The sequence below is a fragment of the Allokutzneria sp. NRRL B-24872 genome (assembly GCF_002155965.1).
Taxonomy (GTDB): domain Bacteria; phylum Actinomycetota; class Actinomycetes; order Mycobacteriales; family Pseudonocardiaceae; genus Allokutzneria.
Genome location: NZ_MUMH01000058.1, coordinates 1 through 47,493, shown reverse-complemented (window position 1 = coordinate 47,493; position 47,493 = coordinate 1). Strand labels below are relative to the sequence as shown.

Annotated in this window: 11 protein-coding genes and 2 pseudogenes; 8 read left to right on the top strand and 5 right to left on the bottom strand. The window is 69.8% G+C overall.

Annotation, left to right across the window (positions count from 1 at the left end):
- The 5 genes from CCN37_RS15780 to rfbA all read right to left on the bottom strand — a co-directional run.
- Positions 1–1,239, bottom strand: a 1,239-nt coding sequence (locus tag CCN37_RS15780; protein WP_246843075.1) for an NDP-hexose 2,3-dehydratase family protein, incomplete at its 3' end; no start/stop codon positions are given.
- A gap of 133 nt (positions 1,240–1,372) precedes the next feature.
- Positions 1,373–2,314, bottom strand: coding sequence for an NAD(P)-dependent oxidoreductase (locus CCN37_RS15775; RefSeq protein ID WP_086821532.1), 942 nt, complete (start codon positions 2,312–2,314; stop codon positions 1,373–1,375).
- Positions 2,315–2,393: 79 nt separating this feature from the next.
- A complete protein-coding gene (locus CCN37_RS15770; RefSeq protein WP_086821531.1) occupies positions 2,394–2,975 on the bottom strand; it encodes a dTDP-4-dehydrorhamnose 3,5-epimerase family protein in 582 nt (193 codons plus the stop codon).
- A 54-nt stretch (positions 2,976–3,029) separates the two neighbouring features.
- Entirely contained in the window at positions 3,030–4,022 is a 993-nt protein-coding gene (rfbB, locus tag CCN37_RS15765) for a dTDP-glucose 4,6-dehydratase (protein WP_086821530.1), read from the bottom strand.
- A gap of 12 nt (positions 4,023–4,034) precedes the next feature.
- Positions 4,035–4,910, bottom strand: coding sequence for a glucose-1-phosphate thymidylyltransferase RfbA (rfbA, locus tag CCN37_RS15760; RefSeq protein ID WP_086821529.1), 876 nt, complete (start codon positions 4,908–4,910; stop codon positions 4,035–4,037).
- Positions 4,911–5,441: 531 nt separating this feature from the next.
- Between rfbA and CCN37_RS15755 the strand changes: the two genes are divergently transcribed.
- From CCN37_RS15755 to CCN37_RS15715, 8 genes and pseudogenes are all read left to right on the top strand, one after another.
- Positions 5,442–18,383 carry a type I polyketide synthase gene (locus CCN37_RS15755; RefSeq protein ID WP_210408049.1) on the top strand — a complete coding sequence of 4,314 codons (12,942 nt, stop codon included), beginning with the start codon at positions 5,442–5,444 and terminating at the stop codon, positions 18,381–18,383.
- Positions 18,384–18,482: 99 nt separating this feature from the next.
- Positions 18,483–23,144: pseudogene (locus tag CCN37_RS15750) on the top strand (type I polyketide synthase); the annotation flags it as partial.
- 937 nt (positions 23,145–24,081) lie between these two features.
- Entirely contained in the window at positions 24,082–25,014 is a 933-nt protein-coding gene (locus CCN37_RS15740) for a DUF3558 domain-containing protein (RefSeq protein WP_168200687.1), read from the top strand.
- 3 nt (positions 25,015–25,017) lie between these two features.
- The gene (locus tag CCN37_RS15735) at positions 25,018–25,320 is read left to right on the top strand and encodes a hypothetical protein (RefSeq protein ID WP_086821525.1); all 303 of its coding nucleotides are present in this window, start codon (positions 25,018–25,020) and stop codon (positions 25,318–25,320) included.
- A gap of 577 nt (positions 25,321–25,897) precedes the next feature.
- Entirely contained in the window at positions 25,898–30,739 is a 4,842-nt protein-coding gene (locus tag CCN37_RS15730; RefSeq protein WP_210408048.1) for a type I polyketide synthase, read from the top strand.
- Between the two features lie 13 nt (positions 30,740–30,752).
- Positions 30,753–40,703: pseudogene (locus CCN37_RS15725) on the top strand (type I polyketide synthase); the annotation flags it as partial.
- Positions 40,704–44,180: 3,477 nt separating this feature from the next.
- A complete protein-coding gene (locus CCN37_RS42365; RefSeq protein ID WP_371504275.1) occupies positions 44,181–46,766 on the top strand; it encodes a type I polyketide synthase in 2,586 nt (861 codons plus the stop codon).
- A gap of 11 nt (positions 46,767–46,777) precedes the next feature.
- On the top strand, positions 46,778–47,493 hold a 716-nt coding region (locus CCN37_RS15715), incomplete at its 3' end, for a thioesterase II family protein (RefSeq protein WP_086821521.1).

The following is a 47,493-nucleotide window of genomic DNA, read 5'->3' as shown; positions in this document are numbered from 1 at the left end:
GGGGTGGGGGGCGAAGAGGGAGTGCATGCAGGCCACGAGGCTGCGGGCCTGGACGTTGACGTAGTGGCTGTGGCGGAGCAGGCCGACCAGCTGGTGCAGGGGGAGCCAGCGGTGGTCGGGATGCGCGTCGAGGTCGACGTCCTCNNNNAGGGCGTGCAGGACGCCGCCGAAGCGCTTGACCAGGAACGCGGAGAGGCCGTCGCCGCTGGGCTCGAGCATCGGTTGGGACCACTGGAGGACCTCGCGGCCGCCGGCGCGCACGTCGACGCCGATCACGCTGAAGAAGCGGCCGGTCTCGTGGGAGATACCGGCGTCGGTGTGCTTCCACTGGTCGATCCCCTTGAGGGGGACGCGGTTCGCGGTGATGTCGTGGCGGGTGCGGGCACCGGTGATCCAGCTCAGGATCTCGTCGGTGGTGTGCACCGCGCCCTCGCTCTCGGTGCAGGAGCGCATGATCGAGGTGGTGAAGGCGTCGCGCTCGGTGTCGGGCAGCAGCGTCGCGAGGTCGGTGCCGGAGAACGGCAGGCACGACAGCACGGTGCGCGCGTCCATGTTCACCAGGTCGTCCTCGCGGAGCAGCTGGTGCAGCTGGCCGAGCGTCAGCCAGCAGAAGTCTTCGAGCAGCTCGACGTCCTCGGTGACCTCGACGACCATGTTGCGGTTGCGCTTCTGGAAGAACCACGAGCCCTGCTCGGACTGGAGCACGTCGGCGATCACCTTGTGCTGCTTGGTTTCCATGAAGTACTCGAGGTAGGGGACCGGCTTTCCCTTGTGCACGCGGGTGTAGTTGCTGCGCGTGGCCTGCACGGTCGGCGAGAGCTGCACGCCGTTGCAGTTGCCGGGCTCCACCTTGCCCTGCATCAGGCAGTGCAGGACGCCGTCGAACTCCTTGACGACGATGCCCAGGATGCCGATCTCCGGCTGGTTGATGATCGGCTGCACCCAGTGCTCGACCCAGTGCCCGGGGCGCTCGATCTCCAGGCCCTCCACGACGAAGAACTTGCCGCTGGAGTGTCCGATGTTGCCCGTGACCGGATCGGCCGACCAGTTCGCGAGGCGGTCCAGCGGGACCCGGTCCACCTCGGTGTAGTTGCGGGTGCCGCAGTCGGTGAACCAGGTGCGGAAGTCAACGAGTGAGGTGCGGCCGTCGACGGTCAGCGCGGATTCGGCGATCCGCAGCGCGATGGTGGCGTCCGCGGTGCGCAGCGCTACGGCGGAGTGGGTCGAAGTCTCGGTCACGGGATAGTCCTTCGTCCGCTGGAGTAACGCCGTTCTCCGGAAGGCAATTTCGTGGCCCCACCCTATGGCGAATTCGAAATCAGCGGCCCCGTCCACCGGAGAATAGGGGTGGGGTTAGGGGGAGCAATAACAATCAGGCGGAGACCGGCAGCGCGCCGAGCATCGCCCGCACGGACTCCGCCACGGGCACCGCGGCCTGCCAGCCCAGCAGCTCGCGCGCCTTGCCGGTGCTGGACAGCGTCCAGTCGCCGCCCTTGCTGGTGACCTGCGCGCCCAGCTCGCGCACGGCACCCGCGTCCAGACCTGCGGCCTCGACCAGGCCGTACACCAGTTCACGCAGGTCAACCGCGCTGCCGCGACCGATGTTGATCACCTCGCCGGTCACTCCGGCGTGCGCGGCGCGCAGCACGGCCTCGGCGGCGTCGCGGGCGTCGACGTAGTCCCGCCGAGCCTCAGCGATGCTCAACTCAAGCTCCTGACCAGGCGAAACCGTCCGCAGTTTGGCGGAGAGAGCGCCGAGGAAGCTCGCTGGGGAGGGGTGCGGGCCGAAGACGTTCACCACCCGCAGCACCACCCCGTCCACGTCCCCGGCGGCGGTCGCCCGCAGCACCTCCTCGGAGCCGGCGAGCTTCGTCCGCGCGTACATCGTGGTCGGCGCGGGCGCAGTGTCCTCGTCGATCACCGTGCCGGGGGCGACCGGGCCGTACTCGTGGATCGTGCCCACGTGCACCAGGCGCGGCCGTTGCGGCACCTCGGCCACCGCCTCCACCAGGCGTTTCACCAGGCCGACGTGGGAGTAGGTCATCTCCTGCTCCGTGCTGCCCCACCCGCCGGTGGCGTTGACCACCGCCCGCACCCGCTCCGCCGTGAGCATGTGCGCCAGGCGTGGCACGTCCGCGCCGCCCACGTCCAGCGACCGGTAGCGGTAGCCGGCGATCTGCGGGGCGAACCGCCTGGCCACGGCGATCACCTCGTAGTCGGCGGCGGCGAAGGCCGCGCAGACCTGCCTGCCGACGCAGCCCGTCGCGCCGAGCACCGCCACACGGGGGCGGGCGAATCGGTCGGTGATGGTCATGGACCGACGCAATCACGGCCCAGACCACCCGACAACCCCTAACGTGCAGGTCAAGGGCTTCTAGTACCCCGGAACGGACTCAGAGGTCGAGGCAGTCGGAGTACTTGGGCAGCAGCCCTTGGGCCTCTGCCTCCTTGAAGCTCGGCGCGGCGGTGTCGCGGTCGGAGAGGATGTGGTCGAGGTCCTTCGGCCACGGCAGCGCGAGGTCGGGGTCCAGCGGACTGATCGACAGCTCGTTCGCCGGGTCGTAGAAGCTGGTGACCACGTACGACATCACCGTGTTGTCCTCCAGCGCCACGAAGGCGTGCCCGACGCCGACCGGGAAGTACATGGCGCGGAAGGACACGTCGTCCATCTCCACCACGTCCCACTTGCCGAAGGTCGGCGAGCCCAGCCGCAGGTCGACCACGACGTCCAGCGCCCTGCCGCGCGCGCAGTAGACGTACTTCGCCTGGCCGGGGGGCGTCCTGGTGAAGTGGATGCCGCGCACGACACCCTTGGCGGAGCGGTTGTGGTTGGTCTGCGCCACGGTGTGCTTGCGCCCGACGGCCGCCTCGAAAGCGGGCTCCTGGAACGGGGAAACGAACACCCCACGGCTGTCGGGGTAGACCGTCGGGGTGAATTCGAAAGCGCCTTCGACGGCCAGCTCACGTGTCTGCATACCCGTACACTACCTATTCTCCGGGCTCCGGAGAATATAACCCAAAACGCTTTTTCAGCCCGTCGGCAGGGCGGCTCCGTCACGCAGCGGGACCCACCAGTCGCGGTTCTCCCGGTACCAGGCGGCCGTCTCGGCGATGCCCGTCGCGAAGTCCTTCAGCGGCGCGTAGCCCAGTTCGCTCGCGGCCTTGCTGATGTCAACGGAGTAGCGCAGGTCGTGGCCCTTGCGGTCGGGCACGGTGCGCACCATCGACCAGTCCGCGCCCATCAGCCGCAGCAGCTCCTCGGTCAGCTCGCGGTTGCTCAGCTCCGTGCCGCCGCCGAGGTTGTAGACCTCACCGGCGCGACCGCGCTCGGCCACCAGCGCGATGCCCCGGCAGTGGTCGTCGACGTGCAGCCAGTCGCGGACGTTGCGGCCGTCGCCGTAGAGCGGGACCTTCAAGCCCTCCAACAGGTTCGTGACGAACAGCGGCACGACCTTCTCCGGGAACTGGTACGGGCCGTAGTTGTTGGAGCAGCGCGTGACGCACGTGTGCATGCCGTGCGTGCGGTGGTAGGAGCGCACCAGCAGGTCCGAGGACGCCTTCGACGCGGAGTACGGCGAGTTCGGCAGCAGCGGGTGGTCCTCCGGCCACGAACCGCTGTCGATCGAGCCGTAGACCTCGTCGGTGGAGACGTGCACGAACTTGCCGACCGCCGCGTCCATGGCGCCCTGCAACAGGGTCTGCGTGCCGAGCACGTTGGTGCGGATGAACTCCGCGGAGCCGGTGATGGATCTGTCCACATGGGACTCGGCGGCGAAGTGCACCACCAGGTCGACGCCCGCCATCAACGAGCGCACCAGCTCCGCGTCGCAGATGTCGCCGCGCACGAAGCGCAGTTCCGGCAGGTCGGCGACCGGGGCCAGGTTGGCCAGGTTGCCCGCGTAGGTCAGCTTGTCCAGCACGAGCACTTCGGCGCCGGAGAACGCGGGGTAGCGCCCGGCGAGCAGTTCGCGGACGAAGTGCGAGCCGATGAAGCCGGCACCGCCGGTGACCAGGATGCGCACGCTGGAACCTTTCTAGGCTCGGAATTCCTTGGCCACGTCCATGATGTAGCGGCCGTAGCCGGTCTTGGAGAGCTTCGCGCCGAGCGCGTGGCAGGCGTCGGCGTCGATGAATCCCATGCGCAGCGCGATCTCTTCGAGGCACGCGATGCGCACGCCCTGCCGGTTCTCCAGCGTCGCGAGGTACTGCCCTGCCTGCAGCAGCGAGTCGTGGGTGCCGGTGTCCAGCCACGCGAAACCCCGGCCGAGGTCGATCAGCCTGGCGTCGCCGCGCTCCAGGTACGCGCGGTTCACGTCGGTGATCTCCAGCTCGCCGCGCGCGGAGGGCCGGATGTTCTTGGCGATGTCGACCACGTCGTTGTCGTAGAAGTACAGGCCGGTGATCGCCCGGTTGGACTTCGGGTTCTCCGGCTTCTCCTCGATGGAGATCAACCTGCCGTCGGAGTCGGTCTCGCCGACGCCGTAGCGGTGCGGGTCGTGCACCGGGTAGCCGAAGAGCACGCAGCCCTTCACGTCCTGCGCGGTCGCTTCGAGGATCTCGGAGAACCGCTGCCCGTGGAAGATGTTGTCGCCGAGGATGAGCGCGGCGGTGTCGTTGCCGACGTGGTCGGCGCCGATCACGAACGCCTCGGCGAGCCCGCGCGGCTCGGCCTGCTCGGCGTAGCTGATGTTCAGCCCGAGCTGGGAGCCGTCGCCGAGCAGCCGCTCGAACAGCGGCAGGTCCTGCGGCGTGGAGATCAGCAGGATGTCCCGGATGCCGGACAGCATCAGCACCGACAGCGGGTAGTAGATCATCGGCTTGTCGTAGACCGGCAGCAGCTGCTTGGACACCGACAGCGTCACCGGGTGCAGCCGGGTCCCAGACCCGCCCGCCAGCACGATCCCCTTCATGCCTGAGCCCCTCCCGGGACCGGTGGCGGCCCCGCCAGCAAGCTATGTCGCCCCGCGCACCGCGAGCCAGCGCCTTCCAGGAATTGAGGGGCGGTAGTGGTGGGTTCAGGGGTGGGTGCTTGACCTGTTTTTTCAGCGCCCGACGGCGCGCGGCGGCGCATTTTTCCGGGTTCGTGAGGTCGCGAAACGCCTGTGTGGGCACTACATCGCCGAGCTAAACCGGGACAATTCACGGGGCACTTCGGACTGCTCCGAACGGCCCCTTGCGAGCCCGGTGGCGTCGACCGTCCGGTGGATCACCTCAAGAACCTTTTCCCTTGTCGGGGGCCGTGTCACTGGCCTCTCAGGCCGAACGTTAGGGGTTGTTGCTAGGGGTGGGGCGGCAGTTAGTTTCGGAACCAACCGCGCGTGGGCACAAGAACAACAGGGAAATCAATTTCTTCGATACGGGTCTCGCTTTAGGGCGTAGGGCGGGACAACACCGAGGTTGTTCTCCTTCTCGATCAACCGAGTATGCGGGGACTAGGGGCGATGGTGGCTGAAGGCGAGAAGGACCAGAGAACGGGCATCGCTGTCATCGGTATTGCCTGCCGGTTGCCTGAGGCGGGTGGTCCCGGCGCGTTCTGGGGGCTGCTGCGCTCGGGCACCGACGCGATCTCCGAGACCGAGCGGGGCCGCGCCGGTCGCCTCGCCGAGGTCGCCGGGTTCGATCCCGCCTTCTTCGGCATCGCCCCGCGCGAGGCCGCGGCCATGGACCCGCAGCAGCGGCTGGCGCTGGAGCTGAGCTGGGAGGCCCTGGAGGACGCCGGGCTGCCCGCCGACTCGCTCGCCGGTCAGCGCGCGGGTGTCTTCGTCGGCGCGATCGGTGACGACTACGCGACGCTGCTGCACCGCGCGGGAGCCGACGTCGGGCAGCACACGCTGACCGGCCTCAACCGCGGCATGATCGCCAACCGCGTGTCCTACCTGCTCGGCCTGCGCGGGCCCAGCATGGTCGTCGACAGCGGACAGTCCTCCTCGCTGGTCGCCGTGCACATGGCGTGCGAGAGCATCCGCAACGGGGACGCCGACATCGCCCTCGCCGGCGGTGTGACGCTGAACCTGGCTCCGGAGAGCACGCTCGGCGCGGCCGCGTTCGGCGCGCTGTCCCCGGACGGCCGCTGCTACACCTTCGACGCCCGCGCCAACGGCTATGTCCGTGGTGAGGGCGGCGGTGTCGTTGTGCTGAAGCCGCTGCACAAGGCGCTCGCGGACGGCGACCCGATCTACTGCGTCATCGCGGGCGGCGCGGTCAACAACGACGGTGGCGGCGACACGCTGACCACGCCGGACCGCGCTGGCCAGGAAGACCTTCTGCGAGCCGCTTATCGGCGCGCGGGTGTCGACCCGGCCAAGGTCCAGTACGTCGAACTGCACGGCACGGGCACGAAGGTGGGCGACCCGGTGGAGGCCGGAGCGCTCGGCGCGGTGCTCGGCGCGGTCCGGCCCAGTCCGCTACTGGTCGGCTCGGCCAAGACCAACGTCGGCCACCTCGAAGGCGCCGCGGGGGTCACCGGCCTCATCAAGGCCGCGCTCGCCGTGCGCAACCGCGAACTGCCGCCGAGCCTGAACTTCGAGACGCCCAACCCGGCGATCGACCTGGACGCGCTGAACCTCCGCGTGCAGACGGAGCTGAGCGCCTGGCCCGGCGAGGAGATCGTCGCCGGCGTCTCCTCGTTCGGCATGGGCGGCACCAACTGTCACCTCGTGCTCACCGAAGCACCGCAGCGCGAAGCCGCGAAACCGGGCATCGCGCCGAGCGTGCTGCCGTGGGTGCTCTCAGCCAAGACGCCGCAGGCTTTGCGCGCGCAGGCTTCCCGCCTTCTGTCCACTGTGGACAGCGCGCTGGACGTCGCGAACTCGCTCGCCACCACGCGCGCCGCGCTGACCCACCGCGTCGGAGTCGTCGGCCGCGACCGCGAAGAGCTGATCAGCGGGCTGCGCGCCTACGCGGACGGCATGCCGCACGCGGCGGTCGTCGAAGGCCGCGCGGGCGAGGGCAAGACCGCGTTCCTGTTCACCGGCCAAGGTGCTCAGCGCGCTGGCATGGGCCGCGAGCTGCACGCCGCTTTCCCCGTGTTCGCAAAGGCTTTCGACGAGGTCGCGGCCGAGTTCGACATGCCGCTCGCCGAGATCATCGCCAACGGCGACGAGCTTGACCAGACGCAGTACACGCAGCCCGCGCTGTTCGCGATCGAGGTCGCGCTGTTTCGGCTCGCGGAGAGCTGGGGCCTGCGGCCGGACTACCTCTCCGGGCACTCCATCGGCGAGATCGCGGCGGCGCACGTCGCGGGCGTCCTCTCCTTGACGGACGCTGCCAAGCTCGTCACGGCACGCGGCCGGTTGATGCAGGCGCTGCCCACCGGTGGCGCGATGGTGTCGATCCAGGCCGGCGAAGCCGACGTGCTGCCGCTGCTCAACGACCGCGTCAGCATCGCGGCCCTCAACGGTCCACAGTCGACGGTCATCGCGGGCGACGAGGACTCGGTCCTTCAGATCGCCGCTGCGACTGGCGCGAAGACCAAGCGGCTCACGGTGTCCCACGCGTTTCACTCGCCACTGATGGACCCGATGCTCGACGACTTCCGCGCGGTCGCGGAGTCGCTGACGTACTCGGCGCCGACGATCCCGATCATCTCGGGCACCGAGGTCGAGGAGTACTCGGCGGACTACTGGGTCCAGCACGTGCGCGGCACCGTGCGCTTCTACGACAGCGTGCGCTGCCTCGAAGCCAACGGCGTCACCCGCTACCTGGAGCTCGGCCCGCACGGCGTGCTGACCGCCGCCGCCAAGGAGTCGCTGACCGTCAAGGCCGGGATCGCGCTCGTTCCGTTGCTGCGCAGGGACCGCGCCGAGGACGAGGCCGCGCTGAGTGCCCTGGTTTCCCTGCACACCAACGGTGTTGAGGTCGACTGGGCGAGCTTCTTCGCGGGCACCGGAGCCCGTCGCGTCGCACTGCCGACCTACGCCTTCCAGCGGCAGCGCTGCTGGCTCGACGCGGCCGTCACCACTGCGGTCGCGGACAAGAAAGACGAGCCGCAGACCGAAGACCGGCCGATCCTGTGGCAGAAGCTCGCTGAGGTCCTGGGCGAGGACGAGCAGCGGCGGATCTCCCTCGACATGGTGCGCGCGCTCGTGGCGTCGGTGCTCGGTTACACCGACCTCGCGGCCGTCGACCCGGAGCTGCCGTTCAAGGACCTCGGCTTCGACTCGCTGACCGCCGTCGAGCTGCGCGACCGGCTCTCCACCGCGACCGGGCTCGACCTGCCCAGCTCCCTGCTGTTCAACTACCCCACGCCGAAGCGCCTCGCCGAGCACACCCTGGACGAGTTCCTGGGCCGCACAGAGGAGCCTCAGGAGGCGCCCGGCAGTACCGACCACAGCGAGCCGATCGCGATCGTGGCGATGGGCTGCCGCTTCCCGGGCGACGTCAACTCGCCGGAGCAGCTGTGGGACGTGCTGGCCAACGGCCGCGACCTGGTCGGGGAGTTCCCGGCCGAGCGCGGGTGGGACATCGACTCGATCTACGACCCGGACCCCGACAAGACGGGTAAGAGCTACGTCCGCGAAGGCGGCTTCCTCCGGCAGGCCCACGAGTTCGACCCGACGTTCTTCGGCATCTCCGCCCGCGAGGCCATGGCGATGGACCCGCAGCAGCGGGTGATCATGGAAACCGCGTGGGAGTCCTTGGAGCGCGCGGGGATCGCGCCGAAGGAGCTGCGCGGCAGCCGGGCGGGCGTGTTCGTCGGCGCGATGCCGCAGGACTACGGCCCCCGCATGTACGAGGCGGGCGAAGGCGTCGAGGGCTACTTGCTCACCGGAACGACCACGAGCGTCGCGTCCGGCCGCATCGCCTACACGCTCGGCCTCGAAGGCCCCGCCGTCACGGTGGACACCGCGTGCTCGTCCTCGCTGGTGGCAGTGCACATGGCGGTGCAGTCGCTGCGCAACGGCGAGTGCACGCTGGCGTTGGCCGGTGGTGTCACGGTCATGCCGAACCCGGGCATCTTCATCGAGCTGACCCGTCAGCGCGCGCTGTCGCCGACCGGGCGCTGCCGCGCGTTCTCGGCCGACGCGGACGGCACGGGCTGGGCCGAGGGCGCGGGCATGCTCGTGCTGGAGAAGCTCTCTGACGCTCAGCGCAACGGCCACCAGGTGCTCGCGGTCATCCGTGGCAGCGCGATGAACCAGGACGGCGCGTCCAACGGGCTCACCGCGCCGAACGGGCTCGCGCAGGAGCGGGTCATCCGCCAGGCGCTGGCCAACGCGGGCCTCACCACCGCCGACATCGACGCGGTGGAGGCGCACGGCACCGGCACCAAGCTCGGTGACCCGATCGAGGCCAACGCGCTGATGTCGACCTACGGCCGGGACCGGGAAACCCCGGTGTGGTTGGGTTCTCTCAAGTCCAACACCGGTCACACGCAGGCCGCTGCTGGTGTCGGCGGCATCATCAAGATGGTCATGGCGTTGCGGCACAACACGTTGCCGAAGACGCTGCACGTGACCGAGCCGACGTCCCATGTGGACTGGACCTCCGGCGCGGTGCGGCTGCTCACCCAGGCTCAGCCGTGGGAGAGCGAGCGTCCGCGTCGCGCGGCCATCTCTTCCTTCGGTATCAGCGGGACCAACGCGCACGCGATCATCGAGGAGGCTCCAGCGTGCGATGCTGTTTCCGCACGCTGGAGCCGACCGGGTGCGGGTGTCCCGCAAGACACGGAAGCGCCGACTGCCGCGCCGGTCACACCTGACGAGGTCGAGGGCGCGTTCCCGTTCGTGCTCTCCGGCAAGTCCGAGGCGGCGCTGAAGGCCCAGGCCGACCAGCTCTGGTCTCTTGTGGACGATGAGCAGGACCTGGACCTGGTTGCCTTCGCGCGTTCGCTCGCGACGACGCGCAGCTCCTTCGACCAGCGCGCCGCGGTGGTGGCCAAGGACCGCGTCGAGTTGCTGTGCGGCTTGGACGCGTTGGTCAACGGCGAGCCCGCGGCCAACGTCAGCCGGGGCAACGGCGCGGACGGCCGCAAGGTGGTCTTCGTGTTCCCCGGCCAGGGCTCGCAGTGGTCCGACATGGCGCTGTCGCTGTGGGAGCACTACCCGTCCTTCCGCACGCAGGTCCTCGCGTGCGACGAGGCGCTGCGCTCCTACATCGACTGGTCCATTGTGGACGTTCTGCTCAAGAAGGACGGCGCCCCGTCCCTTGAGCGCATCGACGTCATCCAGCCGGTGCTCTTCGCGATGATGACCGGTCTCGCGCAGCTGTGGCGGGCGCACGGCGTCGAGCCCTCCGCCGTGGTCGGGCACTCGCAGGGCGAGGTCGCCGCCGCGTTCATCGCGGGCGCGCTCACCCTGGACGAGGCGTGCCGGATCATCGCCCGCCGCAGCCAGGCGTGGTTCCGGCTCAGCGGCAAGGGCGGCATGCTCTCCGTGCTGCTGCCCGCCGACGAGATCCGCCCGCACCTGGAGCCGTGGGGCGACGTGCTCGGCGTCGCGGCGGTGAACAGCCACAGCTCGGCGACGATCTCCGGTGCGGTGGAAGCACTCAACGCGCTGGCCAAGGAGCTGACGCAGCTCGGCGTGAAGTGCCGCAGGGTTCCCGGTGTGGACACCGCCGGTCACTCGCCGCAGGTGGACGCGCTGCGCGAGCAGCTGTACGCCGAGCTCGACGGCATCGAGCCGCTGAAGAACAGCATTCCCTTCTACTCCACGGTGACCGGCGACGTGCTGCCGGGCCTGGAGCTGGACACCGACTACTGGTACCGCAACATCCGCGAGTCCGTGGACTTCGAGCGCGCGACCCGGTCTCTGCTCGCCGCAGGGCACACCGCCTTCATCGAGGTCAGTCCGCATCCCATGCTCGCCATGGCGATGCAGGAAACCGTTGAGGACACGGGAACCGACGCGGTCACGGTCGGCACGCTGCGCCGCGAGGAGGGTGACCGCGCGCGGTTGATGCTCTCGCTCGCCGAGGCCTACGTGCGCGGCGTGACCGTGTCGTGGAGCGACACCTTCGGCGACGGCTCGGTCATGGACCTGCCGACCTACCCCTTCCAGCGGCAGCGCTACTGGCTGGAGGTCGAGCAGGCGGCGGGCGACCTCGGCGCGGCGGGCCTCAGCGGCACCGCGCACCCGTTGCTGGGCACCGGAACCGCGCTCCCCGTCAACGGCGGGTACCTCTTCACCGGACGGCTCTCCCTGCGCGAAGAGCCGTGGCTCGCCGACCACCAGGTCGCCGGGCTCGTGGTCGCTCCGCCCTCACTGCTCGTGGAATTCGCTGTCGCAGCAGGAGATCTGCTCGGCTGCGACGAGGTCGAAGAGCTGACGCTGGACCACCCGCTCGTCGTGCAGCCGTCCTGCGCGCGCATGGTGCAGGTCGTGCTCGGCGGCCCCGACGACTCCGGTCGCCGCCGCATCAGCGTCTTCTCCCGGCCGGACACCGAGGTCGAGGTCGACGACCAGCAGTGGACCCAGCACGCGACGGGTGTCGTGGCGACGGGTGCCGAGCAGGCCGACTTCGACCTCTCCGCGTGGCCGCCGGAGGAGGCGAACCCCGTTGACGTCGGCGGGATCTACGCCGACCTGACCTCGCGCGGCCTCGGCTGCGGCCCGGCGCTCAAGGGCCTCCGCAAGGTGTGGCGCCGCGGCGAGGAGGTCTTCGCCGAGGTCGCGATCGACGCTGAGCACCACGCCGACGCTGCCGAGTTCGTGCTGCACCCGGCGCTTCTCGGCGCTGCACTGCACGCGGCCGGGGTCAACATGCCCGCCGATCCCGGAGAGCCGATGCTCGCCATTGGCTGGCAGGGCGTCGTGGTGCACGCCAACGCGGCGACCGCGCTGCGCGTGCGACTCGTGCCGACCGGCGAGAACTGCTACTCCATGACGGTGGCGAACCCGACCGGCATGCCGGTGATCACCGCGCGCACGGTTCGCTTCGCCGCACTGGACATCGACCTCCTGCGCACCGCCGGTTCGCCCGCAGACGACGCGCTGTTCCGCACCGCGTGGCAGCCCGTGCCGCTGCCGTCCGAGCCCGCTGGTGGTCGCTGGACCCGGGTCGGCGCGGACTGCTTCGGCCTGGACGCGGTGCTCGGCACCACCGGCCGTCCGTCCACTTTGGATGATCTTCAGCTGCTGATGGACGCGGGCGGCGACGTGCCGGACGTGGTCGTGGTCCAGTTCGGGCCGGACCCGCTGGACGACGGCGACCTGCCAACGGCCGTGCGCACGGTGACCTACCGCGCGCTGGAGCTGGTGCAGCACTGGCTCGCCGACGCGCGCTTCGAGAACTCCGGTCTGCTCCTCGTCACCAAGGGCGCCATGGCCACCGAGGCCGGAGCGGACGTCACCGACCTCGCCGCCGGTGCCCTGTGGGGCCTCGTGCGGTCCGCGCAGTCGGAGAACCCCGGCCGCGTCGTGATCGTCGACCTAGAAAACACTGCCAGCACGAGCACCGCGGAAGCACGGCAATCGCTGCGCCGCGTGATGGCGGTGCACGAGCCGCAGTTGGCTCTGCGCGGCGGAAAGCTCCTGGCGCCAAGGCTTGCTCGCGTGGAGGCGAAGCCGCAGAAGCTCGACCTCCACCCCGAGGGCACGGTCCTCATCACGGGCGCGACCGGTGTGCTCGCGGGTCTGCTCGCCAGCCACCTCGTCACCGAGCACGGCGTCAAGCACCTGCTCATGGCCAGCCGCAGCGGTCTGGTCGCGGAGGGCGCGGTCGAGCTGGCGTTGGAGCTGGCCGAACTCGGTGCCACGGTGCGGTTCGCGGCCTGCGACGCCGCCGACCGCGAGGCCGTGGAGGTGCTGCTCGACTCGATCTACCCGGAGCACCCGCTGACCGGTGTCGTGCACACCGCCGGCGTTCTGGACGACGGCATCCTCGGAGCACTGACGCCGCAACGATTCGACACCGTGCTCCGGCCCAAGGTCGACGCGGTGATGAACCTGCACGAGCTGACCAAGGACCTCGATCTGCCGCTGTTCGCGCTGTACTCCTCGATGGTCGCCTCCTTCGGCAACCCCGGGCAGGCGAACTACGCGGCGGCCAACGCCTTCCTTGACGCTCTGGCAACTCACCGCCGGGCCAACGGGCTCTCCGGTGTCTCGCTCGGCTGGGGTTTCTGGGCCCAGCGCAGCGGGATGAGCGACCACCTGACCGACGCCGACGTGCAGCGCATGGCCCGCTCGGGCGTCGTTCCCCTCGCCTCCGAAGAGGGTCTGTCGCTCTTCGACGCGGCGGCCGGGGCCGAGGACGCGGCGCTGCTGCCGGTCCGCCTGGACACCGCGACGCTGCGCAACCGGATCAGCGACCCGGCGATGTCGCCGCTGATGCGGGGCCTGGTCAAGGTTCCGCAGCGGCGCAGCGCCGCGACGGCGGTCAGCAAGCCCGCCGCCGGTGGTTCCGCGCTGGCCGACCGCCTCGCCGGTCTCTCGCCCGCCGACCAGGACCGCGCCGTGCTTGACCTGGTGCGCACGCAGGCCGCCGCGGTCATCGCGCACCCGGACCCCGACGCCCTGGAGCCCAAGCGCGCGTTCAAGGAGGTCGGCTTCGACTCGCTGACCGCCGTCGAGCTGCGCAACCGGCTCAGCGAGGCGTCCGGCCTCAAGCTGCCGACCACGCTGCTCTTCGACTACCCGACCCCCGCCGTGCTCGCGGAGTTCCTGCGCAGCCAGGCGTTGGGTGACCGCAAGGCCGCCGCCGCGACCGTCACGAGGGTGGTGCAGGACGACGACCCGATCGCGATCGTGTCGATGAGCTGCCGCCTGCCCGGTGGCGTGCGCACTCCGGAGCAGCTGTGGCAGATGCTCACCGACGGCCGCGACGCGATGGGCCTGCTCCCCACCGATCGTGGTTGGGACGAGGACCTGTACGACCCGAACCCGGAGAGCCACGGCAAGACCTACTCGCGTGTCGGCGGTTTCCTCTACGACGCGGGCGAGTTCGACCCGGCGTTCTTCGGGATCAGCCCGCGCGAGGCTCTGGCGATGGACCCGCAGCAGCGAGTTCTCCTTGAGACGGCGTGGGAAGCCCTTGAGCGCGGTGGCGTCGCCCCGTCCTCGGTCAGCGGCGAGCAGGTCGGCGTCTACGTCGGCACCAACGGCCAGGACTACGCCGGGCACCTGACGAAGATGCCCGCCGACCTGGAGGGCTACCTGCTCACCGGCAAGGCCGCGAGCGTGGTGTCCGGCCGGATCTCCTACATCCTCGGCACCGAGGGACCGTCGATCACGCTGGACACCGCGTGCTCGTCCTCGCTGGTCGCGATCCACCTCGCGTGCCAGGCACTCCGCCAGGGTGAGTGCGACCTCGCGCTCGCCGGCGGCGTGACCGTGATGTCGATGCCGAGCCTGTTCGTCGAGTTCTCCCGCCAGCGCGGCCTCGCCCGCGACGGCCGGGTGAAGGCGTTCTCCGACTCCGCTGACGGCACGAGCTGGTCCGAGGGCGCGGGAATGCTGTTGCTGGAGCGCCTTTCCGACGCACGTGCTCGTGGTCACAAGGTCCTCGCCGTGGTGCGGGGCTCGGCGGTCAACCAGGACGGCGCGTCCAACGGGCTCGCCGCGCCCAACGGCCCCTCTCAGCAGCGCGTCATCCGGCAGGCGCTGGCCAACGCCGGAGTCGCACCGTCCGATGTGGACCTCATCGAGGCGCACGGCACCGGAACCGTGCTGGGCGACCCGATCGAGGCACAGGCGCTGCTCGCGACCTACGGCCAAGACCGCGACCGCCCGGTGCAGCTCGGCGCGCTGAAGTCCAACATCGGCCACACGCAGGCCGCTTCAGGTGTCGCGGGTGTGATCAAGCTCGTGCTCGCGATGCAACACGGGATCATGCCGAAGACGCTCAACGCCGATGTGCCGTCCACCCACGTGGACTGGTCGGCGGGCGACGTGTCGTTGCTGACCGAAGCGGTGACCTGGCCGGAGCGCGACGGTCCGCGCCTCGCGGGCATCTCCGCCTTCGGCATCAGCGGCACCAACGCGCACGCGATCATCGAGCAGGCGCCGGAGATCGAGGTCGCTGACCCGGTCACGGAGCGCGAACTGCCTGTGCTGCCGTGGACCCTGTCGGCGCGCTCGGAGAAGGCGTTGCGCGAGCAGGCTTCCCTGCTCCGCGAGCGCGCTTCGACCGGCTCGCTGCTCGACCTGTCCTACTCGCTGGCCACCACGCGGACGGCCTTCGAGTACCGGGCGACGATCGTCGGATCGGAGCGCGAGGTGCTGCTGAACGCGCTCGCCGCGCTGTCCGACGGGGACGGCGCGATCAGCGCGGTGAACGAGGGCAAGACCGCCTTCCTGTTCACCGGCCAAGGCGCTCAGCGGGCGGGCATGGGGCGCGCGCTGTACAACGCGTTCCCGTTCTACGCCAAGGCTTTCGACGAGGTCGTCGCCGAGCTGGACAAGTACATGGCCAAACCGCTCGCGGCCGTGCTCGACACCGAGGAGCTGAGCCGCACCGAGTTCACGCAGCCCGCGCTGTTCGCGATCGAGGTCGCGTTGTTCCGCCTGGTTTCCGAATGGGGCCTGACGCCGGACTTCCTCGCCGGGCACTCCATCGGCGAGATCGCCGCGGCGCACGTTGCCGGAGTACTGTCGCTGACCGACGCCGCGAAGCTGGTCACCTCGCGCGGCAGGCTGATGCAGGCCTTGCCCTCGGGCGGCGCCATGGTTTCGCTCCAGGCGGCGGAGGCCGATGTGCTGCCGCTGCTGGACGGCCGCGACGACGTCAGCGTGGCCGCCGTCAACGGCCCGCGCTCGACGGTGATCGCCGGAGCCGAGGAGTCGGTGCTCGCGGTCGCGGAGGCTACGGGCGTGAAGTCGAAGCGCCTCAACGTTTCCCACGCGTTCCACTCGCCGCTGATGGAGCCGATGATCGCTGAGTTCCGCGATCTCGTGACGTCACTGGAGTACGCCGAGCCGAGCATCCCGATCGTCTCGGCGGTGACCGGCGAGATCGCGCAGCTGGCCAACGCGGAGTACTGGGTCACCCACGTCCGCAACGAGGTCCGGTTCCTCGACGCGGTGCGGTTCCTGGAGAAGCGCGGGGTCACGCGCTACCTGGAGCTGGGCCCGGACTCGATCCTCACCGCCGCTGCGCGTGACTGCCTGGTGAACGACAGCGACAAGGTCGTCGTGGTGGCCGCCCTGCGCCGCAACCGCCCCGAGGAGCAGACGCTGCTCACCGGTGTGACGGAGCTGTACGGACGCGGTGCCGAGCTGGACTGGGAGAAGTTCTTCGCGGGCACGGGCGCGCGGTGGACGGAGCTGCCGACCTACGCCTTCCAGCACGACCGCTTCTGGTACCAGCCGCCGAAGGACGAGATCTCCCTGGCCGCCGGGTCCACCGACGCGGAGTTCTGGGAGATCGTGGAGAACGGTGATCCCGATGCGATCCGGTCCACTTTGGACATCGACGCCGACCGCCCACTGTCGGAGCTGCTGCCCGCGTTGTCGGAGTGGCGCCGCCGCAACCAGGAGCGGTCCACTGTGGACGGCTGGCGCTACCACGCCGTCTGGCGCGCACAGCCCGAGGTGCACGAGCCCGCCCTGCCCGGAGCCTGGGTCGTCCTGACGCCCGAGCCCGGCATCGGCGGCCACGCGATCTCCGCGACGGTCAAGGCGTTGGAGACCTTCGGTGCCCGCGTGACCACGGTGGAGCTCGGCGCGGCCGAAGCCGACCGCGAGCTGGCCGCCACCAAGCTCAAGGAAGCGACAGCCGCCGAGCCGATCAGTGGCGTGCTGTCCTTGCTGGCACTGGACGAGCGCCCGCACCCTGAGCACACGGCCCTGTCGATCGGGCTCGCCGCCACGATCGGTGTGGTGCAGGCGATGCACGACATGGACGCCAAGGCCCGGCTCTGGCTGGTCACCTCCGGCGCGGTCGTCACCGGCGACTCGGACGGCGCGATCAATCCGGGGCAGACGAGCACCTGGGGCCTCGGCCGGGTTCTCGGCCTTGAGCAGCCGCAGCGGCTCGGCGCGCTGATCGACCTGCCGCAGGATCTCGACGAGCGCGCGATGTACCGCTTCGCGTGCGCCCTGTCGGCTCCGACTGACGACGACCAGTTGGCGATCCGTGCTTCTGGCACCTTCGCCCAGCGACTCGTGCACGCCGACAGCGAGCCGGGCACCGAGTTCCGGCCGCGTGGCACGGTGCTGATCACTGGCGGGACCGGCGGCCTGGCCGGGCACGTCGCGCGCTGGCTCGCGGGCAACGGCGCGGACCGGCTCGTGCTGACCAGCCGTCGCGGTCCGGACGCCCCCGGAGCCGCTGAGCTCGTCGCGGAACTGGAAGCGCTGGGCGCTTGGGTGACCGTTGCCGCGTGCGACACCGCCGACCGCGACCAACTCGCCGCGCTCATCGCCGACGTGGAGCAGGACGGGCCGATCCGCTCGGTCTTCCACACCGCCGGTGTCGTGCGCTTCGCGCCGCTGGCCGAGACTTCGCTCGACGAGGTCGCGGAAGTGGCTGTGGGCAAGGTGATCGGCGCCGCGCACCTCGACGAATTGTTCGCGGACCGCGAGTTGGACGCCTTCGTGCTCTTCTCCTCCGTCGCCGCAGTGTGGGGCAGCGGTGGTCAGGGCGGCTACGCGGCGGCCAACGCGTTCCTGGACTCCTTGGCGGAGCGACGTCGTGCACGCGGTCAGGCCGCGATGTCGATCGCGTGGGGTCCATGGGCCGACGACGGCATGATCCGCGGTGAGGGCGTTGAGGAGCACCTGGCCCGGCGTGGCCTCGTCCCGATGGCGCCGGAGCTGGCGGTCACGTCGCTGAAGGTGGCCCTGGACAACGACGACACGTGCCTTGCCGTCGCGGACATGAACTGGGAGCGCTTCGTTCCCGGCTACACCGCCGGGCGGGCGCGGCCGATGCTGGACGAACTGCCTGCGGTGAAGGCGATGCAGGTCGAGGCCGCGCAGCCGGAAGCGGCTCCGGACGCCTTCGACTTCGCCAAGCACCTGGCAGGGCTGCCCAAGTCCGAGCAGGCGCGCGAGCTGCTCGACATGGTGCGCGCGCAGGCCGCGGCGGTGTTGGGCCACGCGTCGGCGGACTCCGTCGCGGCGGACCGCGCCTTCAAGGAGCTGGGCTTCGACTCGCTGATGGCGGTCGAGCTGCGTGACCGGCTGCACAAGGCGGTCGGGCTGCGCCTCAGCGCGATGATGATCTTCGATTACCCGGATTCGCAGGCGCTCTCGGAGTACATCCGGGGCGAGCTGCTGCCGGAGCAGCCCGAAGCCACGCCTTCGGTCTTCGCGGAGCTTGAGCGCATCGAGTCCGCGTTGCCCGGTGTCGAGGCCGACCCGGCGCTGCGTGCCGAACTCGCTGCCAGGTTCGCGGACCTGGCAAGTCGCCTCGGGGCATCGTCCACAGTGGACGAAAGGTTGGGCGACGAAGCGAGCGCGGAGGACGTGTTCAGGTTCATCGATGAGCTGGGGTCATAGGGAGCCACCATGAGCGACGACGAGAAACTTCTCACGTACCTCAAAAAGGTCGCCGGTGATCTTGCCGCGGCCAGAGAGCAACTGAAGGAGAAGGAAGCCGCCGAGAGCGAGCCGATCGCGATCGTCTCGATGGGCTGCCGCTTCGCCGGAGGTGTCCGCTCGCCGGAGGACCTGTGGGACCTCGTCGTCGAAGGCCGTGACGCGGTCGGCGGCTTCCCGACCGACCGTGGCTGGGACCCGGCTGTCCTGGACGCCGGTGACAGTGATGTCAAGGGATCAAGCACGCAGCAGGGTGCTTTCATCTACGACGCGGGCGACTTCGACCCGGCGTTCTTCGGGATCAGCCCGCGCGAAGCTCTTGCGATGGACCCGCAGCAGCGGCTCGTGCTGGAGGTCGCGTGGGAGGCGATCGAGCGCGCCCGCATCGACCCGCTCTCCCTGCGTGGCACCAAGGCGGGCATGTTCGTCGGCGCCACCTCGTTCAACTACGGCGGCGACTACCTCGGTGCGCCCGAGGAACTGGGCGGCCACCTGATCACCGGCAACGTGACGAGCGTGCTCTCCGGCCGGGTCAACTACACGCTCGGCCTCGAAGGCCCGTCGATGACCTTCGACACCGCGTGCTCGTCCTCGCTGGTCGCGATGCACCTTGCCGCACAAGCACTTCGGCGCGGTGAGTGCTCGCTCGCGCTCGCGGGCGGTGCGGCGATCATGTCCACCGCTGGCGTGTTCGTGGAGTTCAGCCGCCAGCGCGGGCTCGCAGCCGACGGCCGCTGCAAGTCCTTCGCCGAAGCCGCTGACGGCACCGGTTGGGGTGAGGGCGTCGGCCTGATCCTGCTCGAGAAGCTCTCCGACGCGCGCCGCCACGGCCACCCGGTTCTGGCTGTGCTGCGCGGATCGGCGTGGAACCAGGACGGCGCGTCCAACGGCCTCACCGCCCCCAACGGCCGCGCCCAGCAGCGCGTGATCAAGCAGGCGCTGGCCAACGCGGGCCTCAAGTCCGAGGACGTCGACGTCGTCGAGGCGCACGGCACCGGCACCACGCTCGGCGACCCGATCGAGGCCAACGCGCTGATCAACACCTACGGCAAGGAGCGCCCTGCGGAGCGCCCGCTGTGGCTCGGCTCGCTGAAGTCCAACATCGCGCACACGCAGGCCGCCGCCGGCTCGGGCTCGGTCATCAAGATGGTGATGGCCTTGCAGCACGGGCTGTTGCCGAAGACCCTGCACGTGGACGCCCCGTCCTCGGAGATCAACTGGTCGGACGGCGCGGTGTCGCTGCTGACCGAGGCCGTGCCGTGGCACTCCGGTGACCGCGTTCGCCGCGCCGGTGTTTCCGCATTCGGTGTCAGCGGCACCAACGCTCACCTCATCCTCGAAGAGGCTCCTCCTCTTTCACTGTCGGAAAGGGTTGTTGAGGCCCCGGCGGTCATGCCGTGGGTGCTCGCCGGTCGTGGCGCGGACGCTTTGAAGGCTCAGGCCGCCAGGCTGTCGTCCTTTGTGGCTGGTCAGGAGTCGGTCGACCTGGCGTACTCGCTGGCCACCACGCGCTCGGCCTTCGAGAACCGCGCGGTCGTGCTCGCGGGCTCCAACGCGGAGTTCAAGGCTTCGCTCGGGCTCTCCGGCGAGAACGTCGTTGTGGGCGAGGCTGTCAAGGACCCGCGTCCGGTCTTCGTGTTCCCCGGCCAGGGGTCGCAGTGGGCGGGCATGGCGGTCGAGCTGATCGACTCCTCGCCGGTGTTCGCCAAGCGCATCAAGGAGTGCGACGAGGCGCTGTCGGAGTTCGTGGACTTCTCGGTCGTGGACGTGCTGCGCGGCAAGCCAGGCACACCCTCCACCGAGCGGGTCGACGTGATCCAGCCGCTGCTGTGGGCGGTCATGGTGTCGCTCGCCGAGCTGTGGCGCTCCTTCGGCGTCGAGCCAGCGGCGGTCATCGGCCACTCGCAGGGCGAGATCGCCGCCGCCGCCGTCTCGGGCGCGCTGTCGCTTTCCGATGCGGCAAGAGTGTGCGCGCTGCGGAGCCGGTCGATCATCGCGCTCTCCGACCGTGGCGGCATGCTGTCGCTGACGATGCCGTTGACGGATGCCTCGCAGCTGATCGCCGAGTGGGGCGCGAAGGTCTCCATCGCTGCGGTGAACGGGCCTTCGTCGGTGGTGGTGTCCGGTGAGCCGCAGGCTCTGGTCGAGGTCCAGCAGGTCGCCGAGGCGCAGGACGTCCGCGCTCGGATGATCGACGTGAACTACGCGTCGCACTCCGCCCAGGTGGAGGAGTTGCGCGCGGAGCTGCTCGAAGTGCTCGCGCCGATCAAGCCGCGCTCGTCGGAGATCTCGTTCATCTCCACGGTGACCGGCGAGCCGATCGACACGGTGAAGCTCGACGCGGAGTACTGGGTCACCAACCTCCGCCAGACCGTGCAGCTGGAGGCCGCGACCCGCGCTGCCCTTGAGCGCCGCCACCGCTTGTTCATCGAGGCCAGCCCGCATCCGGTGCTGGGCATGGCCTTGCAGTCCACCGCTGAGTCGGCTTCCGCTGAGGCCGTCGTCGTGGGTTCTTTGCGCCGCAACGAGGGTGGGCCTGCGAGGTTCCTCCGCTCGGCGGCTGAGGCTTTCGTCAACGGTGCTCCGGTGAAGTGGGAGGCGGCGTTCTCCGAGCTGCCCGCGCGCAAGATCGCGCTGCCGACCTACGCCTTCCAGCGGCAGCGTTTCTGGTACACCCCGCCCGCGCCTTCGACGGCCAACCCGGCGGAGACGCGGTTCTGGGACGCCGTCGACTCCGAGGACCTGACCTCGGTCGCGGCCACGTTGGGTCTGGGCTCCGATGCTCCGCTCAGCGAGGTCGTGAGCAGCCTGTCCGGCTGGCGTCGACGCAGCATTGAAGTGTCCGCTGTGGACGATTGGTGCTACGAGATCGGTTGGCGCTCGGTCACTTTGTCCGAAAAGGCGCTCAGCGGAGAGTGGCTTGTCGTCACCCCCGCCAGCGGCGCGGAGTCGGTGAAGGACGTGCTCAGCCTGATGACGGCGGCTGGCGCGGAGATCACTCGCATCGACGTGGACGCCACCGACATCGCCGAGCGCGCGGATCTCGCTGAGCGGATCGGCGGGTACTACGACGGCGTGCTGTCCTTACTGGCACTGGATGACTCTGCGTGCGGAGCTGGTCTCACTGGCACGCTGACGCTGACGCAGGCGTTGGGTGACGCGGGGATCGACGCTCCACTGTGGTGTGTCACGCAGAGCGCGGTCGCGTTGAACGGGGCGGAAACCCTGGCCAACCCCGACCAGGCCATGGTGTGGGGCCTCGCCGGCTCCTACGGCGCCGAGCGCCCGCAGCGCTGGGGCGGCCTGGTGGACCTGCCCGTGCAGGCCGATGAGCGTTCGCTGAGCCAGCTCGTCGCGGCGCTCAGCGGCTCCGAGGCGGGAGAGCAGTACGCGGTCCGCCCGTCCGGGGTCTTCGTGCGGCGCCTGGCCAACGCGGTTCCCCGCCGAGCCCGCCGCGACTGGAAGCCGAGCGGAACCGTTGTCATCACTGGCGGTCTCGGCGCGCTTGGCAGCCACCTTGCGCGCTGGGCGACCGCGAACGGCGCTGAGCACGTGCTGCTGCTCGGCCGCCGTGGCCTGGAAACCCCTGGTGCTGAGGCGTTGCGCGACGAACTGGGCGCAACCGTTGTGGCGTGCGACGCCGCCGACCGCGACCAGCTCGCGGCAGCGCTGGCGCAGGCTCCGACTCCGATCAAGGCGGTGTTCCACGCGGCCGGAGTGCTCGACGACTCCCCGCTGGACTCGCTCACCACCGCCCAGCTCGACGCTGTGGTGCGCAGCAAGGCCACCGCCGCGCGCAACCTGCACGAGCTGACCTCGGACCTCGACGCGTTCGTCATGTTCTCCGCCGTCGCGGGCACGATCGGTGTTGCGGGACAAGGGAACTACGCGGCGGCCAACGCCTACCTGGACGCTCTCGCCCAGCACCGGCGCTCGCAGGGGATGCCCGCGACGACGGTCGCGTGGAGCGCCTGGGAGGACTCCGGCATGGTCGACGCGGCCACGGCCGAAGTGCTTCGCGGGCGTGGCATTCCCGCGATGCCCCGTGAGCTGGCGATGACCGCGTTGCAGCGCGCGCTGGACGTCGACGAGACCTTCCTGGTCGTTGCCGACATCACGTGGGAGAAGTTCCTCGACAGCGGCGCGGTCACGGCCACTCCGCTGCTGACCTCGCTGATCCCCGCCGCGTCGGAGGAGGCCGAGGACACCGGGGAACTCCGCGCCAAACTGTCCACTGTGGACAAGGTGGCCGGACTCCGGATCTTGCAGGACGTGGTGATCGCGCAGGCCGGATCGGTGCTCGGCTACGACGGCGGTTCCCTGCCCGCGCAGCGCTCCTTCAAGGAGCTTGGCGTGGACTCGCTGACCGCCGTGCAGTTGCGCAACCGGCTCTCCGAGGCCACCGGGCTCCGCCTGCCGGTGACCCTGGCCTTCGATCACCCCAACGCCGCGTCGCTCTCCGAGCACCTCTACGAGGAGCTGGCGCCGAGCGGCTCCGGCGTGGCCGACCTGGTCCGCGAGGAGCTGGACAAGCTGGAGGCGACCCTGACCTCCGTGCCCGGCGACGACACCGCGGCCCGCGAAGCCATCACCGCGCGCCTGCGCACGCTGATGTGGAAGTGGGAGGGCGCCGACACCGCCCAGGCCGACACCGACAACCTCGACACAGCGACCGACGACGAAGTGTTCGATCTGCTGGATAAAGAACTCGGATTCGCCTGAGCCTGATCGGTTTACCCCGTTTCGTACTCATAGCGGCCCTCGACCCCGCTATGAGTACGAAACGGCCGTTCTCCAGACACGTTCCCGTGTGCGCGGCGGAAGTCCCTCGTCGAGCACGCGCCAGGTGCTAGCGGGCGGAATTCGCGCCGATCGAGTGGTTCCCACCCAACCCGCGCTCCGCCGCGCGCTACCAGAGACGAGAGTGCCCATCGCCAACGAATCGCCGCCGGCGTGCCCAACGCGCATGCGTTCGGTTGGTGGGTGGGCTCGGCGGGGACGGCCCATCAACCGAAGAGCGGTCGTAACACCGCGTGGAGCCGGATCGGTGCAGCCTCCAGGACACCTCGTGCTGACCAAACGCGGACCTGGACTTCCTGCGCCGAGATCCCCTTGGCACAGCTGCGTGGGCCCTGCTGGAGTACGAGCAGAAGCCGCGAACGCCCCACCTGCCTCGACTGACAGCTCGCCACCTGACCCCGCGCGGAGGTGACAGGTCGGGTTGCGGCAACGACATCCAGGCCGTCCGTGGTGCGGAATGCAGCTGTCCCAGCACCGCCAGGTTCGCCGGTCTTCAAGACCACCGAACCCCCTTCTCGATCATCGTCAACCGCCGCAAACCCGGTGTTCGACGACGTTTGCCGTCGACAGCACCCGCTGCGTCGTCGTCGAGGACTCCCCGACCGGAGTCACCGCCGGAGTCGCTTCCGGAGCCACCGTTCTGGTGATTCCCTGCGACGTCCCGGTGAATTCAGGCGAACGCCGGATATTCCGCGAATCGCTTGTCGGAGTGGACCTCGCCGAACTATCCGCGCTCCCGTCCCGCTGATTCTCCCGATCTGCTTTCCTGGTTGCGGGGAGCGCACAGGGGGAGGGCTGGACAATGTCCGGATCAGGCACGGCGCCGGGGGCTGAGCAGGGTGGCCGGTACGTCGAATCGATGGAGATTCCGCAGGTCAGCGTTGGTGGCGTGGGTCCGACTGGTGGCTACACCGTCGATCCCGACGGCGCCCCGCGCCTGATCCGAGCGTTGCGCGAGGCGCGAGACAAGCTGGAGAGCCTGCGTGACGTCGACGAGCAATTCAGGCACGTGCCCATGCCTGTGGACCCGTACAGCATCGCCGCGGTGGAAGCGATCAAACGGAGGCTCGGGCCGGAGCCCGGCGGCTACGTGTGGGCGAACACCGCGGCGCTCGCGCAGCTGGACACTTTGATCGCGAAGTTGGAGGCGTCACTGAAGATCTACCGGGACGCTGAGGAACGGAACCGTCGTCGGTTCGGTCGGGGGGGTGTGATGCGACGCTTGTTGTGCTGCGTGTTCGTTCTCGTGGTGTCGGGCTGCGGCCAGGTCACGGTAGGGCAGCCGACGGAGGTCGTCAGCGGCCCTGACGGCTCGGGACCGCCGCCGTTCACACAACCCGTCCTGTCTTACGACAAGTTCGTTTCCAGGCCATGCGACCTGCTCTCGCGGGAGCAGTTGGCGACGATCGGCATCATTACGGACACAGGGAAGATGAACTCGTATCCCATCGGCCCCAACTGCACCTGGAAGGCCGACAAGTCCATGGACACCGGTATCTCGATCACGCTGTTCGTGAACGGCGCTGGCCTGGGGCCGGCGTACAAGGATCGCGAGGGCTACTTCGCGGAGACCGCGATCGGTGGTTACCCGGCGATCAACACCGACAACAAGACGCCGATCGGGACCACGACGCCGGAAGGCAGCTGTTTCACCACTGTGGGGATTGCCCCGCTGGTCGCGTATCAGGTGTCCGTGTCCGCGCACAGACCGAACGAGGACTACGCGCAGCCGTGCAAGCCTGCGGACAAGGTGGCGTTGTGGGTGTTGGAGAAGCTGAAGGCGGGGAACTGAGCGGTGTTCTCCAAGACCATCGTGGGTGAGGCGCGACCGGCCGGGTACGACTCGGCGACGATCTACGGCTGGTGCCACGCCGGTCCGGGGCCGCAGGCCGCGGACGGAACGTTGAAGCAGGTGACGTTGTTGCGCTTCCGCGCCAAGAACAGCGTCGAGACGCCGGTCCCGGACACGGGACAGATCACGGGTGGGCTCATCGGCGTCCCCGATGCGAACCTGGAGCACAACGTCCGCGTGGCGAAGGGCTACGGGACCGCGGTCCAGGCGATGCCCGAGTTGTTCGGCCAGCCCATCGTGGCCTGACCCCGCACAGAGGCAGCCGGTCGGGTTGCGTGGCAACGACAACCAGGCCGTACGTGAGGCGAACAGGAATCGGGCGTTCTCAAGACACGTCTCCAGAGCGCCTGGTCTCCGACAGCGACCCGCGCCCGGTGACGTGGTCTTCGGGACCGTACAGAATGCGGTTGTCCCAGCGCGGCCGGGGTTCGTCGGTCTTCAAGACCACCGAACCCCCTTCTTGATCATCGTCAACCGCCGCAAACCCCAGCGGCTCGCTGCGTCTTGGGCGAGGTGTGCAAGGCCGTATACGAATTCTTCACGTCAGCCGATGCACGGCCGATCTGCCCCACCTGGCAGGAAGATGCCGATGTGGAGCGGACCGACACTTCCGGATAACCCCTGGTCGCGGCCGAGTGCGTACCCAATGTGGCATTTGTTTCATCAGGCGTAACCAATGCCCGCATTGGGTCCACAAGTCTGGGCGGACCCCCAGGCACCCCTGAGTCCACCCCTCACTTCGGTTCGCCCTATAGCGGAGCGCGGGGGCGAGGCGGTCGGATGGGGATGCGGTCGAGAGGCCGGACGGAAGGAGCTGCGGGCTGTGGACAACAACGAGGCGAAGCTCCGCGACTACCTCAAGCGGGCCACGACGGACCTGCGCGCGGTGAAGCGCCGGTTGCGCGAGGTCGAGGAGCAGGCGGCGGAGCCGATCGCCATCGTGGGCATGGCCTGCCGGTTCCCCGGCGGAGTGCGCGGCCCCGAGGACCTGTGGGCCGCCGTCGCCGAGGGCCGCGACCTGATGGGCCCGTTCCCGAGCGACCGCGGCTGGGACCTGGACTCCCTCTACGACCCCACCGGCGAGCGCCGCAACAGCAGCTACGTCAACGAGGGCGCGTTCCTGGAGGACGTGGCGCTCTTCGACGCCGGGTTCTTCGGCATCTCCCCGCGCGAGGCCCTGGCGATGGACCCGCAGCAGCGGCTGCTGCTGGAGACCGCCTGGGAGGGCTTCGAGCGCGCGGGCATCGACCCGGCCTCGCTGCGCGGCAGCCAGACCGGCGTCTACCTCGGCGCCACCGACCACGACTACGGCCGGGGCATGACCGAGCTGCCCGAAGAGCTCGAAGGCAACGTGATGATCGGCCGCTCCGGCGCGATCTCCTCCGGCCGCATCGCCTACTTCCTCGGCCTGCACGGGCCCGCCGTCACGATCGACACCATGTGCTCGTCGTCGTTGGTGGCGCTGCACATGGCCTGCGAGGGTCTGCGCCGCGGCGACTGCTCGATGGCGGTCACCGGCGGCACCACGGTTCTGTCAACCCCAGAGGGGTACACCGAGTTCAGCCGTCAGGGTGCGCTGGCCAAGGACGGTCGCTGCAAGGCGTTCTCCGCCGCCGCCGACGGGACCGGCTGGGCCGAGGGCGTCGGCGTGCTCGTCGTGGAGCGCCTGTCCGACGCGCGCCGCAACGGGCACAAGGTCCTCGCGGTCGTGCAGGGCTCGGCGATCAACCAGGACGGCGCCTCCAATGGCCTGACCGCCCCCAACGGCACCGCGCAGCGCAAGGTCATCCAGCAGGCGCTCGCCAACGCGCGCGTCTCGGCCGACGGGGTCGACGCCGTCGAAGCGCACGGCACCGGCACCACGCTCGGCGACCCCATCGAGGCGCACGCGTTGCTCGCCACCTACGGCCAGAAGCGCGAAACGCCGCTGTGGCTGGGGTCCCTGAAGTCCAACCTCGGGCACGCCGCCGCGGCTGCCGGGGTCGCCGGTGTGATCAAGATGGTCATGGCGCTGCAGAATGGCTTGCTGCCCAAGACCCTGCACGTCGACGAGCCCTCGCCGAAGATCGACTGGTCCGCCGGCGCCGTGTCGCTGCTGACCGAGGCCCGTGAGTGGGGCCGCAACGGTCACCCCCGCCGAGCTGGTGTCTCCGCGTTCGGCGCGAGTGGCACCAATGCACACGTGATCCTCGAAGAGACTCCTGAGGCTCCCGAGCCGGAGGAGGTCGAGGAAATCGCGCCGGAGGTGAAGGTGAGCACTGGCGCCCTGCCGTGGGTTCTGTCCGCCCGTACCGCCGACGCGCTCCGTGCCCAGGCCCGTCGGCTTAAGTCCACTGTGGACTCTCCGGTTGGCGCCGTCGGGTACTCCCTGGCGAAGAGCCGGTCCAGCTTCGAGCACCGCGCGGTGATCATCGGCTCGGGCCGCGATGAGATGCTGGCCGGGCTCGACGCGGTTGCGCTCGGCGAGGAGCGGGAGAACGTGGTGCGCGGAGTGTCCGCCGACCTCGGCAAGTCGGTCTTCGTCTTCCCCGGCCAGGGCGCGCAGTGGGCGGGCATGGCGGTGGAGCTGCTGGAGACCTCGCCGGTGTTCGCGGCGCGCATCCAGGAGTGCCACGACGCCCTCGCGCCGTTCACCGACTGGTCCTTGCTGGATGTCTTGCAGGGCAACGACACCGCCTGGCTTGAGCGCGTCGACATGGTCCAGCCCGCACTGTGGGCGGTCATGGTCTCGCTGGCGTCGCTGTGGCGGGCTTCGGGTGTCGAGCCCGCCGCCGTGATCGGTCACTCCCAGGGCGAGATCGCCGCCGCCGTGGTCGCTGGCGCACTGTCCATTGAGGACGGTGCGCGGGTGATCGCTCTGCGCAGCAAGGCGATCCGGGCCATCGCGGGTGTCGGCGGGATGATGTCGGTTCAGCTGCCCCGCGAGCAAGCCGTTCAGCATGTGACCGAGGGCCTGTCCCTCGCGGCCGTCAACGGCTCCGGCTCCGTGGTGATCTCCGGCGACAACCAGGCGCTCGACGCGCTCCAGGCGAAGCTCGAAGGCCAGGACGTCCGCGTTCGCCGGGTGCCGGTGGACTACGCCTCGCACTCCGCGCACGTGGAGAAGATCCACGCCGAACTGCTCGACGTGCTCGGCCCGATCGCGCCGAAGGCCAGCGAGATCCCCTTCTACTCCACCGTTCTCGGCGAGCAGATCGACACCACGACGGTCGACGCCGAGTACTGGTACCGCAATCTCCGCCAGACCGTGGAGCTGGAGAAGACCACGCACCTGCTCGTCGAGCACGGGCACGACGTCTTCATTGAGGTCAGCCCGCACTCCGTGCTGCTGCCCGCGCTGGGGGAGACCCTGGACGCGCTCGGCCGCGACGGTGCCACGGTCGGTTCGCTGCGCCGCGACCAGGGCGGCATGGACCGCTTCCTCGCCTCGGTCGCCGAGCTGCACACCCGGGGCGGCGGCGTCGCGTGGACCTCGGTGTTCGCCGGGCTCGGCGCGACCGTGATCGACCTGCCGACCTACGCGTTCCAGCGCCGCCGCTACTGGCTCGAAGCTCCGGAGAAGCAGGTCGAGCAGGCCGTCTCCGCGGATTCCGGGCTGGACAACGACTTCTGGCAGGCCATCGAGCAGGGCGACGTCGCTGGGCTGGCCACCGCGGTCGGCTTCGACACCGACAAGCCGCTGAGCTCGCTGCTGCCCGACCTCGCCGACTGGCGGGCGAAGCGGCGCGAGCAGTCCATTGTGGACTCCTGGCGTTACCGGGTGGACTGGGCGCCGATCGACGAGCCCGCCGCGGCGAAGCTCGACGGCACCTGGCTCGTGCTCGTCCCGGTCGACGCGGGCTACGACGCGCTGCGCGCCCGCGTCCGCGCGACCGTCGAGCAGCACGGCGGCAAGCCCGTCGTCGTGGAGCTGGCCGAGGGCGACACCGACCGCGAACTGCTCGCCAAGCGGTTGCGGGACATCAACGGCCCACTGCGCGGAGTGCTGTCTCTGCTCGGACTCGATCAGCGGTGGCACGTCGAGCACCGCGGCCTGCCGAACGGGCTCGCCGCCACGCTCGCGCTGATCCAAGCCTTGGGAGACGCGGAGATCGACGCTCCGCTGTGGCTGGTCACCAGCGGCAGTGAGCAGAGCCCCGCACAGGCTGCGGTCTGGGGTCTCGGCCGCGTCGCGGCACTGGAGTTCTCGCAGCGCTGGGGCGGCATGGTCGACGTGCCGCAGACCCTCGACGAGACCGCTGTCAACCGCCTCGCCGGAGTCCTTGCGGGGCAAAGTGATGAAGACCAGGTTGCGATCCGTACGAGCGGGTTGTTCGCCCGCAGGCTCGTGCGCGTCGCGAGCGAGAACGTGCAGCCGACGTGGAAGCCGCAGAGCTGCGTGCTGCTGACCGGTGGCACCGGCGGCGTCGGCGCGCAGATCGCCCGCTGGCTGGCCAAGAACCGCACCCGCCGCCTCGTGCTGACCAGCCGTCGCGGCATGGACGCCCCCGGTGCCCGCGAACTCGTCGCAGAGCTGGCGGAGCTGGGCACCGAGGCCATCGTGGTGGCGTGCGACGTCGGCGACGAGCAGGCGCTCATCGAACTCAAGCGCCGCATGGAAACCGATGGCTGGCCGATCACCTCGGTCATGCACATCGCCGGAGCGGGTGTCCTCAATGGACTGTCCGCGACGAACCTGGACGAGTTCGCCGACACCGCCTACGCGAAGATCGCCGGAGCCGCCGTGCTCGACGCGGTCTTCGACACCGACGAGGTCGCCGAGTTCATCCTGTTCTCCTCGATCTCCGCCGTGTGGGGCTCCGGCGACCACGGCGCCTACGCGGCGGCCAACGCTTACCTCGACGGCCTCGCGGAGTCGCGGCGCGGTCGCGGTCGCCCGGCGTTGTCGCTGGTCTGGGGCATCTGGGACCCGGAGGAGGGCGGCGGCATGGCGGCCAACCTCGTCGAGCAAGCGTTGCGCGACCGGGGTATCCCGTTCATGAACCCGCGCCTCGCGATCGACGGATTCCACCGCGTGCTCAGCGATTCCACGCGCGCGGTCGAAGTCGTCGCCGAGGTGGACTGGTCGAAGTTCGTCCCGGTGTTCACCGCTGGGCGGCCGAGTCCCTTGCTGGAGACCGTTCCCGAGGTCCGCGCTGCCTTGCAGAAGGAGCAGGCCGCCGCCGCGAAGGTCAGCGACGGTGAGGCTTCGCTCAAGGACAAGCTCGCCGCGCTCAGCCCCGCCGAGCGGTCGCTGACCATCGCATCCGTTGTGCGCACGCAGGTCGCGGCCTCGCTGAAGTACCCGGGGCCGGAGGCCGTGGAGACCTCGCGGGCGTTCCGCGAACTGGGCTTCGACTCGCTGACCGCCGTCGACCTGCGCAACCGCCTCGGCGAGGCGACGGGCCTGCGCCTCCCGGTGACCATCGTCTTCGACCACCCCAACGTGGTCGAGCTGGCGAAGCACGTCGAGAAGCAGCTGGTCCCGGCCGTCGAAGCCGCGCCGATGGAGGTCAGCGAGACGTCGGCGCTGTTCTCCAAGATCCCCATGGACAAGCTGCGCGAGGCCGGGTTGCTGGACACGTTGCTGCGCTTGGCGAACGGCACCGAGGACGAGCCGGAGAACGACATCGACGACATGGACGTCAGTGCACTGGTCGCCATGGCCCTCGAAACCGACAACTAGTTCGGAGCGGATGATGTCGGACTCGAACCAGCAGGTCGTCAACGCGCTGCGCGCCTCCCTGAAGGAGACCGAGCGGCTGCGCAAGGCCAACCAGCAGCTCACCGCCGCTTCCCGCGAGCCGATCGCGATCGTGGCGATGAGCTGCCGGTACCCGGGCGGGGTCACCTCGCCGGAGGACCTGTGGGACGTCGTCGCGGACGGCCGCGACGTGGTGGGCTCCTTCCCGGCCAACCGTGGCTGGGACCTGGACGCCATGTACGACCCGGACCCGGACGTGCAGGGCACCTGCTACACGACGCAGGGCGGCTTCCTCTACGAGGCCGACCGCTTCGACCCGGCGTTCTTCGGCATCTCCCCGCGCGAGGCCGCGACCATGGACCCGCAGCAGCGGTTGCTGCTGGAGACCTCGTGGGAGGTCTTCGAGCGCGCGGGCCTGACTCCCCAGGCGCTCAAGGGAACCCCGACCGGCGTGTTCGTCGGCGCGGCCTACCAGGGCTACGGCGAGAGCTGGCGGGACGCGCCGGACGGCCTCCAGGGGCACCTCGTCACCGGCATGTCCACGAGCATCATCTCCGGCCGGATCGCTTACACACTGGGACTTGAGGGCCCGGCGGTCACCATCGACACCGCGTGCTCGTCCTCGCTCGTCGCGATCCACATGGCGATTCAGGCGCTGCGCCAAGGAGACTGCTCGCTCGCGGTCGCCGGTGGTGCCGCGATCATCTCCGCGCCGATCTCGCTGGTCGGTTTCGCGAGGCAGCGCGGGCTCGCCGAAGACGGCCGCGGCAAGGCTTTCGGTGCGGGCGCGGACGGCATGGGCCTCGGCGAAGGTGCCGCGGTCATCCTGCTGGAGCGGCTCTCCGACGCGGAGCGCAACGGCCACAAGGTGCTCGCGGTCATCAAGGGCAGCGCGCTCAACCAGGACGGCGCCTCCAACGGCCTCGCCGCGCCGAGCGGTCCCGCGCAGCGCAAGGTGATCAACGCGGCGCTGGCCAACGCGCAGCTGAAGCACGAGCAGATCGACATGGTCGAGACGCACGGCACCGGCACCAAGCTCGGCGACCCGATCGAAGCGCACGCGCTGCTGGAGACCTACGGCCAAGCCCGCACCGATGACCGTCCACTGTGGATCGGATCGGTCAAGACCAACATCGCGCACGCGCAGGCCGCCTCCGGCGTGGCCGGTGTGATCAAGACGGTGATGGCCCTGCGGCACGGCGTCCTGCCGAAGACCCTGCACGCCGAGGAGCTGTCCCCGTTCATCGACTGGGAGACCGGCAACGTCGAGGTCCTGCGCGAGCAGCGTTCGTGGCCCGTGACCGGCGCTCCCCGCCGCGCCGCCGTCTCGTCCTTCGGTCTCAGCGGCACCAACGCGCACGTGATCTTGGAGCAGGCGCCTGCTGCTGAGGAAACTTCTGACGAGCGCAACGAGCCGTCGCACACGCCGTGGCTGCTCTCGGCCCGCAGTGAGGCGGCTCTGCGCGAGCAGGCTCAGCGCCTCCGCGAGCACATCGAGCACAACCCCGGCCTCAAGCCGCTCGACGTCGCGTTCTCGCTCGCGACCACTCGCGCTCGCTTCGAGAACCGCGCGGTGCTGCTCGGCAAGACCGAGGCCGACCTACTGTCCTCTTTGGACGCCCTGGCCAAGGGGGAGCCCGCCGGTTCCGTGGTGCGCGGCGCCGTCACCGACATCAACCGCACGGTCTTCGTCTTCCCCGGCCAGGGCTCGCAGTGGGCCGGCATGGCGAACTCGCTGCTCAGCACTTCGCCGGTGTTCGCCGCGCGGATGCGGGAGTGCCACGACGCCCTCGCTCCGTTCACCGACTGGCGCCTGCTGGACATCCTTGACGGCGATGATGCCTCCTGGATGGAGCGGGTCGATATCGTCCAGCCCGTCCTCTGGGCGGTGATGATCTCCCTCGCCGCGTTGTGGCAGTCCCACGGCGTCCAGCCCTCGGCGGTCGTCGGCCACTCGCAGGGCGAGATCGCGGCGGCCGTCGTCGCGGGTGCACTGTCCATTGAGGATGGTGCTCGCGTGGTGGCTCTGCGCAGCAAGACCATCAGCGCCATCGCGGGTCGCGGCGGCATGATGTCGGTCGCCCTGTCACGCGACGATGTGCAGCCGTGGTTGGGCCGTCCGGGCATCTCCCTTGCGGCCGTCAACGGCGCGAATTCCGTTGTGGTGTCGGGCGAAACCTCCGCGCTGGACGAGCTTCAAGCGGCTCTTGAGGCTGCTGACATCCGCGTTCGCCGCGTGAACGTGGACTACGCGTCGCACTCCGCGCACGTGGAGGAGATCCGCGACCAGATCCTGGACGTTCTCGCGCCGGTGTCCCCGCGCACCCCGGAGATCCCCGTGTACTCCACGGTGACCCGCGCGGTCATCGCTGGGCCGGAGATGGGCGCGGACTACTGGTACCGCAGCCTCCGTCAGACCGTGGAGCTGGAGGACATCACCCGCCTGCTCATCGAGCACGGCCACGAAGCCTTCGTTGAGACCAGCGCTCACCCCGTGCTGCTGCCCGCGATCCAGGAGACCCTGTTCACCACGGACAAGGGCTCTTCGTCGGTCGTCGTCGGCTCGCTGCGCCGTGATGAGGGTGGCTTCGACCGATTCCTGACGTCGCTGAGCGAGCTGTACGTGCGCGGTGGCTCGGTGGACTTCGACCCGATCTTCGAAGGCAGCCTCGCGCGCAAGGTCGAGCTGCCCACCTATGCTTTCCAGCGACAGAACTACTGGATGGAGTCCTCCGCGACGGTCTCCACCGTTGCCTCCGCTGCCGCGCCCGACGACGACTTCTGGTCCGCCGTCGAGACCGAGGACCTGCACGCTCTCGCCTCCACTCTCGGTATCGAAGCCGAAGACTCATTGGGTGCTCTGCTTCCCGTGCTCGCCAAGTGGCGCAAGGCGAAGCAGGAATCGTCCACTGTGGACTCGCTGCGTTACAAGGTCACGTGGGAGCCGGTGGCCGACACCGCGCCCGCGCCGACCGGCACCTGGCTCGCGGTCGTTCCCGCCGGGCACCGCAGCGACGTGCTCGACGCCACGGTGATAACTCTCGAACTCGACACCGCCGACATCGACCGCGCCCGCCTGACTTCGCGCATCACCGAGCTGGCCGAGCTGTCCGAAGTGGACGGTGTCATCTCCTTGCTGGCGCTGGACGAGCGCCCGCACTCCACGTCGGGGCAGACCATCGGCATGGCGCTCACCGTCGCGCTGACCCAGGCCCTCGGCGACGCTGGCGTGGACGCGCCGCTGTGGCTGGCGACTCGCGGAGCCGTTGCGGTCTCGCGTGCCGACCGCGTCGCCAACCCCGGCCAGGCCGCGATCTGGGGCCTTGGCCGCATCGCCGCGCTGGAGTACCCGCACCGCTGGGGCGGCGTCGTCGATCTCCCGGAGAGCCTTGACGCACGGGCACTTCGCCGCGTCACCTCGCTCGTCACCACGGCCGCCGAGCCGGAGTGCGCTGTTCGCTCGTCCGGCACCTTCGCTCGGCGCCTGGTACGCCACGCGGGCACTGGCGGCGAGAAGTGGACCGCGCGCGGAACCGTTCTGGTCACGGGCGGCACCGGTGGGCTGGCGAAGCACGTGGGCCGCTGGCTCGCGGGCAACGGCGCCGAGCATCTGGTGCTGACCAGCCGCCGTGGCGCCGACGCGCCCGGAGCCGCTGAGCTGGCCGACGAGCTGCGTGAACTCGGCGTTGAGGTGACGATCGCCGCGTGCGATGTGTCCGACCGCGACGCGCTGAAGACCCTCATCGACGGGCTGACCGACCTGCGCGCCGTGGTGCACACGGCCGGTGTGCTGGATGACGGGCTGATCGACACGCTCACGCCGGACCGCACGGACGTCGTGTTCGCGCCGAAGGTCGCTGCCGCGCAGAACCTGCACGAGCTGACCTCGGACCTCGACGCCTTCGTGCTGTTCTCCTCCTTCGCCGGTACCGCAGGCGGTTCTGGCCAGGGCAGCTACGCGGCGGCCAACGCTTACCTTGACGCGCTCGCACTTCAGCGGCGCTCCGACGGCCTGCCCGCGACCTCGGTCGCCTGGGGCGCATGGGCTGGCGGAGGGCTGGTCGACGCGGCCACCGCGGAGCGGTTGCGACGCGGCGGAATTCCCGCGATGCAGCCGGAGATCGCGATCGCGGCGATGCAGCGCACGCTGGACGAGGACGGCACCTGCGTCGCGGTCGTGGACATCGACTGGCCGACGCTCGCGCAGAACTCCCCGGCGGTGAAGACCAACCCCGTCTTCGGCGATCTGGCCGAGATCAAGGCAGTCCCGCAGGCCGCCGACGCGCCGAGCGCTGAAGGCTGGGGCGGACTGTCCGAAGAGGATCGCCGCAAGGCGCTGATCGACGTCGTCGCCGGGCAGGTGGCCGCTGTCCTGGGCTACGCGGGCGGCGACCAGATCGAGCCCGCGAAGGCGTTCCGCGACCTCGGGTTCGACTCGCTGACCGCCGTGGACCTGCGCAACCGGATCGCCGAGGCCACCGGCCTGCGCCTGCCGGTCACGCTGGTCTTCGACTACCCGACCGTCACCGTGCTCGCCGAGCACCTGGCTTCGCAGCTCGGCGGCACCACCGTCGAGACGGCCGCTCCCGTTGCCGTTGGAAACACTGACGAGCCGATCGCGATCGTGGCCCTGAGCTGCCGTTATCCCGGTGGCGCGAGCACTCCCGAGAAGTTCTGGGAGCTGCTGGTCGAAGGCCGCGACGCCGTGGGCGAGTACCCGAGCGACCGCGGCTGGGACCTCGAAGGCCGCTACGACCCGGACGCCGACAAGCCCGGCACCTTCTACGCCACCGGCGGTGGATTCCTGCACGACGCCGCGAACTTCGACCCGGCGTTCTTCGGCATCAGCCCCCGCGAGGCACTGGCGATCGACCCGCAACAGCGGCTGCTGCTCGAAACCGCCTGGGAGAGCTTCGAACGCGCGGGCATCGACCCGACGACGGTCAAGGGCAGCCGCGGCGGCGTGTTCATCGGCGCCAGCTACAACGACTACGGCTCGCGTTTCGACACCGCACCGCCGGAGTTCGAGGGCTACCTGGCTCTCGGCAGCTCCAGCAGCGTCGCGTCCGGCCGCCTCTCCTACACCTTCGGGCTCGAAGGCCCCGCGGTCACCGTGGACACCGCGTGCTCGTCCTCGCTGGTCGCACTGCACCTCGCCGCGAAGGCGCTGCGCAACAACGAGTGCGACTCCGCACTCGCGGGCGGGGTGGTCGTCATGTCCACAATGGACAGTTTCATCGAGTTCTCCCGCCAGCGCGCCATGTCGCCGGACGGCCGCTGCAAGGCGTTCTCCGACAAGGCAGACGGCGCCGGGTGGTCCGAGGGCGTCGGCATGCTCCTGCTGATGCGGCTCTCCGACGCGCAGCGCGACGGCCACCCGGTCCTCGCCGTGCTCAAGGGCACCGCGATCAACCAGGACGGCGCCTCCAACGGCCTCACCGCCCCCAACGGCCCGGCTCAGCAGCGAGTCATCCGCGCCGCGCTGGCCGACGCGGGCCTGACTCCGCAGGAGGTCGACGCCGTTGAGGCGCACGGCACCGGTACCTCGCTCGGCGACCCGATCGAAGCGCAGGCGCTGTTCGCCACTTACGGCCAGAACCGCGAGAAGCCGTTGTGGCTCGGCGCTCTCAAGTCCAACATCGGTCACACACAGGCAGCTTCGGGCATCGCCGGTGTGATCAAGATGGTGCTCTCGTTGCAGAACGGCCTCCTGCCGCGAACCCTGCACGCCGAGACGCCGTCGCCGCACATCGACTGGTCTGCCGGTGAGGTCGCGCTGCTGACCGAAGCCGTGGAGTGGGAGCGCAACGGCCACCCGCGCGCTGCCGGAATCTCGGCCTTCGGTGTCAGTGGCACCAACGCCCACGTGATCCTCCAGGAAGCCCCGCAGGTCGTGGAGGAGGACCGGGTCGCGCCCGAACTCCCTGCCACGCCTTGGGTTCTCTCCGCCCGGAGCAGCGCAGCCCTGCGCGGCCAAGCCGAACAGCTCCTCGCGCACGTCGACGCTCCGCTGGTGGACACGGCCTTCTCACTGGTCACCAGTCGGTCCACTTCGGACTATCGCGCGGTGATCGTCGGCCAAGACCTCGCGGCGATGCGCGCCGGATTGGCTTCCCTCGCGGAGGGCAGCGAAGCACGTGGTGTGGTCAGCGGGATGGCGGGGAACGGCCGCACTGCCGTGATGTTCACCGGTCAAGGCTCACAGCGCGCGGGCATGGGACGCGAGCTGTACGACGCGTTCCCGGTCTACGCCTCGGCGTTCGACGCGGTGTGCGCGCACCTCGAAGCTCACCTGGACCGCCCGATCCGCGAGATAGTCTTTGGTGGCGACGGGGCAGCGCCAATGCTCGACCCCGCAAGCGGGTCTTCGATCAACGAGACCGGCTACACGCAGCCCGCGCTGTTCGCCGTCGAGGTCGCGCTGTACCGGCTCGCGGAGAGCTTCGGTGTCCGTCCCGACTACCTGGTCGGCCACTCGATCGGCGAGCTGGCCGCCGCGCACGTCGCCGGAGTGCTGTCGCTGGCCGACGCCGCCAAGCTCGTCGCCGCGCGCGGTCGCCTCATGCAGGCGCTGCCCACCGGCGGCGCGATGGTGTCGCTCCAGGCCGCCGAGGTCGATGTGCTGCCGCTGCTGAACGCGGACGTGAGTATCGCGGCGCTCAACGGTCCACTGTCGACGGTCATCGCCGGAGCCGAGGACGCGGTGCTCGCGGTCGCCGAGGCCAGTGGCGTGAAGACCAAGCGCCTCACGGTCTCGCACGCGTTCCACTCGCCGCTGATGGAGCCGATGCTCGCGGAGTTCCGCAAGGTCGCCGAGTCGATCAGCTACTCGACGCCGCGACTGTCCATTGTGTCCAATTTGACCGGCGAGCTGGTCGAAGAGATCGACGCCGACTACTGGGTCCGCCACGTCCGCGAGGCCGTGCGTTTCCAGGACGGCATCCGTTGGCTGGAGAACAACGGCGTCAGCACCTTCGTGGAGCTCGGCCCCGGCGGAGTGCTCGCGTCGATGGCGCGGGACTGCCTTGAGCGCGAAGCGGTTCTGGCTCCGTCGTTGCGCAAGGACCGCCCGGAGGCCGAGTCCTTCCTGACCGCGCTCGCCGAGCTGCACGTGCGCGGCTCCGCGATCGACTGGACCCCGCTCTTCGACGGCGCCCGCCGCGTCGACCTGCCGACCTACGCATTCCAGCGGCAGCGCTACTGGCTGGACGCCTCGCAGCAGGCCGCCGATGTGGCCAGTGTCGGCCTCAACACCACCGAGCACCCGCTGCTCGGCGCGGTCACCGAACTCGCTGACAGTGAGGGCTACCTCTTCACCGGCACGATCTCCGCGAAGACTCACCCCTGGCTGCTGGACCACGCGGTCGCGGGCTCGGTGCTCTTCCCCGGCACGGGTTTCCTGGAGTTGGCCCTCCACGTGGCGGCCGAGGTCGGCACCCCGGTCGTCGACGAGCTGACCCTCGAAGCGCCGCTCGTGTTGCCGGAGAAGGGTTCTGTGACCCTTCAGCTCGCGGTGAGCGGACCGGACGAGAACGGCAACCGCTCGCTCGCCGTGCACTCGCAGTCCGGCGACGCCTGGCTCCGCCACGGCACCGGGACCCTGACCGTCTCGGCCGAAGACGCCGAGCGGATGACCGACGCTTGGCCCCCGTCGAACGCGGAGAAGCTCGACACTGACGGCCTCTACGACCGCATGCTGGAGGGCGGCTTCGGCTACGGGCCGACGTTCCAGGGCCTCAAGGCGGCGTGGCGGGACGGCTCCGACATCGTCGGCGAGGTCGCGCTCCCCGAGGACCAGCGCGCGGCGGCGGCGAAGTTCGGGCTGCACCCGGCGCTGCTCGACGCGGCACTGCACACGCTCGCGTTCGGCGGACTCGAAGGACTGGAGGGCGGCCTGATGCCGTTCTCCTGGACCGGCGTCTCGCTGCACGCTGTCGGCGCTCGCGAGCTGCGCGTGCGGATCACGCCCAACGGCAAGGAATCCGTACGGGTTGAGGTCACCGACCAGACCGGTCAGCCGGTCGCTTCGGTGGAATCCCTCGTGCTCCGCCCGGTCTCCAAGGACAGCATCAAGGCGGCTTCGGCCGGTGACGGCTCGGCCCTGTACACCGTGGGCTGGACGGAACTGTCCACTTCGGACGATGTGAGCACCGGCGAGTGGGTCTTCCTCGGCGACGAGGCGCACCCGGCGGTCCAGGCGCTGCGCACCAGCGGCGTGAAGATCACCGCTCACGCGAGCGTCGCCGCGCTCACCACGATCCCCGAGGTCGTGCTGGCCCCGCGCAGCGTCACCGCCACCGGGAGCCTCCCGGAGCAGGTGCGCGGGGAGGTGCACGCGGCGCTCGCCCTGGCCCAGGAATGGCTGCGCGAGGACCGCTTCGCCGGCTCGAAGCTCGTGTTCCTCACCGAGGACGCCGACTCGCTGGCCCAGGCCGCGGTGTGGGGCCTGATCCGTTCGGCCAGCAACGAGAACCCGGACCGCTTCGCGCTCGTTGACACCGATGGCACGGACGCCTCGCACTCCGCGCTCCCGATCGCGCTGGCCGCCGACGAACCGCAGCTGCGCGTTCGCGACGGCAAGGTCTTCGCGGCTCGCGTTTCGAGGGCCGCCGAGGTCCCGGCCACCAAGGAGATCGACCCCAACGGGACCGTTCTCGTCACCGGCGCGACGGGCATGCTCGGCCAGCTGGTCGCGCGGAACCTGGTCACGGTGCAGCAGGTCAAGCACCTCGTCCTGGTCGGCCGTCGCGGACTCAGCGCTCCGGGCGCGGTGGAGTTGCGGGACGAGCTCACCGACCTCGGCGCCGAAGTCTCCGTCGTGGCCTGCGACGTCTCCGACCCCGAAGCGGTCGCCGTCGTGCTGAAGGAAGTTCCGGCCGACCACCCGCTCACCGCGGTGATCCACACCGCTGGAGTGCTGGACGACGGCGTGTTCGACTCGCTGACGCCGGAGCGCGTGGACACCGTGTTTCGCGCCAAGGTCGACGCGGCGGTCAACCTCTACGAGCTGGTCAAGGACATCGACCTGGCCGCGTTCGTGCTGTTCTCCTCGATCGCGGGCGTGGTCGGCGGAGCTGGCCAAGCGAACTACGCCGCCGCCAACGGATTCCTGGACGCCTACGCGCAGAGCTTGCGCGCCAAGGGTTTCCCGGCTCAGTCGCACGCGTGGGGCCTGTGGGCGGAGCGCAGCGGCATGACCGGCAAGCTCGACTCGGCCGACATGCAGCGCGCCGCCCGCTCCGGTATCGCGCCGATGACCACGGACGAAGCGCTCGGGCTGTTCGACGCCGCGCTGCGCTCCGGGCACGGCGCGGTGATCCCGGCCCGGCTCGACCCGACCGCGCTCAAGGCCGAAGCCGCCAGCGGCTCCATCCAGCCGGTGTTCCGCGGCCTGGTGCGGACCCCGGCGAAGCGCGCCGCTGCTTCGACCGCGAGCACGTCGGCCGGGCTCGCCGAGCGACTGTCCGGTTTGGACCGTGACGAGAAGGCCCAGGTGCTGCTGGACCTCGTGCAGGCCACGGCGGCGGCGGTGCTCGGCTACTCCGACGCGAGCGGCATCGACGCCGAACGCGGCCTGCTTGAGCTGGGCTTCGACTCGCTGACCGCCGTCGAGCTGCGCAATCGGCTCAGCAAAGCCACTTCGCTGCGCCTGCCGGTGACGCTGCTCTTCGACTACCCGACCTCCACCGCGATCGCGGGCTATCTCGGCACGCAGATCAAGACCACCGAGGTCGACCCGGCCCAGCAGAGCCTTGCCGAGCTGGACAAGGTCGCGCGCGGGTTGGGCCGGATCGCGTCGGACGACAAGGCGAAAGCCAAGGTGGCGACGCGGTTGCAGGAACTCCTCGGAGTGCTCGGCGTGGAGACCGACGCGGTGTCCACGCGGCTCTCCGAGGCCAGCGACGACGACATCTTTGACTTCATCGACAACGAGCTGGGTCTGTGAGGCGGGTAGCGCGTGAGTGAGGACAAGCTCCGGGATTACTTGAAGCGGGTCACTGCCGACCTGCACCGCACTCGGCAGCGGCTCCAGTCCTTCGAGGAGCCCGTCGCGATCGTGGGCATGGCCTGCCGCTACCCCGGCGGGGTCAGCACGCCGGAACAGCTCTGGGACCTGGTCGCCTCGGGCACCGACGCGATCAGCGACTTCCCCGACGACCGGGGCTGGGACCTGGAATCCCTGTACAACCCCGATCCCGACGTGCCGGGCACCTCCTACGCCCGCGAGGGCGGTTTCGTCGACAACGCAGATCACTTCGACGCGGCGTTCTTCGGGATCTCCCCGCGCGAGGCCGTCGCGATGGACCCGCAGCAGCGCCTGCTGCTGGAGACCGCGTGGGAAGCCTTGGAGCGCACGGGGATCGACCCCAGCTCGCTCAAGGGCAGCCGCACCGGCGTCTTCGCGGGCGTCATGTACCAGGACTACAGCCGCCGCCTGACCACCGTGCCCGACGACGTGGAGGGTTACCTGGGCGCGGGCAACTCCGGCAGCATCGCTTCCGGCCGGATCGCCTACATCCTCGGCCTCGAAGGCCCCGCAGTCACCGTGGACACCGCTTGTTCGTCCTCGCTGGTCGCGCTGCACCTCGCCGCGCGTTCCCTGCGGCACAACGAATGCGACCTCGCCCTGGTCGGCGGCTCGATGGTCATGTCAACCCCGGTCGCGTTCGTGGACTTCGCCCGTCAGCGCGGCCTCGCCCCTGACGGCCGCTGCAAGGCCTACGCCGACTCCGCCGATGGCACGGGCTGGGGCGAAGGCGTCGGCATGATCGCCGTGGAGCGCCTGTCCGACGCGCAGCGCAACGGCCACAAGGTCCTCGCGATCGTCAAGGGCTCCGCGATGAACCAGGACGGCGCGTCCAGCGGGCTCACCGCGCCCAACGGGCCGTCGCAGGAGCGCGTCATCCGCGCTGCGCTGGCCAACGCGCGCCTCCAGGCCGATGAGGTCGATCTCGTGGAGGGCCACGGCACCGGCACCTCGCTCGGCGACCCGATCGAGGCGCAGGCGCTGCTCAACACCTACGGCCAGGAGCGTACTGAGCCGTTGTGGCTCGGGTCGCTGAAGTCCAACATCGGCCACACCCAGGCGGCTGCTGGCGTCGGCGGCGTGATCAAGATGGTCATGGCCTTGCGCAACGGCCTGATGCCGAAGACCCTGCACGCCGACACCGCTTCGTCCAATGTGGACTGGACGGTCGGCGCGGTCTCGCTGCTCACCGAAGCCCGTGAGTGGCCGCGCGGCGAGAACCCCCGCCGTGGCGCGATCTCGTCCTTCGGCTTCTCCGGCACCAACGCACACGTGATCTTGGAGGAAGCTCCTCCCACCGAGCCCGCACCGGTCGAGGTCACCGCCTCGGTGCCGGTCGTGCCGCTGGTGGTCTCCGGCAAGACGCCTGACGCGCTGGAAGCTCAGGTCGCTCGCGTTGAGGCTCTTGAAGCGTCCACCGTGGACATCGCGTTGTCGTTGGCGACCACGCGCTCGGCCTTCGAGTACCGCTCGGTGCTTCTCGGCTCGAACCGCGTCACCGGGCGCGCTACGGGCGGCAAGACTGCCTTCCAGTTCACCGGCCAAGGCGCTCAGCGCATCGGAATGGGCCAGCAGCTGCACAAGGCTTTCCCCGCCTACGCCAAGGCTTTCGACGAGGTCGCGGCGAAGCTCGACAAGCACCTCACGCGGCCGATCGCCGACGTGATCGCCGATGGCGAGGGCCTGGACCGCACCGAGTACACGCAGCCCGCGCTGTTCGCCGTCGAGGTCGCGCTGTTCCGCCTCGTCGCCAGCTGGGGCATGAAGCCGGACTTCCTGATCGGCCACTCCATCGGCGAGCTGGCCGCCGCGCACGTCTCCGGGGCACTGTCCCTTGAGGATGCTGCTGCGCTGGTCACCGCGCGCGCCAGGCTGATGCAGTCCGCGCCTTCGGGTGGCGCGATGGTCTCCGTCCGCGCCGCTGAGGACGTGGTCACGCCGCATCTCACCGAGGGCGTCGACATCGCGGCCGTCAACGGCCCGGAGGCCACGGTCATCGCCGGTGACGCCGAGGAAGTCCTGAAGATCGCGGCGGCGTTGGAGGCCGAGGGCGTCAAGACCAAGCAGCTCAAGGTCAGCCACGCCTTCCACTCGCCGCACATGGCGGGCATTCTCGAAGAGTTCCGCGCCGTCGCGTCCTCGGTTTCCTATGGAGCGCCGAAGATCCCGGTGATCTCCAACCTCGACGGGCAGCGCGTGAGCGCCTACACCGCCGACTACTGGGTCGACCACATCCGCAAGGCCGTGCGTTTCCAGGACGGCATCCGCACCCTGGAAAGCCTTGGTGTGACGCGGTTCCTGGAGCTAGGCCCAGACGGCGTGCTGACCGCCGCCGCTGCTGACTCGCTCGGGGACTCCACCACCTTGGTGTCCGCGCAGCGCCGCGACCGCGACGAGGTGGACACGTTGCTTGCCGCCGTCGCCGGGATCTACACCTCCGGCGGCCAGGTGAAGTGGACGGAGTACCTGGCGGGCACCGGCGGCTCGAGGATCGACCTGCCGACCTACGCTTTCCAGCGCGAGAAGTACTGGCTCGACGCTGTCGCTTCGGCTGGCGACGTTGAGAGCGCGGGTCAGCGCGGCGCCGAACACCCGCTGCTCGGCGCGGTCGTGGACCTGCCGGACTCCGATGGCGTGGTGTTCACCGGGCGCCTGTCCGCGCAGACTCATCCCTGGCTGGTCGACCACGCGGTCGGCGGCACGATCCTGTTCCCCGGAACGGGTTTTCTGGAACTGGCCATCCGCGCCGGTGACGAGGTCGGCTGCGATCGCGTCGAAGACCTGACGTTGCAGGCCCCGCTCACACTGTCCACAAAGGGCGGCGTGTCATTCCAGGTCAGCGTCGGCGCTCCGGACGACTCCGGTGCGCGCGAGCTGAACGTGTACTCCCACAACGGTGAGGACTGGGTCTGCCACGCGACCGGCTCGCTTTCCGTGGGGGCAACTGAACCCACTCCGACGCTGACCACGTGGCCGCCCGCCGACGCCGAAGAGCTTGAGGTCGAAGACCTGTACGAGCGCTTCGCCAGCAACGGTTTCGCTTACGGCCCGGCTTTCCAGGGCGTGCGCGCCGCGTGGGCCAAGGGCGACGAGGTGTACGCCGAGGTCGCTCTGCCGACCAAGCAGCGCGAGGACGCCGCGTCCTTCGGCCTGCACCCGGCGCTGCTCGACGCAGCCCTGCACCCGATCGCCCTCGGGGCTTCGCTGCTCGACCCGGGCGAGGACCCGACCCGTGGGCGCTTGCCGTTCTCGTGGACCGGCGTCAGCCTGCACGCCTCCGGTGCCGAGGAGGTCCGCGTCCGCCTCGCGCGCGCCAGCGGAGACTCGGTCACGCTGACCATCGCCGACGCCGAGGGCAACCCCGTCGCCGACGTGGAAGCATTGGTGCTGCGGCAGATGGCGGCTTCCACCACCACTTCGGTCGCTGCTCCGACCAACCTGCACGAGTCGCTGTTCCGGCTCGACTGGAACGCGATCACCGTCGGTTCCACTCCGCTTCGCCGGGCCGGTCTCGTCGGCCTGGACGAGCTGAAGATCACCGAGGCGTTGGACGGCGCGGGCGTGCACGTCGAGTCCTACGCGGATCTCGATTCCCTCGCCGGAGCGATCTCGACCGGAACCTCGCCGCCCGGCGTCGTTCTCGTCCCTTGTGGACAGATCTCCGGCAGCATCCCCACCGCCGCGCGCACGACGACGGCCGCCGCTCTGGAGCTTGTGCAGCAGTGGTTCGCCGACGACCGCTACAGCGACTCGCGGCTGGTCTTCGTCACCCAGGGCGCCGTTCAGGCCTCCGACGACGACGAGGTCACCGACCTGGCGAACTCCGCTCTGTGGGGGCTTCTGCGGTCCGCGCAGTCGGAGATGCCTGACCGCGTCGGCATCGTGGACATCGACGACGACCCCACGAGCTACAACGCTCTCGCCACGATCCTCGCGATCGCCGAGCCGCAGCTCGCCGTGCGCGCCGCCGTGCCGCACACGCCGCGGCTGGCTCGCGTCGCCGTGCCGGACAACCTGTCGGCCGTGGAGTTCCCCGCCGATCGCACCGTGTTGATCACTGGCGCGACCGGCTCGCTCGGCAAGGCGCTCGCGAAGCACCTCGTCACCGAGCACGGCGTGCAGCACCTGGTGCTCACCAGCCGCAGGGGTCTCGCCGCCGAAGGTGCCGAGCAGTTCCGGGATTCCCTTGCCGCTGAAGGCGTTTCAGTTTCGGTTGAAGCGTGCGACGCCGCTGACCGGGATGCGTTGGCCGCGCTGATCACCGGCTTGGACCGGCCGTTGGCGGCGGTCGTGCACACCGCTGGCGTGCTCGACGACGGCACGATGGCCTCGCTGACCCCGGAGCGCATCGACACGGTGCTGAAGCCGAAGGTCGACGCCGTGGTCAACCTGCACGAGCTGACCAAGGACATGGACCTCAGCGCGTTCGTGCTGTTCTCCTCCGCCGCCGGTGTGCTCGGCGGCGCGGGGCAGGGCAACTACGCGGCGGCCAACACCTTCCTCGACACGTTCGCGCAGAGCCTGCGCAAGCAGGGCCGCCCCGTGATCTCGCTGGCGTGGGGCGTGTGGGCGAGCGAAGGCAGCATGGCCGACACCGGCCGCAGCAACCGCTCCGGCATCGCGCCGTTGTCCACCGCGCAAGGGCTTTCGCTGTTCGACACCGCTTTGGGTTTGGGTGAGGGCGTCGTCATCCCGATGCGCCTGGACATGAACTCGTTGCGCGCCAACGCGGCCTCCGGCTCCGCCCCGTTGTTGTTGCGCGGCTTGGTGAAGGTCCCGGCTCGGCGGGCGGCGAAGGCCCGTGCCGCCTCTGGTGGTGGGCTCGCGCAGAAGCTGGCTTCCCTGTCCGAGGACCAGCGCCTGAGCACGGTCCTGGGCATTGTGCGCGAGCACGTGGCCACGGTGCTCGGCCACGCGGACGCTTCGGCGATCAGCGCGGACCACGCGTTCGTCGACTCCGGCTTCGACTCGCTGACCGCCGTGGAGCTGCGCAACCGCTTGGCCACCGCGACCGGTCTGCGGCTGCCCGCGACGCTGGTCTTCGACCACGCCGACCCCGCCGCATTGGCCGCGCACCTGCTGGGCGAACTGGGGAATGTGGCTCCTACCTCGGAGGCTGCCGCCACACCGTCCACCAAGGACACTGGTGGGACGACGCTCATGTCGCTCTACCTTGAGGCTTTCCAGACTGGCAAGTGGGCGGAGATCTTCGAGCTGCTCCGGGCGGCCGCCGCGCTGCGCCCGAGCTTCACCGGCTCCGACGACCTGGACAAGCTCCAGCAGATGCCCAAGCCCGTGCTGCTCTCGCGCGGTGAGGCGGATAAGAAGATCTACTGCTTCTCCTCCTGCCTCGCGGTCGCCGGTATCCACCAGTACGCGCGCTTCGCCGCGAGTTTCCGGGGCCAGCGCAACGTTTCCGCGCTCGCCGTGCCCGGCTTCAACCGCGGCGAGAGCCTGCCGACCGACATCGCCGCCGTGGTCCAGGCGCAGGCCGAGGCCGTCCGCCGTGACGCCGACGGCGCGCCGATCGTGCTCCTGGGCTCCTCGGCCGGCGGCTGGTTCGCGCACGCCGCGGCGGGCTACTTGGAGAGCGTGGGGGAGCGGCCCGCCGGTGTCGTGCTCGTGGACACCTACACGCCGAAGAGCAACCTCATCAACCAGTTCGGTCTGTCCCTCATGGACGGGATGGTCGAGCGCGAGGGCGTTTTCGTCACCATGGACGACGCCCGCCTGTCGGCGATGGGTTGGTATCTCACACTTTTCGGCAAGTGGGGCCCCGACGAGATCGACACGCGTACGCTGCTGGTGCGCGCGACCGAACCGCTGTCGCAGGGCTCGATGCGCGCGCTCGGTGAGGACTGGCGCTCCTTCTGGGAGTACCCGCACGACGTGGTCGACGTGCCGGGCAACCACTTCTCGATGCTGGAGGAGTACTCCAGCCAGACCGCGTCGGCGATCAGCGACTGGATCGACGGCCTGTGAAGGGACGAGCAATGCTGGAGCTTTCCCCGGAACTGTCCCTGTGGTTCCGCAGGTTCCACCAGCCCGCGGACGGTGCGCCCGTGCTGGTGTGCTTCCCGCACGCGGGCGGATCGGCGAGCTACTTCTTCAAGCTCTCCGAGGCTCTTTCGCCCGAGGTGGACGTGCTGGCGGTGCAGTACCCCGGCCGCCAGGACCGCCGCGCCGAACGCTGCGTCGACAACGTGGTGACCCTCGCCGAACAGGTCGTCGAGGCCATCCTGCCGCTCGCCTCACGGCCGTTGACCTTCTTCGGCCACAGCATGGGCGCCACCGTCGGCTTCGAGGTCGCGCGCCGCCTTGAGCACTCGCGCGGCCTGCCCATCGAGCGCTTCCTGGTCTCCGCCCGCTGCGCGCCGTCGTTGCACCGCAGCGCCGACATCCACAAGCGCGACGACGACGGCATCATCGCCGAGATCGCCCGCCTCAGCGGTACCGAGTCCGCCCTGCTCGGCGACGAGGAGCTGCTGCGCATGGTGCTGCCGTCGATCCGCAACGACTACAAGGCCGCCGAGACCTACTCCTACCGTCCCGGCGAGCCCCTCAGCTCTCCCGTTGTCGGCCTCTGCGGCGACTCCGACCCGCGCGTTTCCCCCGCCGACCTGGACGGCTGGGCCACTCACACCACCGCCCCCTACGCCGCCAAGACCTTCCCCGGCGGCCACTTCTACTTCGGCGACACCCCCAACCC

Bases quoted from the DNA above. Each gene is read 5' to 3' on its own strand.
- CCN37_RS15775 (WP_086821532.1), bottom strand. From the start codon at position 2,314: ATGACCATCACCGACCGATTCGCCCGCCCCCGTGTGGCGGTGCTCGGC.
- CCN37_RS15770 (WP_086821531.1), bottom strand. From the start codon at position 2,975: ATGCAGACACGTGAGCTGGCCGTCGAAGGCGCTTTCGAATTCACCCCG.
- rfbA (WP_086821529.1), bottom strand. From the start codon at position 4,910: ATGAAGGGGATCGTGCTGGCGGGCGGGTCTGGGACCCGGCTGCACCCG.
- CCN37_RS15755 (WP_210408049.1), top strand. From the start codon at position 5,442: ATGGTGGCTGAAGGCGAGAAGGACCAGAGAACGGGCATCGCTGTCATC.
- CCN37_RS15740 (WP_168200687.1), top strand. From the start codon at position 24,082: ATGGAGATTCCGCAGGTCAGCGTTGGTGGCGTGGGTCCGACTGGTGGC.
- CCN37_RS42365 (WP_371504275.1), top strand. From the start codon at position 44,181: ATGGCGGCTTCCACCACCACTTCGGTCGCTGCTCCGACCAACCTGCAC.